This window comes from Aquimarina agarivorans (assembly GCF_000218485.1).
In the GTDB taxonomy this organism is placed as follows: domain Bacteria; phylum Bacteroidota; class Bacteroidia; order Flavobacteriales; family Flavobacteriaceae; genus Aquimarina; species Aquimarina agarivorans.
On sequence record NZ_AFPB01000173.1, the window covers coordinates 1 to 49,346 of the forward strand.

38 protein-coding genes and 1 pseudogene are annotated in these 49,346 nt (G+C 32.2%); 24 read left to right on the plus strand and 15 right to left on the minus strand.

The window, feature by feature from the left end; all coding sequences use genetic code 11:
- The 8 genes and pseudogenes from GMC_RS21725 to GMC_RS23040 form a co-directional block, all read left to right on the plus strand.
- Nucleotides 1–256 (plus strand): annotated as a pseudogene (locus GMC_RS21725) (SDR family NAD(P)-dependent oxidoreductase); the annotation flags it as partial.
- Nucleotides 257–351: 95 nt separating this feature from the next.
- Nucleotides 352–2,565 carry a RelA/SpoT family protein gene (locus tag GMC_RS0114900; protein WP_010522897.1) on the plus strand — a complete coding sequence of 738 codons (2,214 nt, stop codon included), beginning with the start codon at nucleotides 352–354 and terminating at the stop codon, nucleotides 2,563–2,565.
- A 122-nt stretch (nucleotides 2,566–2,687) separates the two neighbouring features.
- A complete protein-coding gene (locus tag GMC_RS0114905) occupies nucleotides 2,688–3,146 on the plus strand; it encodes a Fur family transcriptional regulator (RefSeq protein WP_010522898.1) in 459 nt (152 codons plus the stop codon).
- A 1-nt stretch (nucleotide 3,147) separates the two neighbouring features.
- Nucleotides 3,148–4,419, plus strand: coding sequence for an adenylosuccinate synthase (locus tag GMC_RS0114910; protein ID WP_010522899.1), 1,272 nt, complete (start codon nucleotides 3,148–3,150; stop codon nucleotides 4,417–4,419).
- 142 nt (nucleotides 4,420–4,561) lie between these two features.
- On the plus strand, nucleotides 4,562–5,503 hold the full coding sequence (locus GMC_RS0114915; RefSeq protein ID WP_010522900.1) for a T9SS type A sorting domain-containing protein: 942 nt from the start codon (nucleotides 4,562–4,564) through the stop codon (nucleotides 5,501–5,503).
- Between the two features lie 546 nt (nucleotides 5,504–6,049).
- Nucleotides 6,050–6,178, plus strand: a complete 129-nt coding sequence (locus tag GMC_RS22585; RefSeq protein WP_262482023.1) for a hypothetical protein — start codon at nucleotides 6,050–6,052, stop codon at nucleotides 6,176–6,178.
- Between the two features lie 345 nt (nucleotides 6,179–6,523).
- On the plus strand, nucleotides 6,524–14,278 hold the full coding sequence (locus GMC_RS20100; protein WP_010522901.1) for a fibronectin type III domain-containing protein: 7,755 nt from the start codon (nucleotides 6,524–6,526) through the stop codon (nucleotides 14,276–14,278).
- 11 nt (nucleotides 14,279–14,289) lie between these two features.
- Entirely contained in the window at nucleotides 14,290–14,421 is a 132-nt protein-coding gene (locus GMC_RS23040) for a T9SS type A sorting domain-containing protein (RefSeq protein WP_369073183.1), read from the plus strand.
- Between the two features lie 101 nt (nucleotides 14,422–14,522).
- Here GMC_RS23040 and GMC_RS0114935 read toward each other — a convergent pair whose 3' ends face one another.
- The gene (locus GMC_RS0114935; protein ID WP_010522902.1) at nucleotides 14,523–16,082 is read right to left on the minus strand and encodes an NAD(P)/FAD-dependent oxidoreductase; all 1,560 of its coding nucleotides are present in this window, start codon (nucleotides 16,080–16,082) and stop codon (nucleotides 14,523–14,525) included.
- 112 nt (nucleotides 16,083–16,194) lie between these two features.
- On the opposite strand from GMC_RS0114935, the gene GMC_RS0114940 reads away from it, so the two are divergent.
- Nucleotides 16,195–17,673 (plus strand): GFO_1087 family putative carboxy terminal peptidase, encoded by a 1,479-nt coding sequence (locus GMC_RS0114940; protein WP_010522903.1) that lies wholly within the window; start codon nucleotides 16,195–16,197, stop codon nucleotides 17,671–17,673.
- A gap of 233 nt (nucleotides 17,674–17,906) precedes the next feature.
- On the opposite strand, the gene GMC_RS0114945 is transcribed toward GMC_RS0114940, so the two are convergent.
- Complete coding sequence (locus GMC_RS0114945) at nucleotides 17,907–18,320, minus strand: hypothetical protein (protein ID WP_010522904.1); 414 nt, start codon at nucleotides 18,318–18,320, stop codon at nucleotides 17,907–17,909.
- Nucleotides 18,321–18,840: 520 nt separating this feature from the next.
- Nucleotides 18,841–19,965, minus strand: a complete 1,125-nt coding sequence (locus GMC_RS0114950) for a hypothetical protein (protein WP_010522905.1) — start codon at nucleotides 19,963–19,965, stop codon at nucleotides 18,841–18,843.
- A gap of 189 nt (nucleotides 19,966–20,154) precedes the next feature.
- On the opposite strand from GMC_RS0114950, the gene GMC_RS0114955 reads away from it, so the two are divergent.
- The 5 genes from GMC_RS0114955 to GMC_RS0114975 all read left to right on the plus strand — a co-directional run bounded on the left by GMC_RS0114955 (nucleotide 20,155) and on the right by GMC_RS0114975 (nucleotide 24,289).
- Nucleotides 20,155–20,541 (plus strand): RNA-binding S4 domain-containing protein, encoded by a 387-nt coding sequence (locus tag GMC_RS0114955; protein ID WP_010522906.1) that lies wholly within the window; start codon nucleotides 20,155–20,157, stop codon nucleotides 20,539–20,541.
- A gap of 11 nt (nucleotides 20,542–20,552) precedes the next feature.
- Complete coding sequence (locus tag GMC_RS0114960) at nucleotides 20,553–21,047, plus strand: phosphoribosyltransferase family protein (RefSeq protein WP_010522907.1); 495 nt, start codon at nucleotides 20,553–20,555, stop codon at nucleotides 21,045–21,047.
- 250 nt (nucleotides 21,048–21,297) lie between these two features.
- Nucleotides 21,298–22,752 (plus strand): catalase, encoded by a 1,455-nt coding sequence (locus GMC_RS0114965; RefSeq protein WP_010522908.1) that lies wholly within the window; start codon nucleotides 21,298–21,300, stop codon nucleotides 22,750–22,752.
- Between the two features lie 346 nt (nucleotides 22,753–23,098).
- Complete coding sequence (locus GMC_RS0114970; RefSeq protein WP_010522909.1) at nucleotides 23,099–23,560, plus strand: ankyrin repeat domain-containing protein; 462 nt, start codon at nucleotides 23,099–23,101, stop codon at nucleotides 23,558–23,560.
- 153 nt (nucleotides 23,561–23,713) lie between these two features.
- Nucleotides 23,714–24,289 (plus strand): hypothetical protein, encoded by a 576-nt coding sequence (locus GMC_RS0114975; RefSeq protein WP_010522910.1) that lies wholly within the window; start codon nucleotides 23,714–23,716, stop codon nucleotides 24,287–24,289.
- A 119-nt stretch (nucleotides 24,290–24,408) separates the two neighbouring features.
- Here GMC_RS0114975 and GMC_RS0114980 read toward each other — a convergent pair whose 3' ends face one another.
- The 3 genes from GMC_RS0114980 to GMC_RS0114990 all read right to left on the minus strand — a co-directional run bounded on the left by GMC_RS0114980 (nucleotide 24,409) and on the right by GMC_RS0114990 (nucleotide 30,544).
- Nucleotides 24,409–25,911, minus strand: a complete 1,503-nt coding sequence (locus GMC_RS0114980; protein WP_010522911.1) for a sensor histidine kinase — start codon at nucleotides 25,909–25,911, stop codon at nucleotides 24,409–24,411.
- 93 nt (nucleotides 25,912–26,004) lie between these two features.
- Nucleotides 26,005–28,656, minus strand: a complete 2,652-nt coding sequence (locus GMC_RS0114985) for a DNA gyrase/topoisomerase IV subunit A (RefSeq protein WP_010522912.1) — start codon at nucleotides 28,654–28,656, stop codon at nucleotides 26,005–26,007.
- A gap of 31 nt (nucleotides 28,657–28,687) precedes the next feature.
- The gene (locus GMC_RS0114990) at nucleotides 28,688–30,544 is read right to left on the minus strand and encodes a DNA topoisomerase IV subunit B (protein ID WP_010522913.1); all 1,857 of its coding nucleotides are present in this window, start codon (nucleotides 30,542–30,544) and stop codon (nucleotides 28,688–28,690) included.
- A 299-nt stretch (nucleotides 30,545–30,843) separates the two neighbouring features.
- Here GMC_RS0114990 and GMC_RS0114995 point away from each other — a divergent pair, with 299 nt between their 5' ends.
- Nucleotides 30,844–31,062, plus strand: a complete 219-nt coding sequence (locus GMC_RS0114995) for a hypothetical protein (protein WP_010522914.1) — start codon at nucleotides 30,844–30,846, stop codon at nucleotides 31,060–31,062.
- A gap of 109 nt (nucleotides 31,063–31,171) precedes the next feature.
- Here the strand turns inward: GMC_RS0114995 and GMC_RS0115000 are convergent, their stop codons facing one another.
- Nucleotides 31,172–32,068 carry a DMT family transporter gene (locus GMC_RS0115000; protein WP_010522915.1) on the minus strand — a complete coding sequence of 299 codons (897 nt, stop codon included), beginning with the start codon at nucleotides 32,066–32,068 and terminating at the stop codon, nucleotides 31,172–31,174.
- A gap of 184 nt (nucleotides 32,069–32,252) precedes the next feature.
- Here GMC_RS0115000 and GMC_RS0115005 point away from each other — a divergent pair, with 184 nt between their 5' ends.
- From GMC_RS0115005 to GMC_RS0115025, 5 genes are all read left to right on the plus strand, one after another.
- Nucleotides 32,253–33,098, plus strand: coding sequence for a DUF2911 domain-containing protein (locus GMC_RS0115005; protein WP_010522916.1), 846 nt, complete (start codon nucleotides 32,253–32,255; stop codon nucleotides 33,096–33,098).
- Between the two features lie 277 nt (nucleotides 33,099–33,375).
- Nucleotides 33,376–34,800, plus strand: coding sequence for a CCA tRNA nucleotidyltransferase (locus tag GMC_RS0115010; protein WP_010522917.1), 1,425 nt, complete (start codon nucleotides 33,376–33,378; stop codon nucleotides 34,798–34,800).
- Between the two features lie 9 nt (nucleotides 34,801–34,809).
- Nucleotides 34,810–35,841 (plus strand): COX15/CtaA family protein, encoded by a 1,032-nt coding sequence (locus GMC_RS0115015; RefSeq protein WP_010522918.1) that lies wholly within the window; start codon nucleotides 34,810–34,812, stop codon nucleotides 35,839–35,841.
- Between the two features lie 80 nt (nucleotides 35,842–35,921).
- The gene (locus tag GMC_RS0115020) at nucleotides 35,922–36,440 is read left to right on the plus strand and encodes an IS1096 element passenger TnpR family protein (RefSeq protein ID WP_010522919.1); all 519 of its coding nucleotides are present in this window, start codon (nucleotides 35,922–35,924) and stop codon (nucleotides 36,438–36,440) included.
- Nucleotides 36,441–36,612: 172 nt separating this feature from the next.
- A complete protein-coding gene (locus GMC_RS0115025; RefSeq protein WP_010522920.1) occupies nucleotides 36,613–37,671 on the plus strand; it encodes a nucleoid-associated protein in 1,059 nt (352 codons plus the stop codon).
- A gap of 56 nt (nucleotides 37,672–37,727) precedes the next feature.
- On the opposite strand, the gene GMC_RS0115030 is transcribed toward GMC_RS0115025, so the two are convergent.
- The 7 genes from GMC_RS0115030 to GMC_RS0115055 all read right to left on the minus strand — a co-directional run bounded on the left by GMC_RS0115030 (nucleotide 37,728) and on the right by GMC_RS0115055 (nucleotide 44,231).
- Nucleotides 37,728–38,852 carry a T9SS type A sorting domain-containing protein gene (locus GMC_RS0115030; RefSeq protein WP_010522921.1) on the minus strand — a complete coding sequence of 375 codons (1,125 nt, stop codon included), beginning with the start codon at nucleotides 38,850–38,852 and terminating at the stop codon, nucleotides 37,728–37,730.
- Nucleotides 38,853–39,185: 333 nt separating this feature from the next.
- A complete protein-coding gene (locus GMC_RS0115035; RefSeq protein ID WP_010522922.1) occupies nucleotides 39,186–39,890 on the minus strand; it encodes a response regulator transcription factor in 705 nt (234 codons plus the stop codon).
- Between the two features lie 5 nt (nucleotides 39,891–39,895).
- Complete coding sequence (locus tag GMC_RS21395; RefSeq protein ID WP_010522923.1) at nucleotides 39,896–40,051, minus strand: ATP-binding protein; 156 nt, start codon at nucleotides 40,049–40,051, stop codon at nucleotides 39,896–39,898.
- Nucleotides 40,029–41,375, minus strand: a complete 1,347-nt coding sequence (locus tag GMC_RS20105) for a sensor histidine kinase (protein ID WP_157998173.1) — start codon at nucleotides 41,373–41,375, stop codon at nucleotides 40,029–40,031. The genes GMC_RS21395 and GMC_RS20105 overlap by 23 nt, the downstream gene beginning before the upstream one ends.
- A gap of 117 nt (nucleotides 41,376–41,492) precedes the next feature.
- The gene (coaE, locus tag GMC_RS0115045; protein WP_010522925.1) at nucleotides 41,493–42,077 is read right to left on the minus strand and encodes a dephospho-CoA kinase; all 585 of its coding nucleotides are present in this window, start codon (nucleotides 42,075–42,077) and stop codon (nucleotides 41,493–41,495) included.
- Between the two features lie 5 nt (nucleotides 42,078–42,082).
- Nucleotides 42,083–43,042 (minus strand): CdaR family protein, encoded by a 960-nt coding sequence (locus tag GMC_RS0115050; RefSeq protein WP_010522926.1) that lies wholly within the window; start codon nucleotides 43,040–43,042, stop codon nucleotides 42,083–42,085.
- Nucleotides 43,043–43,220: 178 nt separating this feature from the next.
- Complete coding sequence (locus GMC_RS0115055) at nucleotides 43,221–44,231, minus strand: glycosyltransferase family 2 protein (RefSeq protein WP_010522927.1); 1,011 nt, start codon at nucleotides 44,229–44,231, stop codon at nucleotides 43,221–43,223.
- 409 nt (nucleotides 44,232–44,640) lie between these two features.
- Between GMC_RS0115055 and GMC_RS0115060 the strand changes: the two genes are divergently transcribed.
- The 3 genes from GMC_RS0115060 (at nucleotide 44,641) to GMC_RS0115070 (ending at nucleotide 47,337) form a co-directional block, all read left to right on the plus strand.
- On the plus strand, nucleotides 44,641–45,018 hold the full coding sequence (locus GMC_RS0115060; protein ID WP_010522928.1) for a rhodanese-like domain-containing protein: 378 nt from the start codon (nucleotides 44,641–44,643) through the stop codon (nucleotides 45,016–45,018).
- Between the two features lie 112 nt (nucleotides 45,019–45,130).
- Nucleotides 45,131–46,321, plus strand: a complete 1,191-nt coding sequence (locus GMC_RS21730) for a hypothetical protein (protein ID WP_010522929.1) — start codon at nucleotides 45,131–45,133, stop codon at nucleotides 46,319–46,321.
- Nucleotides 46,321–47,337, plus strand: a complete 1,017-nt coding sequence (locus GMC_RS0115070) for a metal-dependent hydrolase (protein ID WP_010522930.1) — start codon at nucleotides 46,321–46,323, stop codon at nucleotides 47,335–47,337. Before GMC_RS21730 ends, GMC_RS0115070 begins: the two co-directional genes overlap by 1 nt.
- Nucleotides 47,338–47,346: 9 nt before the next feature.
- On the opposite strand, the gene GMC_RS0115075 is transcribed toward GMC_RS0115070, so the two are convergent.
- Nucleotides 47,347–48,567 carry a glycosyltransferase gene (locus GMC_RS0115075; RefSeq protein ID WP_010522931.1) on the minus strand — a complete coding sequence of 407 codons (1,221 nt, stop codon included), beginning with the start codon at nucleotides 48,565–48,567 and terminating at the stop codon, nucleotides 47,347–47,349.
- A 95-nt stretch (nucleotides 48,568–48,662) separates the two neighbouring features.
- Between GMC_RS0115075 and GMC_RS0115080 the strand changes: the two genes are divergently transcribed.
- Nucleotides 48,663–49,220 (plus strand): hypothetical protein, encoded by a 558-nt coding sequence (locus GMC_RS0115080; RefSeq protein WP_010522932.1) that lies wholly within the window; start codon nucleotides 48,663–48,665, stop codon nucleotides 49,218–49,220.
- Nucleotides 49,221–49,346 lie beyond the last annotated feature (126 nt).

The following is a 49,346-nucleotide window of genomic DNA, read 5'->3' on the forward strand; positions in this document are numbered from 1 at the left end:
CTATTTAGAAGGTATTCGACAAAAAATTGACAAACTGAGGCTCCCAATTTACATTACAGATATCAGGCCTGGTTTTGTCAATACAAAAATGACTAAGGGCTCAGGTTTATTTTGGGTCGCTTCCAAAGAAAAAGCTGCAAAGCAAATTTTTTCAGCGATCCAGAAAAAAAGTGCAGTGACGTACGTTACCAAAAGATGGATTATTATTGCTGTACTACTTAAAAACTTACCTCGCTACCTTCATAAAAAAATGTAATTGAAAGTGAGTTGCTTAACAGAAATTTGCCCTGTTTTTTTCAAAATAATTGTTCTGAATATTCAGTTTTTATAAATAAATTGTATTTTAGAAACATGACGGAAGCATTTATAGAAGAGGAAAACAAACAAATAGCCAAGCAATACAAAGAATTGCTGCAAATTAGTTACCGTACACTTAGTGACGATGATAAAAAGCTAATTCGTTTAGCTTTTGATACCGCTGTAGATGCCCATAAAGAACAACGTAGAAAAAGTGGTGAGGCTTACATTTTTCACCCCATTGCAGTAGCTAAAATTGTTGCTAGCGAAATTGGATTAGATGCCACCTCCATAGCAGCCGCACTTTTACACGACGTAGTTGAAGATACTGAGTATACGCTTAATGATTTAGAACGTCTTTTTGGAGAAACCGTCGCTCGTATTGTTGATGGGCTTACTAAAATTTCTATTTTAGATAAGAACGAAGATAAACCCATATCGCTCCAAGCTGAGAATTACCGAAAAATGTTGTTAACACTCAATGATGACGTTCGGGTAATTATCATTAAAATTGCCGACCGCTTGCATAATATGCAAACCATGGATTCCATGAGGAGCGATAAGCAAGTAAAAATTGCATCCGAAACCTTATATATTTATGCACCGCTTGCGCATCGAATAGGGTTGTATAATATTAAAACGGAGCTCGAAGATTTAGGGCTTAAATACACTGAACCCGAAGTTTTCAAGGATATAGAGCAAAAGATGACGGACACTAAGGAGGAACGTGATGCTTATATTGAGCGTTTTTCGAAACAAATTAGTGAGGCTTTAGATAAAGAAAATTTAGAATACGACATCAAAGGCAGGCCTAAATCCATTTATTCGATTCGAAAAAAAATGGTCAAACAAAACGTTAGTTTTGAAGAGGTGTACGATAAATTTGCCATCCGTATTATTTATAAAGGCCATGTTGAAAATGAAAAATTTGTTGCATGGAAGATATTTAGTATTATTACCGACTTTTTTAGAGCAAACCCTACCCGAATGCGCGATTGGATTTCAAATCCAAAATCCAACGGTTACGAGGCATTACACACTACTGTAGTTGGGCCTGATAACCGATGGGTGGAAGTTCAAATACGTAGCGCCCGAATGCATGAAATTGCCGAAAAAGGCTATGCTGCACACTACAAATACAAGAATAGTGATGATAAAGGTGATAATGTACTGGATATTTGGTTAGATAAATTACAGGAAGCGCTAGAAAATGAAGAAACTAATGCGGTAGATTTTGTTGAAGAGTTTAAACTGAATTTATATGCTAAAGAAATTTTTGTTTTTACCCCAAATGGCGATATTAAATCGTTACCCAAAGGAGCAACTGCCTTAGATTTCAGTTTTAGTATCCATACCGAAATTGGTATGCGCACTCGTGGTGCCAGAGTAAATGGAAAACTAGTTCCGCTGAGTCAAAAATTAAATAGCGGAGATCAAGTCGAAATCATCACCTCAAAACAGTCTAAACCCACTCAACAATGGTTAAATTATGTAACTACAGGTAGGGCAAGAGCAAAAATAAAATCTTCGTTAAACGAAGAAATGAAAACTGTAGCTGCCGAAGGGAAAGACGTTTTACGCCGTAAATTACGATCACAACGTATCCCTTTTAATGAAAAAATAATCAATCAACTGGTTAATTTTTGTAAATTAAAAACCAGTAAAGACTTGTTCTACCGTGTTGGCATTGGATCTATTGATAATAAAATTATTAAAGATTTTGCGGCAACTAAGAATAACACCATCATTAACTTCTTTAAAAATAAAATTCGCAAAAGCAGTACCAGCGAAGAAATAAATAATGATGAAATTACCAATAATTATGATTTACTTGTTTTTGGTAAAGATGAAGATAAACTGAATTACAAACTATCCAATTGTTGCAATCCAATTCCTGGCGATTCCGTTTTTGGGTTTTTAACTATAAACGAAGGAATTAAAGTACACAAACATAACTGTCCTAATGCCCTGCAATTACAAAGTAATTACGCTTATCGTATAATGAAGGCCAAATGGATAGACTCAACCCAGCAAGAATTTAAAGCTGAATTACGATTAACAGGTCTGGACAATATGGGCTTAGTAAATGAAGTTACAAAAGTAATATCCAACAATTTACATGTGGCCATCTATAAAATATCATTTACTAGTGATGATGGTGTTTTTGAAGGAAATATTACCGTTGGTGTAAAAAACAAAAACATTTTAAAAACTATTATTCAACGACTCAATAAAATCAAAGGAATTGATAAAGTGATCAGAGATTAAAGCGGTAGCACTATTCTAAATACCAAAATCAATTAACAGTTTGTTAATAATCCGTAAAACTTAGTTTTTTAAAATCAGCTAAGATTTAAAAAATAGCTTAACTTTGCTTTTTTATTTTTTGAATGAGTACCAATAAAAATAGTTTAAGCGATCAAGAAACGGTAAAGCAAGTGTTCACTTCTTTTTTAGAAGAACATAAACACCGTAAAACCCCTGAAAGGTTTGCTATACTTCAGGAAATATATGAAAGTGATGAACATTTTGATATCGAATCCTTGTATATCAAAATGAAAAATAAAAACTACCGCGTAAGTCGGGCTACACTTTACAATACTATTGAATTACTTTTAGATTGTAAATTAGTTCGCAAGCATCAATTCGGTCAAAATTTAGCGCAATACGAAAAGTCTTATTTTGATCGCCAGCATGACCACCTTATACTTACGGATTCCAGTGAAGTATTGGAATTTTGTGATCCTCGTATTCAACAAATAAAAAAAACAATCGAAGAAATATTTGACGTAACTATCACGAATCATTCGCTGTATTTTTACGGAACTAAAAATAAAAATAACGCATAAAATGGCTGTAAATTTACTACTAGGTCTACAATGGGGAGACGAAGGTAAAGGTAAAATTGTTGATGTTCTTACTAATGATTATGATATCATTGCCAGATTTCAGGGAGGACCAAATGCCGGTCATACATTAGAATTTGACGGGTACAAACATGTATTACATACTATTCCAAGTGGAATCTTTCATAAAACAGCCATAAATTTAGTTGGTAACGGTGTTGTTATTGATCCAGTAATTCTTGAAAAGGAATTAAAAAACTTAGCAAAGTTTAATGTGGATTACAAAAAATCACTACTAATTTCGCGTAAAGCGCATTTAATTTTACCTACACATCGCTTATTAGATGCTGCCAGCGAAGCTGCTAAAGGAAAAGCTAAAATTGGATCAACATTAAAAGGTATTGGTCCAACTTATATGGATAAAACTGGCCGCAATGGTATTAGAGTTGGTGATCTAGAATTAAGTGACTGGAAAGAACGCTACCGCAACCTTGCCAATAAGCATGAAGCTATGATTGAGTTTCACGGGGTAGAGTTGGAATATGATTTAAAAGCTTTAGAAGAAGATTTCTTTAGTGCTATTGAAAGTTTAAAAGAATTAACTTTTATTGATAGCGAAGAATATATTTTTGAAGCACAACGCCAAGGTAAAACAATTCTGGCTGAAGGTGCCCAAGGATCACTACTTGACGTTGATTTTGGTACCTATCCTTTTGTTACTTCTTCAAACACCACTGCTGCAGGAGCTTGTACTGGACTAGGTATTGCTCCCAATAAAATTGGTGATGTTTTTGGAATATTTAAAGCCTATACTACACGTGTAGGTAGTGGGCCCTTTCCTACTGAGTTATTTAATGATGAGGGAGCACGTATGGCTAAGGTTGGTCATGAATTTGGATCAACAACAGGGCGAGCACGCCGATGTGGGTGGTTGGACTTGGTGGCACTTAAATATGCCGTGCAAGTCAATGGAGTAACCCAGCTTATGATGATGAAAGGTGATGTTTTAAGCGGTTTTAATACTTTAAAAATATGTACTGCTTATAAATACAAAGGAGAAACAATTACTCATTTTCCTTACAATATTGAACCTGAAAACGTAACTCCAGTTTATACCGAAGTAAAAGGTTGGTCTGAAGATTTGACTGAAATGACTGATAAAAGTCAGTTTCCAAAAGAGCTAAACGATTATATTGAGTTTTTAGAAAAGGAATTGGAAACTCCAATAACCATTGTTTCCGTTGGACCAGACAGAAAACAAACTATAAATAGATAATCTATTTTAACTGAATCACAAAAAGCGTTTGCCTTATTAGGTTAACGCTTTTTTTTGTCGTTTATCCTATTCCTCAAATCACCATAGTTTTTAGTTTATTTTTTTCTTTTATTTTTGACCAACCACAAATCAAATTGCATAAATGAAAAAATTAATTACAAACACTTTGTATGGAATCGTACTAGGCTTCGCTTCCATGCACGCGCAAATATCAACAGTTGAATATACTGTAGAATTTACAAGTAACTGGGAAGCACATGGTCCATTACCAATGGGAGGACCTCGTCCTCACTTTACCAATCTTGTTGTTGCTACTCACAACAATAATGTTACTTTTTTTGAAATGGGTGAACTTGCTAGCCCTGGAACAAAAAATGTAGCTGAGTTTGGTTCTAATGGAGAATTTATATCAGAGGTAAATGCTGAAATCCCTGATAATGCTTTTAGAGTAATTGAAGGGCCTGATTTATTCTTTGATGGCGCGAGAAGAGACATTACTATAGAAAATTTTGAAGTAAATTCTGACTTTCCATTACTAACTTTAGCTTCTATGATTGCTCCTAGTCCTGATTGGATGGTAGCTGTTAATAGTTTGAATCTGCAAGATGCTAGTGGCAGTTGGATTCCTGAAATTACTATGGATTTATTTGCATACGATGCAGGTACACGATCAAATAAAACTTACGATTTAGGAGGACCACTATCAAGTCCGGTTGAACCTATTACCCGAATAACGACTAATGACACACCAATTAATCCTAATTTGAAAATGGGAACACTTGTGATTAGCCTTAATGAAAGTACACTTAGTGCTGATGATTTTGATTACTCTGACTACGTTGATCTTGATTTTTTCCCTAACCCTGCTAAAGAAACGGTACGCGTTTTTAACATTGATAACAGTGGTTTAGAAACTGTTGAAATTTTTAATATTACTGGATCATTAGTAAAAACTGCGTTTGCAGTTACTGGTGAAAAAACATTAGATATTGATGTTTCAAATTTAAGTCAAGGATTGTACTTAATGAAGTTAACTACTAATACCGGAGAAAGTCAAACTAAAAGGTTAACAATTACTAAATGAACCACTATGGATTAAAAATACCATAGTTTCTGTTATGACTAAAAGTTATTACTTTTTTAAACATACGTTTTTTTGCAATTAGCCTTTAGCTATATTAGCAGTATTTTAAAGCCAACAGCTAATTACTAATTGCCAATAGCTCTTGTAATATTTTTAGAAGCTAAAAGCGAAATGCATTAAAAATGCATAGTTTTAACTAAACCTGAAACCAATAAACAAATTAATTATTTATAAAAAACAAGGGTCGGTATACAAATATACCGACCCTTGTTTTTTTTATCCAAAAAAAATTTCGAATTTTTATTTGAGTAATTTAAATTCAGAACCAATATTAACTATGAATCGATTGATAATACAATTTACAATTGCAAATTCTGCATAAAAAATGAATCCATAGATGGTCGAATCCTTCCAATGTCAGTTGATTGGCAGGGGTATATTTGACCATAAGTGCACAGTATTTAACAAGATGATACAAAATCTAATGCACTTGTGCACACATTTTGGTTCATAAAATCACTCAGAAACCCTGTAAATATTGAGGCTATGTCGTTTTTTTTAGAAAATCAGCAGCCCTATTTAATACAAAGTTGGAGTGTAAAAACAAGAAACACTTCTGCAAAAGCAAAAAAAGAACTACTTAATTGTGCAACATCTATTACTCGGGTAAATTAAACCTATTGTTAACCAATTTAATAGCTTCAAACAAAGGTACGGTAACCTTCAAAGTTTATTTTTATGAAAATGGTACGCTCAAAAGTATTCGCAAACAACCTCTATTTTATGAAGAAAATGACCATTGAGTATACGTAGAACGGTTATAACCAACTGAAATTTTGAGCGTTAAATTATTTCTTCTTTTACTAATAAAGTTAATTTAATACAATATTGACAAAATAGATCTATTTTATTATTAATAACATGCCTACAGAATAATAAAGGAAAAATATCCTCAATATTCATTTTTAATCTATAAAACACACATTAAAAATATATTTTTGCTTTTTAACATTTTATTGTATGAAAAAAACTACCACTAAATTTACCTTCTTATCTTTTATATTATTTTTTGTAGTTCAAAGTTATTCTCAAACTTCTGTTTGGAATAAAGTCACTTCTAATAAAGCAAGCCTGAACACTAATTCAGGTTCTGAAACTTCTTTTATTTTAAATAAAAAAGCATTTAAAAATAACTTACTAAATACCTCAAAACATAGTAAAAATGTAAGAATTAGTTTCCCAACAGGAATAAACACGTTTACTGAATTTAATATTATTAAAACACAAGTAATGCATCCATTACTTGCTAAAAAATTTCCTAAAATAGAAACTTTTGAAGGTATAGCTACCGATAATTCCAATCAAAAAATTAGATTTTCGTACTGTAGCAAATTTGGTTTGAATGGTATCGTTTCTAAATCTGACAACACTAAATTGGAAATTACTCCAATTAATGCTAGTCTGCATTCATTTAAGTTACAGGATAAAGAATCTAGCTCCAACAACACTTACGAATGTACTACCAAGGAAAATCTAACTAATTTCTTTAGTTTAAAAAATCTTACTAATCGTAATGTTGACGATGGTTTTTTACGCAGATATAGACTAGCACTATCATGTACTGGAGAATATGCTCAGCACTTTTTAGATGGTAGTGAAGCTAACGATAACGAAAGAGTGATTAAGGTTTTAACTGCTATGGTAACCTCGATAAATAGATTAAATGAAATATTTGAAACTGATTTTGGCATTACACTTCAACTTATTCCTGAAAATGACCAGTTAATTTACTTAAACGCCAATACGGATCCTTATTACAACGGTAGTACTTTAAATACAGAATTACAAACTACACTTGATGGGGCATTGGGAATTGGTGCTGATTCTTATGACGTTGGTCATTTATATGGTAAAGAACCTAGAATTTATGGAAATGCAGGTTGTATTGCTTGTGTATGTACGGATGGTGAAAAAGGAAGTGGATTTACCATACACTCCGACCCTAGTTCCGATAATATGAACCTAATTGCTACGCATGAATTTGGGCATCAATTTGGGGCTTATCATACACAAAGTAGCGCAAGTTGCAGGAGCGGTTTTAATAGCGAGGTGGAACCTGGTAGTGGGAGTACCATAATGAGTTATGCTGGTATTTGCTTTCCTGATGTACAGCAGGAACCTGATGATTATTTTAATTACACCAGTATTAGGGATATAGCAATATGGACAATAAATAACAGTAATTGTGCTGAATTAATTCCTACATCAAACAACGCTCCTGTAATTGATTTTTTGTCAGATTATACGATTCCTATTGCTACTCCTTTTGTTTTGGAAGCTAATGTTACTGATTCGGATAGCAGCACACTAACCTATTGTTGGGAACAAAATGATACTGGATTACCTTACAACTCAACTGAAACGCCCACTTCTGATAGAGTACAAGGTCCTTTATTTAGGTCATTGCCCCCTAGCCCATCACAAAAGAGATATTTTCCTGCTTTACCTACGGTAGTAAGTGGAAATTTAGCTTCAACCTGGGAAGTGCTACCTACTGTAGGCAGAACAATGAATTTTTCACTTACAGTTCGAGATAACGCTGCCAATGGTGGACAAACGGTTACAGACTTAATGCAAGTAACTGTAAATGATAACGTCGGTCCCTTTAGTGTTTCATCACAATCAAGTAAAAATGAAATTTGGACAGTTGGCGAACAAGTTACTGTAACTTGGCAAGTTGCAAATACCAATACGGCACCAATTAACACTGAAAATGTTCAAATTTTACTATCAACCAACAGTGGAGTATCTTTTGATTTTGAACTTTTAGCCAGTACTCCCAATAATGGTAGTGCTAGTTTTACTATACCTGATGTTGATGCAACCACTGAAGCAAGAGTAATGATTAAGGCTATCAATAATATTTACTACGCAGTTAATTCCGCTGATTTTACTATTGAAAAATCAGAGTATGTAATTAGTGTTGAAAATTCCAAATTGGAAACTTGTAATACTGACACCGCAATTTTCAATTTGAATTATCAAACTTTCCTTGGCTTTAGTGAAGAAGTAACGTTACAATTAGAAAACCTTCCATCTGGTATTACAGCGGAGTTAAGTAGATCTAATTTTAGTGATGATATTAGTCAAGGTGAGGAGTTTACACTTACGGTAAGTGACATAAATACACTGTCAAATGGGCTTTATCCTTTCGAAATCATTGGGATTTCCGAAAATAATGTAGAAAAAAGATTAAATCTAAATCTTGAAATTTTTAGTGTTATCACTGAAGCCGCAACTTTACTATTTCCTGAAAATAATAGTACTGCAATCGACCCATTTTTAACATTTGAGTGGATGGCTGATATTAACACTACTAGCTATACTGTTGAAATTGCCTCTAATGCAGAATTTTCTTCTCTTTTACAAACTACCGATGTTATCGATAATAAATTTACATCAAATAATTTTGAAAATAATCAAAGTTACTTTTGGCGTGTAAGAAATAATAATACTTGTAGCTCTTCGGAATATTCAGAAGTACATACTTTTTCTACTAAATGTAAAAGTGCTGAAAATATCTCAATTTTTAGAGTTGGACTTACTTATACCGAATTAAACTGGGAGGGAACAAATGACTCTTGGAAAATTGAGTACGGAGTAAGTGGTTTTTCAATTGGCTCTGGAACAATTTTAACTACTAATAACAATAGCATTCGTATTGAAAACTTAGAACCAGGCGTAAATTATGATTTATATATACAAGGAAAATGTGTAATTGGAAATAGCAGTACAATTAGTGATGTGATTAATTTTACTACCGCTTTTGATTTTTGCGGCGAACAACTCTTTTATGATTCAGGTGGCGAACTTGAAACTTATTTAAATAATGAAAATACAACTACTGTAATTGCTCCAAATAATCCAAATGATAGAGTTAGAGTAACTTTTAATGAATTTAATACTGAGGCTAATTATGATTTTTTAAATGTTTACGATGGCCCAAATACTAGTGCACCTTCGTTAGGCTCTTTTAGTGGACTCAGAACTAATTTGGAATTTATTTCAACCCACGAAAGTGGTACACTAACCTTTGTATTTACTTCCGATATCGTAGAAACAAGATCTGGTTGGGAAGCTGTAGTTACTTGCGAAACCAAACCTAACTGTGACGCTCCTACCAATTTTGTATTTCAAAATATCAGCGCCAAGGAGGCTAGCTTTATTTGGAACCAACCTTCTCAAGATAAAAGCTGGACACTAGAGTATGAAGTTGAAGGCTTTGAAATTGGAACTGGTAAGGAAATTATTTCAAATGAAACTAATGTTCTAGTTACTGATCTTATTCCAAATACTAAATATGAAATTTACTTAAAAGCAAACTGTAGTATCGGCGGAAATAGTGACACTATTGGCTCTTTGAAATTTACTACGCTGGAAGCCTGCCCTGCACCAACAAATTTTGAAATAACAAACATTACTGATAGCACCGCTTCATTGGTTTGGGAAACAACTAATGCAGCACAAGCTTGGGAAATTGAATATGGTACTCCTGGTTTTATTTTAGGCAATGGTACAACCCTTCAGGTAACAGAAAATAATGCAACTATTGAAAATTTAAATAGCGACACTGAATATGATATTTATGTAAGAGCAAATTGTGACACCGACGGATATGGTGCCTGGACAGCTCCTTTAACTTTTAAAACACCTATCAACTTTTGTAATGGAGATCGTTTCTTTGATTCTGGTGGAGAATTTGGAAATTATTTTAATAATGAAATTGAAATAACCGTTATTGCACCGGAAAGTGACGAAGGCCGTGTAAGAGTTAATTTTAATAATTACAATTTTGAAAATTGTTGTGATAGATTACTTGTTTATGATGGACCTAGTACTAATTTTCCTTTATTAGGAAGAATTTCAGATACATTTAACGCTAATATTGTAAGTAGTCACGAAAGTGGTTCGCTAACTTTTGTATTTACTTCTGACGGAAGTGTGACTGGTAACGGTTGGGATGCAACAGTAATTTGTGAAGCAAAACCCAATTGTGCATCCGCTTCTGACTTTGATATTGATACTATATTAGCAAGAGGCGTTGAATTATCATGGTCGCAATCAACTGACGATACTAATTGGACGTTGGAATACGGATCCCCAGGTTTCACAATCGGTACAGGAACTGAAATTTCTACAGCAAATTCAACTGCTACTATTTCAAACCTTACCCCTGAAACTGAATATGACATTTATCTTAAAACGAACTGTACCATCGGTGGATTTAGCGATAGCCTTGGTCCATTAACTTTTACCACATTAATTGCCTGCCCAGTTCCTGTAAATTTTGATATTTTATCAATAACTAACAACACAGCTACGCTAACATGGAATACGAACACTGAAGCTGTAAGTTGGGTTGTCGAATATGGATTAACAGGATTTTTAATAGGCGAAGGAACTGTAATTGAAGCTACTGAAAATGAAATTACTATTGAAAACCTTGATGGAAACACTACTTATGACATTTATGTAAAAGCAAATTGCGACACTGAAGGATTTAGTAAATTAACCAATCCCTTAGTTTTTAAAACTGAATGCGATCAATTTGTAGCTCCATTTTTAGAAAGTTTTACCAGCAACAGCATTCCTGATTGCTGGCTGGAGTCGGACATATTCAACACATGGCAATTTAATACCTTTGCTGATAACGATGCTGCTGGTGTTCAGGATAGAAATCCTCAAGGGAACTCAAATTATGCGTGGTTGGATGGGTCCAATTTTTCTTCAACGGATACTTTTAATTTGGAAACTCCCTTAATTGACGCTTCAGGGCTAATAAATCCATCCTTATCATTTTCTGTTTTCAGCAAAAATACTATTGATGATACGTATAATACATTATCAGTGTCTGTACATGACATATCGGGAACTTCATACCAAAATTTAGTTGTGGTTAATGAAAACACCAATATTTGGAAGGATTTTGTAGTGGACTTGTCTGAAGTAGATACCTCAATGCCTTTTTATGTTGAATTTAGCGTCTCTCTGGATAGTCCAGGACAACCGTTTTTAAATGATATTCTAATTGATGAAATTAAGGTGGATGAACTACCTAGTTGTACAAATCCTCAAAATTTAACGATAACTAATATAAAAGGCAGGTCGGCACAATTAAACTGGATCAGTACGGACAATGAAACTAATTGGGAAATTTTGTATGGCGAAAGAGGATTCAACACCTCAAACTCATTTACAAAATTTACTACTACAAATCCAGTTATACTAACTGATTTATTGCCTGAAACTTCTTATGAGGTTTATTTGAGAGCACTTTGTGGAATTGGCGACAATAGTGAATTTATTGGACCTGTATCATTCGTTACTGGTTGTGATGCTTTGCCTGTTCCATTTTTTGAAGACTTTACTAATGAATTTAATATTCCTAATTGTTGGTTAGCCGATAATAACCCTTTAACCTGGAAGGTTGGCACTTATTTTGACATAAATAATAATCAAATAATTCCTGATCGATCTAACCCTAGTAATCCAAGGTACTTGTTCAAAGAAAATAATACTGATACTATGGCTACTAAGTATTTGTACTCACCATATTTCAATATTACCGATTTGACCACACCATCATTATCATTTTCAATAAACTCCAGGAGTAATTCTGATACAGCAAACACAAGATTGATTGTTGACTTTTTTGATGGTAGTAGTTGGAACACAATTGCAAATATTGAAGAACTTACTATTGGCTGGAAAGATATATATTTGAACTTATCCTCTTTTACCATTACTGGTGAAATAAGGTTTAGGTTTAACATTATACACTTAACTGCAAACAATAATGCAGGAAATTTATTAATTGATAACATTTCACTAAATGAGCTTCCTTCATGCTTTAATCCAAGTCAACTCATTGCATCGGATATTAATACTGAATCGGCAACCATCTCGTGGCAAACAGGCCATGCCGAAAGTGAATGGGAAATCCAGTATGGCGAAATTGGTTTTGAAGTTGAAACAGGAACTACTTTAGCTGTACAAACTACACCAGAAATCCAATTAACGAATTTAAATTCGAATACTGCATATGATGTGTATGTAAGAGCAAATTGTGAATTAAGCGATGGATATAGTGATTGGATTGGTCCAGTTTCAATACAAACATTAGCTAATTTTTGCAACGGAGATCATTTTTACGATACTGGTGGAGCGTTTGGTACATATGACAACAATGAAAATACTACTACTATAATAGCACCAGCTAATGATGGAGATAGGGTTCGCGTTCGTTTCAATAGTTTAAGTTTGGAATCCTGTTGTGACAGGTTAACCGTTTATGATGGTCCTGACACTAGCTTTCCGCTGCTAAATAATTTTGGCAGTACTCCAGGTGAAGACATCATAGCTTCTCACGAAAGTGGTACGCTTACTTTTGTATTTACCTCGGACGGAAGTGTTACCGAAGCAGGATGGGACGCTGTTGTTTTTTGTGAACCGATACCAAATTGTAGTGCCCCAATAGATTTTACAAATAAATTAGTATCAGCAAAAGAGGCGGAATTCTCATGGAATGCAATAGGTAGTGATAGTAATTGGACACTAGAATACGGTCAATCAGGCTTCGAATTAGGTAATGGTATTGAAGTTACTACAAATAATACTACGGTAACTATTACAAATTTGTTACCTGATACTAATTACGACATATATATAAAAACTAGTTGTGATTTGGGCGGATTCAGTGATCTTGTGGGCGCCTTGAATTTTACAACTTTGATTGCATGTCCAAGTCCTACAAATTTTACCAATCGAGTTGTTAGCGATAGCAGTGCAACTGTAATATGGGATAATTTATTTAGTAACGAATGGGAAATTGAATATGGCGAACTAGGATTTATTCAAGGAACTGGAACTGTAATTCAGGCATCTGAAAATAGCATACAAATTGAAAATTTAGAATCAAATACTATTTACCAAGCGTATGTGAGGGCTAATTGTGGGGATGATGGATTTAGTGCATGGTCACAACTATTAAGTTTTACAACAAACCCAGATTTTTGCAATGGAGATCATTTTTATGACACTGGTGGTGAATTTGGTAACTACTCAAATAGTGAAAATACAATTACTACCATTTCTCCAAGTAAAGTTGGTGATCGAGTACGCGTTCATTTTAATAGTTTTGAAACTGAATCTTGTTGTGACAGATTATTTGTTTATGATGGGCCAGATACAAGCTTTCCATTTTTAGGAGACTATAGTTCAATGCCTACTCAGGATTTTATAGCATCTCATGCAAGTGGTACACTTACATTTGAATTTATTTCCGACGGAAGTGTTACTGAGTCAGGTTGGGATGCTACAGTGATTTGCGAACCTATAGCTACTTGTCCTACACCACAAAACTTTGAAGCTACACAAATTACGTTAGAAAGTGCTAAATTAAATTGGGATAACGCGAGTGTAAGTAGTTGGGAAATTGAATATGGGGAAGCGCCTTTAACGCAAGGAGCTGGCACAACAATCATCACCAATTTAAATTCACTTGAATTAGTAAATCTCAATCCATTTACAACATATGATGTTTTTATTTTTAGTATATGCGATTTTGGAATTAGCGAAACCAATTCAATTAGTTTTATTTCCGATGACTCAACGTTATCAACAAATAATAACGAGCTAACTGAAAATTCAATTGTTTTATTTCCTAATCCTAATAATGGAATTTTTACAATAGCAAACACCAGTAAACCAAATTAAAAACGATAGAAATTTATAGTACTAGTGGAGTTTTAATTAAAACTTTAAAAGCTAATGCCCTTACAGAAATTAATGTGGAATTGAGCAATGTAGCTTCAGGCAACTATTTTGCTAGGATAGCATCTGAAAACAAAAAATTATAAAGCAAATAATCATTGAATAGCTCCAACAGTGAATTCTAAAAATAAAAATCCGTTTGCAATAAAAGCAAACGGATTTTTATTTTAAGATCATCCCAGATAGATTAAATTTTCAAAACACGAGCAATGGCTTCTGCGCATTTTTCTCCATCAATGGCTGCGGAAATAATACCACCTGCGTAACCAGCGCCTTCTCCGCAAGGATATAAACCTTTTATTTGAGGATGCTCTAAAGTAATACGGTCTCTGGGGATACGCACAGGCGAAGAGGTCCTGGATTCAGGAGCATGAGCTACAGCTTCTTCAGTTAAATAACCACGCATACTTTTATTAAAATCTTGAAATCCCTGTTGTAAAATACGATGTATAAATTTTGGAAATACTAATCCCATATCTACAGAAGTTAATCCAGGTTTATAGGAAGTTTCAGGTAAGGATTGAGATTGTTTACCGTTGACTAAATCTGTGAGTCGTTGCGCGGGTACTCGTTGTGTTTCGCCTCCTAAATGCCATGCTTTTTTTTCAATAGCTGCCTGAAAATGCATACCTGCTAAGGGACCGAATTTTTTATAAGCTTCAAAATCTTGTAATTTTAATTCGACTACAATACCACTATTGGATGTTGGTTGATCTCGTTTGGAAGGCGACCATCCGTTTGTGACTACTTCACCAGGCTGCGTGGCGCAAGGGGCAATTACTCCCCCAGGGCACATACAAAATGAATACATTCCACGACCATTCACTTGCTTAACAATGCTGTAAGGAGAAGGTGGCAGATACGGGCTTCGTTCTTTTGTTTTGTATTGAATTTGATCTATAAACTGTTGTGAATGTTCAACCCTTACACCTAAAGCAAAAGGCTTGGCTTCAATTAAAATTTCTTTTTTATGTAGTAACTCAAACATATCACGGGCAGAATGTCCGGTAGCTAAAATCACCTTTCTGGCATGTATTTTACTTCCATCATGAAGTGTTACACCATCAATTTCTTCATTTCGAATAATGAGATCAACTACTTTTTTATTGAACAGAACCTCACCTCCTTGCTCAATGATTTTTTCGCGCATAGACGCAATAATTGCAGGCAATTTGTTAGTTCCTATATGCGGATGAGCATTTATTTTTATTTCTGGTATTGCTCCAAATCCTACTAATAATTCTAAAATTCGGTAGACATCTCCCCTTTTTTTTGATCGGGTATACAACTTACCATCACTGTAAGTTCCTGCTCCACCTTCGCCAAAACAATAATTAGAATTTTCATTAACTAAATGATCTCTGGTAATTGCTTTTAAATCCCGTCGTCTACTCCGAACATCTTTGCCGCGTTCAACAATTATTGGTTTTAAACCCAATTCAATACAACGCAATGCTGCAAACAAACCTGCTGGTCCTGCTCCCACTATGATCACTTGCTCTTTGTCCGCTACATTAAAATACTGCGGCAATTTTATTTCTTGCCTTTCAAAGCTTTCACTAACATAAACATCTAAAGTTAAGTTTATTTTAATGTTTTTTTGTCGTGCATCAATAGACCGTTTAACAATTTCAACATGTTTAATTTCAGCTTCAGAAATAGCATTTAATTGCGCTACTTTTCTTTTTAAAGTGCTTGATATAGTGGCTTCTTTGGGTGAAACTTGTATTCGTATAGTAATGGGCATAAATTTTTTACGACTTTATTAATACAAAAATAATTAATCTGGTAACTGAATAAAGTTTTAAAATTGAATTTTATTTATTTTATTGCTTTAAATTGCTCTAAAATTAATTTTTATGAACACACAAAAGGTATTACTATTACTGCTATTTTCAATTTTAGCAGCTTGCAAAAATGATGATGACAATAACAACAATACAACTAGTAGAGATATCCCTACTGTTATTGACCCTGTAACGGGTACGAATACTACTAAAAATCAGATTAATGCATTTATTTATCGAACTTTAAATGCGACTTATTTGTATAAAGATGAACAACCTCTTTTAGCAAATGACCGATTTACTGATGTACAACTTATTGACTATATCAATAGTAAAAATGGACCAGAAGATTTTTTTGAAGAGCTTACTGTAGAAAGAGATCGATTTAGTTTTATTTCTGACAATTTTGAAGAACTGGAAAATAGTTTTCAAGGAATTAGTTTAGACAATGGTATGAAATTTAATTTATCCATTATAGGAAATGAAGATAGCAATTTAGTTTTAGGTGCAGTAATAGATATTGTGAAAGATAGTCCTGCCGATTTAGCAGGTGTCAAAAGAGGAATGCTTTTCAATAAAATTGATAGTATTACTTTAGAAAGAAATAATTTTTCAGAACTTTTAGATAGAGACAGCTATTCAATTGGACTGGCAGAAATTAGAAACAACACTGTTTTTGATACAGATGACACAATTGAATTGAATAAAATAGAGCTTACTGAAAATCCAATAGCAATTTCAAAAGTACTGAACATTGAAGATAAAAAAATTGGTTACATTCAGTATAACCAATTTGTATTTGGATCTGAAGCTGAATTAAATGATGTATTCGCTGATTTTAAATCGCAATCTATTGACGATTTAGTGTTAGATTTTAGGTACAATGGAGGTGGTTCTATTGCAACGGCTGTGGATTTATCTACTATGGTCACTGGACAATTTGAAGGTGAAATTTTTTACCGTCAACAATATAATAGTGAATTACAAAGAGCATTTGAAAATGGCAATCCTGAGAATTTATTGATAAGATTTTCCGACTCTTTTTTAAATGATAACCAAATTAAAATCAACTCTTTAAATTTATCAAAAGTTTATGTAATTACAACTAAACGACGCACAGCATCTGCAAGTGAACTTGTTATAAATGGTTTACGTCCATTTATTGATGTGATCATAATAGGTGATGAAACAGGTACAGTGGGTAAAACTCAAGGATCAAGAACTTTTTATGATTCTGAAAACTTAGATAAAGAAAATGTGAATCCAAATCATAAATATGCTTTACAACCACTAATTGTTGAAGGAGCTAATAAAAATAATGAAACTGTATCTGATGATGGTTTTTTACCTACAATCAGTCAGCGTGAAAGTTTGGATAATTTAGGAATATTAGGTGATGAAAACGAGCCTTTATTAAAATTAGCTATTGATAATATTTTGGGTAGAGTTTCAACTGTTGCTGCTAAAAGAATAGGTTATAAAATAGGCAAACACATAGGTTCTGATGATATGAATGATCCGACATATCAACGCATGTATATTACACCTTAAATTTAAAAATTCAAATCAAAAAAGCCATGATATTACCTTTATCATGGCTTTTTGTTTTAATGCATTCTTGTATCTGTTATACTAAATCCGACTTTAAATTACTAGAATAAAAATTAGATTCTATGGGCTAGGACGAGAAAAAAACTTAGCATCGTTTTTCTGATACTATTTTTTTAAAGCTTATGCAAAAAAAACATTTTAACTGTTTAGTTTAACTTCAAAAACAGTGTTTTTTACCTAACAGTAACTTCTGGTATTTCAAAATAGGCTACTGTAGCATCCCATTCACTACCAATAGGTCTTAATTGAATTCTCAAAGAGTAATCGGTAACTCTCATTAATTTTCTGGACATATTGACATCTACAAATATCATTCCATCTCCTTTTTTTACTATTTTTTTTCCTGAATCTATCCATTCTCCTCCTTTCCATATCTCAACAATAATTTCGCGCTTTTTGTTGGCTTGGTAGGATACCATAAACGTGTAATTATTTTTAGCTGCTATAACAGTTAAATCATTTGGAAATGAAACTTTTTCTTTTTCATAAAAAGAAGCGAACCTTTCATCAGTTGATTCCCAAGAAATAAAGCTGAAACATAAAGTAATACCAATAATTGTTCTAAAAAATAATGATATTAAATTCATAAAAAAATAGTTGTGTGTTTGAGCTGAAATTAGATGAAAAACAACTTAAAGTAAAGCAGTTAAAAACATTTTAATTTATTTTTAACACACTAAAAACAACTTTATGATAATCAATAAATTAACTTAAAAATCATGGACTCCATATCCACAATAAAAGTATTATTAAAATAAACATTGTTAAAAAAACAGCATTTAAATCGTTATTTAACAGTGTTTTTACTCATCTAAATTGTAAAAAACACCTACTAAATCGTTTATACATATGCATCAATTTAGTTGCTTAACAAAAGTATAACGTTGGCATCCTAGACAAACTAACAACAAAGTTTAATATTTTTTGAGGCTTTTTTTTAGAAAAAATTTATCCAAGCCATGTTTACTAAAAAAATGCTAAGGTAAAAAAGGGCCCTGATAAACAAATTTCAGGATACAAAAAAACCTTGCGGATACAAGGTTCAAAAAATATGGTATTTATAAAAATGAAGCAAAACTAAACTTCATTTTAATCAACGTTATTGTTTTATTCTAAATAATCTGGAGTACTGTTATTATCAGCATCAGATTTTGATTTATCAATTCCTTCATTGTCATTTGTTTTTATTCCATCACAATCATAATCGATTTCTGGATCATCCAAAATAACAATCTCATCTCTTGTTAATTTTGCATCACCATCATCATTATTATCTAAAAAATTAGGTATGCCATCATTATCAGTATCATAATTAAAATAATTGCCATTTTCGTCCTTTTCATACATAGAAAATACACCATCATTGTCATGATCAATATAATCTACATTCAATACCGAAAAGGAATAAACAAGGTTACTATATTGAGGAATACCATTAAAAGAATTATTGTAGTATCCTAAACCTGAAGGTATAAATAACGCCCCAATACCATAATCATCGTTGACTATAAGTTCACCTGAATCATTAAAATTAAACACATCGCAAGGACTATTTGAAAAAGTTGGACCACCGTTAACATCAACCTCAGTAACTCTTGGTGTAGCTGTGTTAAATTGAGCTAAACCAACTGCCAATCCAGGAATGTTTTGGACTACCACATCCCGACCAGAGATTCGATCGATAGAATAATTTCTAAGCCATCCTGTTTGACCTTCTGTCGTATCAAAACTTTCGGAGTTAAATGAAGTTACGTTTGTGGTTTCTTCCGTACTAATAGTATTTCCCTCGAAACTTATATTCACATCATCTAGTCTAGAAACGGGCCTCCCCTCGCCTTTTCTTATCACCAAAACATATAACGTTTGTTCAGTACCTCCTTCAGAAACTTTTAGTGCTTTAAGTGTGGGCTTATCAGTCTCTTCAGTCTCATCAGATGCATTTAAAAATTCTATAATAGGTTTTCCTGATGATTTATTGGGTTCAATATCTTCAGGCAATGCACCACCGATCAACTTATAATACGCAACTTGATTACTTCTTAATTGTAAATTAGATCCATTAAACTCCAAATCGTTGAATGCATGAGTATTTAAAAAATCTTGCAAAATTTCATCATCAATTACTGCCTGAGGGCCTCTTGGTCTTGGAGGCTCAATAGTTATGCCATCATCATCATTATTACAAGAAAATACGGTTATCAATAGTGATAAACCAATCAAATATTTTTTCATAAATTTTTTAAATTTAGGACGAAGATACAATTTTATACCATTCTGAATCTAATTTAACTTATAGCTTAAATACATGTTTTTTGTTAAAATGTGACATTATTTTTATAGACTTAAAATTTAGTCCGCATAGCTTTTTACTTGGTTTTATTGTAAATTTGATTTGAAACTTTTCATTAAGTGAATTTAACTATGCGAATTGATAAATATTTATGGTGTATTCGATTTTATAAAACTCGAAGTATAGCAACTCAAGCTTGTAAACAAGGCAAAATTAAAATTGCTGATGCTGTTGTTAAACCTTCAAGAGAGGTATACCCCACTGATATAATAAATGCCCGAAAAGAACAGATAAATTATGTAATTGAAGTTTTAGATCACCCACCTAGCAGGGTTGGAGCAAAATTAGTAGATTTATATAGAATTGACAGGACGCCTAAAGAAGCTTTTGAAAAGCTGGATTTACTAAAATATTCAAAAGACTATTACCGCAAAAAAGGAACTGGTAGACCAACTAAAAAGGATCGTAGAGATATTGATGAATGGGTAGATTGGGACACAAAAACCGAAAAGGAATAAATAAATACCAGATGCAACAGGATATTATACTAAATCACGAGCAAATTCAACATAAAATTAAACGAATTGCTTACCAGATATACGAAACTAATGTTAATGAATCAGAAGTTATACTTGCTGGTATTGCTGATAAAGGATATATTTTAGCAGAAAGACTTCAGAAAGAACTACACAGTATTTCTGATCTAAAAATCCAACTTTGTAAAATTACAATGAATAAGCTTACACCCTTTGGAACTATTAAAACTAGTTTAAGCGAAGCTGAATATTCTAATAAATCAATAGTTTTAGTGGATGATGTACTAAATACTGGAACTTCATTAATCTACGGTGTAAATCATTTTTTAACTGTACCCCTAAAACGCTTTAAAACAGCAGTACTAGTAAACAGAAATCATAAAAAGTATCCTGTAAAAGCTGATTTTAAAGGCGTTTCATTATCCACATCTTTAAATGATCATATTGAAGTGAGTTTCGGGTCTACGGATATGGTTAGCTTGACTTGATGAGCATGTAATTCAACTTCAAATCAAACATTGTAGTAACCAACCGCCCAAACAAACAAAATTCAGAAATTTTTTATACATTGATATTATCATTAATTTAATTTTAATAAATAAAAATTATATAGTTATCAGTTAAAAGAATCTAAAACATTGATAAAATCATACTTTAAGTTAGTATTTTTAAATTATTAGTATCAAAACAAGTTTACTAAAACAAAATTGATATTAATTTAACCTAAAATTTAAAGTTATGAAAAATAAAAAAATAACCACCACGGCGGGTGCTCCTGTTTCAAATAACCAACATTCATTAACTTCAGGTAAAAGAGGTCCTGTATTATTACAAGACTATCAATTAATAGAAAAATTAGCCCATCAAAATAGGGAACGTATTCCTGAAAGGGTAGTTCATGCAAAAGGTTGGGGCGCGCAAGGTACTTTTACGGTCACAAATGACATTTCAAAATATACTAGAGCTAAATTATTTTCTGAAGTCGGCAAAAAAACACCTTTAATTTCAAGGTTTTCAACCGTTGCCGGAGAATCGGGTGCGGCTGATACAGAAAGAGACGTACGTGGATTTTCACTTAAATTTTATACTGAAGAAGGAAATTGGGATTTGGTAGGTAATAACACACCCGTTTTTTTTATTAGAGACGGATACAAATTCCCTGATTTTATTAGAACTCAAAAAAGACACCCTAAAACAAATTTACGTTCAGCAGAAGCAATGTGGGATTTTTGGTCGCAAACACCTGAAAGTTTACATCAAATTACAATTTTAATGAGTGACAGAGGCATCCCTCAAACGCCAATGCATATGAATGGGTATGGATCGCACACATTTTCATTCTGGAATACCGATAATGAACGATTCTGGGTTAAATTTCATATGAAAACAATGCAGGGCCACAAACATTATACTAATGAAGAAGCCGCTGAAGTTATTGGTGAAACTAGAGAGAAATATCAAGAGGAACTCTTTGGTGCGATAGCGCAAAAAAATTATCCAAAATGGAAAATGATGGTACAAATCATGCCCGAAAAAGACGCTGAAAACACGCCTTACAATCCATTTGATTTAACAAAGGTATGGCCTCATGCTGACTATCCTTTAGTTGAAGTTGGTGAAATAGAGCTGAATAAAAATCCTGACAACTATTTTCAATATATTGAGAACGCCGCCTATTCGCCTTCCAACGTAGTGCCAGGTATTGGCTTTTCACCTGATAAAGTTTTACAAGCTCGAATTTTTTCGTATGCTGATGCACATAGGTATCGACTTGGTACGCATTATGAAGCACTTCCTGCAAATGCCCCACTCAATGAAGTCAATCATTACCATAAAGATGGTGCCATGCGCTTTTTTGATAATAATAACAAAAACCCCGATGCTTATTACGAACCAAATACAAAAGGTGGACCCATTGAGGACACAAGTGTTGCGGAACCACCAATGGCTATCAATGGAGATATAAGACGTTACGAGGAAAATGACACTTACGGTGATTACAAACAACCTGGTAATTTGTTTAGAATGTTTAATGAGAAACAAAAGCAACGGTTATTTAAAAATATTGCCGGCGCCATGCAGGGGGTTTCTACGGAAATTATCGAAAAACAATTACATCATTTTGACAAAGCTGATCCAGCTTATGGTGATGGGGTCAGAAATGCTCTTGGTATTGCTAAGGAAGTAGTTTAGTTCATGGATCAAATTTAAATGATCTATTTCTTTGTTACTAAATAGCAGTGTCTACGTCAAATTCAGCTATTTTTTGTCTAAATTATTTCAAAATAAAACATTTATCTTGTGGAATAATGAGTATTTCGCAAGATATGTTTTTAAAATTTAAGTTAATACTTTAATTTAAATTTGATAGCTAATATGAAAAACTTGTTTTTTATTTAAAATAAGATCAGTCCACAAAATTAGTTTTGCAAGGCTATCTTTAATTTAAAATAATATCGCTGCCAGTCATTTTATTACCTGTGGTATTTTGAAGTTTAAGAAAAAAATTCTATTATTTCAAATCTTTTAAACATTTATTATGAGCCGATTATTTGAAGCTATACGCGCTGAGGAAATTTCAGAAGTACAACATATTTTAGACCAACATCCAGAACTATTAAATATTAAGGATCAAAGAGGATCAACTCCTTTATTGCTTGCCAGCTATTATGGTTTGGAAGCCATCACTAAATTGATACTTAGCTACAATCCTGATATAGATGCTCAAGACGCTTCAGGAAATACTGCATTAATGGGCGTATGCTTTAAAGGGTACCACTCCATTGCAGCTTTATTAATTGAACGCGGAGCAAATGTGAATATTACAAATTTTTCAAATGCTACGGCATTAATTTATGCAGCTACTTTTAGCCAAAAGGAAATTATTAAATTACTACTTCAGAATGACGCTGATATAACAATAAAAGATATTCACGGCAATACCGCTGAAATGCATGCAAAAAAACAGGGGTTGAACTTTGATGATTTGTTAGTGCATTAATAATAAATACATTAAAATAAGGTTAAAATTAATTATTTAATAAAATATGTAAGGAGATCATAGTATTCAATACTATTTAAGAAAGCAGATTTACAATCACATTTATTCTAAAATAAATGTAAAAAACTCTCTTTTGTTATAAATTATTTTGAAATGGAAACAGACAAGCTTACAAATCTAAAGTCCGTAACTGTTAAAACTTCAGGTTTTAAAAAAAGCTTATTGCTGAGTCCGAATGTGTCGTATAAATTTTTACAGTTTTTAAAAGATACTATTGGTAAAGAAGTTGTATTGATCAATACCAATATCGGAGTCCAAATTTTTTATTACTCTGCCAAAAATTATAGCAAATTTATAAAGGAAAGTATGCTTTTATACACGATAAAACTTAATGATAGTATAAAATTAAAATTTACTTTCCAACTTACAGGAATTCATGTACGTAAACAATTTAAAGACACAGTTTATACTTTTTCGCAATATCCACGTCTTTTTTTAGCCTATTCAAAAAAATTTTTGAACGTTAAAAATGAAAATAAAAGTAGTAAAATGGTTATGCCTTTTTTAAATGCTTTTTTTGATAAAACACTTGCTAGCATAATTAAAAAAAACGGAATGATTCCTTTTCAAAACGAATTAAATATTACTAGAATTAAGGGGATCAAACCAGAAATAAATCAATTATTACTATTAAAGCTTTATAAAGAAATCAAACATCATTTAAACTAATCGTTTTGGAATTATTCGAAATAATAGTCTTGCAAAAAACTGAACGATTAATTGTTGATGATTACAATAGCTATTTATTTTATTTGAAGTCTTTAAACATAAATACTAGTTTTTACATTTTACAAATCGTAACTTTTTTTAATTTTAAAAAAGAAAGTGCTTCCTCCATCAATATTTGATTCTACCCATAATTTCCCATCATGCATACGTACAATTTTATCGCAATGTGCCAAACCTACACCAGTTCCTTTATTGGGATTAGTTTCATTTACACGATTAAAAATTTTAAAAATTTCTTTAGAGTCTTGCCTGGAAATTCCTATACCGTTATCCGCTACTGAAAACATAACAAAATCATCACAATGTTCAGCACTTATTTGGATTTTAGGTATGACTCCTTGCTTACTATATTTTATAGCGTTTGAAATCAAATTTAAAAATACCAATCGTAATTCAACTCCATAAGCTTCAACATTGGGCAATTTATCTACGGTTACTTGTGCATTGCTTTCAATAATTCGTTTCCCTAAATCCTTGATAACCGTAGCTACTAAATTATCCGTGTTCACGACGCTTCTTTCCGCATTAATGCCTATTCTTGAATGCGCTAACAGGGAACGTATTTGTTTTGTTAACCGATCAACTGCCTCATCAATATATTTTAAGTAGTCATGTCCTTTAGCATCTAATTTATCATGATACAACTTTGATAAAACATCACCTGCAAATTTTATTGTAGCCAAAGGCTCTTGCAAATCATGGGAGCATGTGGATACGAATTGTTCTAACTCTTTATTTAAAAGTTCTAAGCGATTTCTCTTTCTATCATGTCTTTTTTGAGCATTTTTTAAGTCAGTAATATCTACAAGCGTAGACCGGCTTAAGATAATTTTACCATACTCGTCTCGCTGAGCTACCGTATATAAGATAACTGTAATTATCTTACCACTTTTGGTAACCATATCCATTTCTTCGCTTTTCAGCTTTCCTTCTACCTTAAACTTTTCTAATAATGACAAACAACGTATCCTTTTTTCATCGGTAAAAATGCTATAAATCGGCTGTCCTATGATGTCGCTTTTATCTGAAAGTTCTAGCTTTTCAATTACAAACTTATTACAATCAGCAATCAGTCCTGTTGATGGATTAACACTTACGTGCATAACAGGATCATTTTCAAAAAAAGAATTAAATCGAGCTTCACTGATTTCTAATTGTCTTCGGGCTTCTTCATAAGATTCAAATCCATTGATTTCTCTTATAATTTTATCCTTAACGGGAAGACGTAAAAAAGTAACCAAATAAAAAACTTTAGAGTTAACATCTACCGTATTAGAAACAATTCGAACTTTTCTCTGTTCGTTATTTACTCCTATATAATTAACATCTGTTTGAACTTTTTGATTCGTTCTAAACGACTTTTGTAAAGTTTCCTTAACACTTTCAACCAATGATTCGGGAAGGAATTTAAATAAACTTTTCTCTAATTTAAATTCATGAACTCCTATTTCACATGTCTTTCCTGCAATGGAGTCTATCTCGTAATCAATATTTAAGCGCACGCTAACGGCTGACAACTGGGTCATTAACTCGTTAGCATTTATATATTGATCTGTAACCATATCTTTAATAAAACATTAACAAGTTACAAAATATTATGACTATCATGATCTCAATTGCTTAAAAATAGAGTGTTATGATTATAACAAATGTTTTTAAAAGAGCGTTGTTTGGTTATCATCATCGAAATTTCCTTCGTTTTTAGCACTATCTTCTGAATTTTTATTTATTTGATTTCCTAAATCCTTCAGATCATTCTCATTTTTTTCAACATTTGGTACTATTTCATAAGGTAATGAGTCCTTAACATTTATATGACGCAACTTATCTGTAGTTAATTGATTTCCTATTGCCTTTATTCCTTTAACTGTAATAAATTCAGCCAAATTTATTAGTTGATTTGGCTTTTGCTCCTTGCCCCGTTGCTTGTAATACACCAGTTCTACTTGCGGAATATAATCAGTTGATACGATTTCTAAAAACGATTCAGGATGGTCGGTGATAAATTTATCTTCTTTCCCCTCCGTTTCAATTAAAAACCGCTTTACATAATAGCGTTGTTTTTCTCCATCAAAATGTATTGCCGAAATAGGCTTGCTCGGTATCCATTTTTCCAAAACGATCATATCGGAATCAAAGTGCGTTGATAATTCTGGTAAAATTGTTTTTACTTCTCCTTTTTGATTTATGATCAATAAGCGGTCTTCACCCTTAAATTCACCCAATAGTTCTCCCCTGTTATCAACATTTAATCTTCGAACGGTATCATCAAACCAAATTTTACGCGGTTTTAATGTAGAAACACCTGCTTGTTTCAATTCTATTTTTTTTACCGCATATTTACTAACAATATTTCCTTTAACTCCGCGTCCTTTTATTAGTAATTCTGAGAAATCAATATCAAATTTTAATTTTTTTATACTTCCTACCTGACGCAAATAAATGGTTACTATTTCAGCCTCTCCGTTTGGGTTTGCCGAAAAATAGCTGATTTCTGAACCTTTTTTTCCTTGCGTTAAATCATACTCCTTATCACGTGTAATACTGGTTACCGAAAAACGTTTTACGTAAGATGCGCCCCCCCTACCATCTTTATAAATTAAATTATATACAGTTCGCTTGTCTTTCTTTTTAAAAACAGCTACATGAATAATATTTTTTCCGACAAAGGTTTTGGAGTCTACTTTGGTTACCACTAGCTTTCCCTCTTTTGTAAAACAAATTACATCATCGATGTCGGCACAATCAGCTACGTATTCATCTTTTTTTAATGAAGTTCCAACAAAACCTTCCTCTTTATTGACATACAATTTAGTGTTTCGCATGACTACTTTAGTAGCCTCAATATCTTCAAATAAACGCAATTCTGTTTTACGGTCTTTATCTTTTCCGTACGTTTTTTTCAATCGTTCAAAATAGCTAACCGCAAAATCAACTAAGTGTGCTAAATGATGTTCTTTTTCAGCTATGTCTCCTTCTAAAGCATCAATTTTTTGCTGAGCTTTATCAATATCAAATTTTGAAATACGCTTTATTCGTATTTCGGTCAAACGGACAATATCGTCTTCATTGACTGCACGTTTTAAATGTTTTGTATGCGGCTTCAACCCTAAATCAATCGCTTCAATGACACCTGCCCAAGTTTCCTGTTCCTCAATATCTCGATAAATCCTATTTTCAATAAAAATACGTTCCAAGGAAGCATAGTGCCACTGCTCTTGTAACTCCCTCAACTGAATTTCAAGTTCCAATTTTAAAAGGCGCAACGTGTTATCAGTGGAACGACGTAACATTTCCGAAACTCCAATGAAACACGGTCGATTACTTTCTTCAATAACACAGCCCAATGGCGAAATTGAAACTTCACAATTGGTAAATGCATATAATGCATCAATTGTTTTATCTGGAGAAATATTACTAGGTAAGTGTATCAATATTTCAACCTCAGATGCTGTATTATCTTCAATTTTTTTGATTTTTATTTTACCCTTATCATTGGCTTTTAAAATTGAATCAATTAAAGTTGTAGTAGTGGTTGAAAAAGGTATTTCAGAAATTACTAAGGTGTTTTTATCTTTTTGGCTGACTTTAGCACGTACGCGCACTTTTCCACCACGCAAACCGTCATTATAATTACTTATATCGGCAATACCTGATGTTGGAAAATCAGGATATAGCGTAAAACGCTTTCCTTTTAAATGTTTAATTGAAGCATCAATCAACTCATTAAAATTATGAGGTAACACTTTGGTGCTCAAACCGACCGCAATCCCTTCGGCTCCTTGAGCCAAAAGTAAAGGAAACATTATGGGTAAATTTATAGGTTCTTTTTTTCGGCCATCATAAGATAGTTGCCACTCCGTAATTTTGGGATTAAACACAACATCTAAAGCAAACTTTGACAAACGAGCTTCAATATATCTAGAAGCAGCTGCGCGGTCCCCCGTTAAAATATTTCCCCAATTTCCCTGCATGTCAATGAGTAAATCTTTTTGACCTACTTGCACCATTGCATCGGAAATACTCATATCCCCATGCGGATGGTACTGCATGGTATGCCCTACAATGTTAGCCACTTTATTGTAACGACCGTCATCCAACTCCTTCATGGAATGTAAAATACGGCGTTGCACAGGTTTTAATCCATCTTCAATTGCAGGTACGGCACGTTCTAAAATTACGTAGGATGCATAATCAAGAAACCAATCCATGTACATGCCGGTTACCTTTTTAGTCACCTCACCTGTATTATTATTTTCGGGATTTTCCAAAGAGTGGTCTTCGATATTATCTTCGCCGTCAATCATGTATGCTAATTATTTTGTATTTTTTTATGATCTATTTTTCTTCAACTACATCAAGTTCTACTTTCAAATTATTGATGATAAATTTTTGTCTGTCGGGGGTGTTTTTACCCATATAAAAATTCAATAATTCTTCAATTGATTTGTCTTTATCTAACATTAAAGGATCTAATCGGATATCATCACCAATAAAATGTACAAATTCATTTGGCGAAATTTCCCCTAAACCTTTAAATCGGGTAATTTCAGGATTTGCACCTAATTTACCTATGGCTGTAACGCGTTCTTCTTCTGAATAACAATAAATTGTTTCTTTTTTATTTCGTACCCTAAACAAAGGAGTTTGTAAAATATAGACATGTCCTTCCTTTATTAATTCAGGAAAAAATTGTAAAAAAAAGGTAATAAGTAGCAAACGAATGTGCATGCCATCTACATCTGCATCTGTAGCAATTACGATATTGTTATAACGTAAATCCTCTAGGGATTCTTCTATATTTAAGGCCGCCTGTAATAAATTAAACTCTTCATTTTCGTACACAATTTTTTTGGACATATTGTAGCAATTCAATGGCTTACCACGAAGGCTAAAAACAGCTTGCGTATTCACATCCCTGGATTTTGTGATAGAACCACTTGCCGAATCACCTTCGGTAATAAATAAAGTACTTTCTAAATTTCGAGGATTTTTAACATCACCCAAATGCACCCGACAATCACGTAACTTTTTATTATGCAAACTGGCTTTTTTTGCGCGGTCCTTGGCTAATTTTCGTATTCCGGATAATTCTTTACGTTCGCGCTCAGCTTGTAATATTTTACGCTGAAGTAGTTCTGCCGTTTCAGTATTTTTATGTAAAAAATTATCCAGATATTTTTTAACAAAATCATTAATGTAAGTTCGCACGGTAGGTAAATCCCCTCCCATATCGGTTGAACCCAATTTGGTTTTTGTTTGACTTTCAAAAACAGGTTCCATTACTTTTATGCTTATCGCAGAAACTATTGATTTTCGGATATCACTAGCTTCATAACTTTTTCCATAAAACTCTCTGATTGTTTTTACTAAAGCTTCGCGAAAAGCAGCTAAATGCGTACCTCCTTGAGTTGTATTTTGACCGTTAACAAAGGAATGATATTCTTCGGAATACTGCGTGCGGCTGTGTGTAATTGCAATTTCAATATCATCGCCTCGCAAATGAATGATTGGATATAATCGATCTTCAGTATTAATACTTTCAGCTAATAAATCCTTCAATCCATTTTCCGAGTAAAACTTTTCACCATTAAAAACTATAGTTAACCCTGGATTTAAGTACACATAATTTTTAAGCATTTTGGTAATGTACTCATTTCGATACTTATAATTTCTAAAAATAGTATCATCGGCAATGAAACTAACTTTTGTTCCGCGCCTGCGCGAAGTTTCTTCTAAAAATTCTTCATTTGTTAATTCCCCTTTGGAAAATTCTGCGGAAGCGGACTTACCATCCCTACTGGACTCCACTCTAAAATAGCTTGAAAGTGCGTTAACCGCTTTGGTACCTACTCCATTTAACCCTACCGACTTTTTAAAAGCTCTGGAATCATACTTCCCTCCAGTATTCATTTTGGATACAACGTCCACTACCTTTCCTAGAGGAATTCCACGACCATAATCCCTTACCGTAACACGTTCCCCATGAACAGAAATTTCAATAGTTTTTCCCGTTCCCATAACAAACTCATCAATAGAGTTATCAAGCACCTCTTTTATAAGAATATAAATCCCATCATCAGCGGATGAACCGTCTCCTAGTTTACCAATATACATCCCCGGACGCATTCGGATATGCTCTTTCCAATCAAGTGAACGGATATTGTCTTCGGTGTATAAAGTTTCTTTATTCATAGGCTTGGAAATTGGCAGTAATCGCTAATATATATCCTTACACCGAATTTTAAAAGCACTTCACCCAAAAGTTGTTAAGAACTTTATTAATAACTTTTACCCGTAAAAAGACTAATTAATATCTGATTAAATTCCAGTTCATTGAGTTTTATACTTCATATTTTTTTAAAAAAAACTATCATTTTGATGCAACTTAAATAGCTTTCCTGAAATCAAAATTGCAAAATGGCCGTAATTACTCTATAATTTAAATGTACTCTGTGGTTTTTCGATATATTTGATTTTACTTAAAAAAAGCTATGGAACCATACAAAACTATTATAGAAATAATTTCCGCAGTACTTATCCTTATTGCTTTTGAGCTTTTAAACAGAAAAAGTTTGAAAGGGTATAGTTTTATGGCTATTGGGCAATTTTTAGCCTTTGCTATTTGTCTAATGACAGATTTATGGTTTTTAGCTGTTATGCATTTTGTAAATTTCCTTTTAATGGTTAGGGGGTATTATAAATGGAAGTAAGTGAGCAGAGGTAAATCAACTGAACATAAACCGATAGACTTACAGAATATTGAAACAAAAACTATTACCCTTCACCCCACAACTGACAACTAACTAACAACCAACAAAACTATTTATTCTTCTTTCTAGAAACAAAATAAACCCCAGAAATAACTACCAACATTCCTAATGATTGGATAAATGAAATTTCTTCTTCTAAAAAGAAATACGCTAAAATAATTGTGGATACTGGGCCGAGGCTTCCAACTATTGAGAAAACACTGGCTCCAAGTCTATTTATTGCTTCCGAAACTAAAAACGAAGGAATTAAAGTAGAAAAAAAAGCCATACAAAAACCTAAAACATACACTGGCATTTCATAATTAAATAAATCAAAATCGCGCACAATACTGTAATGAATAAATACACAAAAAGTAGAAACCATCATGGAATAAGCTGTAAAAGGTATTACTCCAAACTTAGGGATTAACCATCCGCTCCCCACCAAATAAGAAGCATAGGTAAAAGCGCTTAAAAAAATTAAAAAAGCCCCCCAAAATACATTATTGGAATTGGTATCAATTTCATTCCAAAAAGTAATAATAACACCAATATAAGTTATGAAAATAGCTATTAATTGTTTTTTGGAAAGCTTTTTTCTAAAAAAAATCCAAGACAGAATGACTACAATGGTAGGATATATAAAAAGGATAATCCGCTCCAACCCTGCTTTTATAAACCAAAGTCCTTCAAAATCAAAAAAACTAGCTAAATAATAGCCTAAAAAACCAAATAAAAACACCCACAAATAGTCTTTCTTTTTAATGTGCTGAGGCTTTTGCGGCTTTTTCCAGATAGCAATTAAAATATAAAAAGGTAGTGCAAATATCATTCGAAAAAGTAATAAACTAACGGAATCAATATGGTAATCATAGGCTAATTTTACCATGACTGCTTTTGCAGAAAATAATACTACTCCTACTATAGCAAATAGAATTCCTGTACTGGTTGAATTATTTTTTTCCATACAGGAAAATTATAGATTAGCAATGAACTGATTGTACGTGCTACATTAATAAATACAATACCCAAGCGTATTTATTTTATAATTTGACAATACATGTAAGAAAATTCCCTTTAGCTTTTAAATATTCATTAACAAAGAGCTATAACTTTATTTATAAATTTAGCGTAAACTAAATATTATTACTATGAAAAAGTTATCATTACTTATTTTTACCATACTATTTACTTTAAATAGTGTTGCACAAATTAAAACACCCCAACCAAGTCCTGCTGCTAAATTAATGCAAGTAGTTGGTTTAACTGATGTTGAAATTGCCTACTCCAGACCTGCAATGCGTGAAAGAACTATTTTTGGATCGTTAGTTCCTTACGGCAAATTATGGAGAACTGGTGCTAACAAAAACACAATAATAACTTTTAGTGATGATGTTACAATGAGTGGAAAAACTTTAAAAGCTGGATCTTACGCTATTTTTACTACTCCAAACGCATCATCATGGGATATTAATTTTTATACTGATACTGAAAACTGGGGAACACCTAAAAACTGGGATGCCAGTAAAGTTGCAGCTACTGTGAATGCAAAAACGTCAAAAATTAGCGAGACTACTGAGTCATTTACTATTTCAATTGACAACCTAACCAATAACGGTGCTCATTTAGTATTTGAATGGGAAAACACAAAAGTTGCTGTTCCTTTTGAGGTAACTACGGATACTGTAGTTATGAAACAGATTGACAAAGTAATGAAAGGTCCTGATGCTAGAGATTACTATGCTGCTGCTGTTTACTATTTAGCTGAAGGTAAAGACATAAAAAAAGCTAAGGAATGGATGGATAAATCAATGTCGTTAACTAAAGAACCAAAATTTTGGCAATTGCGTAAGCAGTCGTTGATCTATGCAAAACTTGGTGATACTAAAAATGCAATTGCTACTGCTAAAAAATCTTTAACCGCTGCTGAAGCTGCCGGAAACGATGATTACGTTAAAATGAACAAAGATTCCTTAAAAGAATGGGGAGCACTTTAAGATGCTAGATAAATAATCTTGTTTGATTTTAATATGATGATCATATTCTAAATTTAACATTTTAGCCTAAAACTTATATCAAAACCTCAGTTCAATTGACTGAGGTTTTTTTAATGTTGAACCCCACCCCTTCTTTATTATTTATGTCCTAATTACTTCAAATTCATTTTTGAAGCCCTTTATTTTCAATTTTCACCTTCGTCATTAACTAAATTTGCTCACCCAAGCACTAAGCGTTAAATTTGCATTCTATTGTAAAGTACCCTAAAAATCTCAAATGCAAATACCTAATTACAAACACGCACTACATTTACCAATATTCAATACAGTCCGAAAATCAACTGAAGTGCTTGGCTTTGAAAGTTACGTTATTGGGGGGTTTGTTCGAGATTTTCTATTAAAAAGAGGTGAGGTTAAAGATATTGACATTGTTACTGTGGGTAGTGGCATTGAATTGGCGTTAAAAGTTTCGGAGCTTTTGCCAAACAAGCCAAAGGTTCAGGTTTTTAAAACCTATGGAACAGCCATGCTACGTTATCAAAATATTGATATAGAATTTGTTGGTGCGCGCAAGGAATCTTATAATGAAAATAGCCGTAATCCTGTTGTTGAAAATGGCACATTAGAAGATGATCAAAATCGAAGAGATTTTACCATTAATGCGCTAGCACTTTCATTAAACGAAGCTACTTACGGGGATTTGATTGATCCGTTTGGCGGAAGTAAAGATTTGGACAAAAAAATTATTCGAACACCTTTAGAACCTGGCATTACCTATTCCGATGATCCGTTGCGTATGATGCGTGCCATTCGGTTCGCCACCCAATTAAACTTTAAAATTGAAAAAGAATCTTTAGACGCTATTAAGGCGCACCAAGAGCGAATTAAAATAATTACTAAAGAACGTATAGTAGTTGAATTAAATAAAATTTTGAGTAGCCCCATACCTTCAATTGGCTTTTTATTGTTGGAAAAAACAGGATTACTTGCCTATATTTTACCGGAACTTACCAATTTAAAAGGTATAGATGAAGTGGAAGGACAACGCCACAAAGATAACTTTTACCACACCTTAGAAGTTGTGGATAATATTGCAGTACACACGGATGATGTTTGGTTACGTTGGGCAGCTTTACTACACGATATCGGAAAAGCTCCAACAAAAAGGTTTAGTAAAAAAATAGGCTGGACCTTCCATGGACATGAATTTATAGGCTCAAAAATGGTTTTTAAACTATTTAAAAGGCTAAAATTACCATTAAACGAAAAAATGAAATTTGTCCAAAAAATGGTTTTAATGAGTTCTCGCCCTATTGTTATAGCCTCAAATGTTACGGATGCCGCCGTAAGACGCTTAGTTTTTGATGCCGGAGATACTATTGATGATTTGATGACACTTTGCGAAGCTGATATCACCACAAAAAACCCAAAAAGATTTAAAAAATACCATAACAATTTTAAAATTGTGCGTCAAAAAATTATTGATGTTGAAGCACGTGATCACATTCGAAATTTTCAACCTCCAGTAAGTGGTAAAGAAATTATTGAAACCTTTAATTTAAAACCTTCTAAAAAAGTTGGTATAATAAAAGAGGCTATTAAAGAAGCCATACTTGAAGGTGAAATTGAAAATGAACATAAAGTGGCTTATCAATTTATGCTAAAAAAGGCTGCCGAATTGGGTTTAAAACCAGTAAATTAAAATTATAGTATGATAAATCGTCTATTCAAAAAAACGCTAAATGTTGCCATTTTTTTGGTGTACATAGTGGTTATTGCTGGTGCCGTGGTACGTATGACAGGATCAGGAATGGGATGTCCCGACTGGCCTAAATGCTTTGGCTACTTTATTCCACCTACACAACTGCAGCAGCTAGAATGGAAACCCAACCACACGTATAAAAAAGGACAGGTAATTATTTTAAATGAAGCACTACGTGTAGTTAAAAAGGATTTCAAATCTGAAAATCAATACAATAAAAATAACTGGAGTGCTTATGAAAAACATGATTATGCTATTTTTAACCCTATTCACACTTGGGTGGAATATATTAATCGATTAGCTACTGTTATTTTTGGAATACCCATACTAGTACTAGTCATACTAAGTTTTTTCTTTTGGAAAAAAAATAAACTAATAACACTACTAGCAATAGGCTCACTTTTTAGCGTTGCTTTTGAAGCCTGGCTTGGCAAAATTGTTGTTGATACTAACTTACTACCAATCAAAATTACATTGCACGTTTTGTTTGTGTTTTTTATTATAGCCTTTTTGCTGGCCATTCATTTTATAGTTTCTAAAAAAGAAAATACATTTTCAGTTAACAAACCAATAAAGTATTTAGGGGTTTTTGCTATTGTTTTAACTTTGATTCAAGTAATATTAGGGACTCAAGTACGCCAGTACGTGGATTTACAGATGTCAACTTTTAATTACAATAATCAACAAAATTGGCTGGCAACGCCGCCAGTAATATTTTATATTCATCGTTCCTTTTCAATCATACTCGTGTTAGTCAATTTTGCTTTGATTTATTTATTTAAAAAGCAAAATGGTACGCTTAGCCTATTAAAATGGGTGGGTATTTTTATAGTTTTAGAGGTAGTAACAGGTATTGTATTATTTTATTTGGATTTTCCCTTTTTATCACAACCATTACATTTGTTAATCAGCAGTTTATTGTTTGGGATTCAATTTTTATGTGTACTACAGTTTTTTAGCAATCATAGCAAAACAACTTAGTCAACAAAAAATAGGTTAAGTCAGAAAATTCAGTGATACTATCGTATCTTTGAATACTCAAAAATTAAAAACCTACCACTATGATATATCGTTTCCGTGTAATTTTAGACACTGAAGAAGACGTGTTTAGAGACCTTGAAATAGAACAAACTGCAACTGCTGAGGAATTTCATAATAGCATTACGCAAGCATTTGGATTTGATGGAACTGAAATGGCGTCATTTTACATCAGTAATGAACAATGGGATCAAGGTGATGAAATTTCTTTATTTGATATGAGTGATGGAAATTCTCCTGCAAGGTTAATGAACGAAACTCGTTTAGAGGATATAGCTTCTGAAAAACAAACCCGTTTAATTTACATTTACGATTTTTTGAGTATGTGGACCTTTATGGTAGAACTTGCCGAAATTGCAACTCCAGAAGCCGGAAGAACCTATCCTAATTTAATGTTTGCCCATGGCGAATTGCCTGATAGTGCTCCTGACAAAAATTTTGAATCTGAAAAACTTGACTTTAATGATTTGGATGATGATTTCAATGACAACTTAAATATTGATGATTATGATAACCTTGGTTTCGAAGAACATTGGAACTAATACTCTTTAGTTTTCTACAAAAACTTTTTTGCAAATAAACCTCATTTGAGCACGAACTAAAAAAACGATTTACCAACCCCATATTATCGCTTGATTTTATACTGATTAAGAAATCTTAGCCCTAAAATTATTTTAAAGTACTATTATATTCTACAAATCCTAAGCATAAAAAATGATCAACTTATATAACACCCAAATAGAATCATTATCCATACATCGTATTGGTAACAAAAGTAGAAATGAGAACCTTTTTTTATCTGGAAATCCCTATCAATTCAACGATGAATTAAATTCGTTATTAAAAGAATATTTTTTTAAACCCTTCCGGGAGAAGGAGGAAAACTATTTTCAGTTTACTAATGAAGCGGATTTAGAATTTAATCCACTGTACAAAATTGCTGCTGAAATTTTTGAGAATCCAGCTAATACACACGAACAATCAAAAAGAATTGGCAATTTATTATTTGAACAATCACAACATCCACACATCAAAAGTGGCGAACTTTACGTTGCCTATCTTGAAAATTGCTTAATTGATAACGAAAAGGTAAATGCTCTTGGTATTTTTAAATCGGAGTTAAAACATGACTTTCTTCAATTTGAAGAAAAAGAACACAATTTAGATTTACTACTGCAACAAGGTGTATCACTTAATAAACTAGATAAGGGTTGCCTTATTTTCAACACAAAAAAAGAAGAAGGGTACCGTATACTATCAGTAGATTCAAATAAATACGATACAAAATACTGGCTGGAACATTTTTTAGGTGTGGAGCCCTTTGCAGATAGTAATTTTCATACAAAAAAATATATCAAATTTTGCCAGGACTTTGCTAAAGATGTTGTTTTACCGGCTGAAGATAAAAAAGAACAGGTAATGTTTATGAACAGAGCAGTAAATCATTTTGCTAAAAACGATGAATTTGAAGAAACCGCTTTTTTAAACGATGTTATTGAAAATCCAGAGCTTATACCTGAGTTCAAACACTACAAGACAGAAAAAGCACCAAAATATCAAATTGAAGATTTAACCGAATTCCCTATTGCTAATAACGCTGTATCCGCTGCACGTAAAAAAATTAAAAATGTCATTAATTTAGACACCAACGTACAAATTAAAATGGATTTCATTAACCCTGAGTCTGCTGAAAAATTTGTAGAAAAAGGTTGGGACGAAGAGAAACAAATGTATTATTACCTAGTCTATTTTAATAAAGAACAAAAAGATTAATCCAAAAAAAGAGCATATTAAATAATATGCTCTTTTTTTAAAACAATAATTTGCTTTTATTCCTTAACTATTGATTTGTAAGTTTCAGAACTTCCGTTATTTATCTTAATAAAATATATTCCGCTAGTTAAGTCATCTAATAAAAGCTGATCTTTTTTACTCTCCAATTGTTTTGTTTTAATCAAACGACCGTTATTGTCATAGATGCTTGCTGTAGCTTCTTTTTGCAAATCCACCAAATAAACATTCAATTCACCTTTTACTGGGTTAGGAAAAATTGTAGTCAGTTCGTTTGGATTGGTTACATCAAATGTACTCAATGTAGCATCTTCCACTAATTTAAAAGTATGTACCCAGTCAACACGCATGGTATTAATACTTTCGTCACCTAAATGATTTCTGTCTGCCAAACCTCCCAAAAAGTTTTCATCATCAGTCCATAAGTCCCATATTAATGCTTGGCTTCTTGCAAAAATAATTTCTGGATATATCTGTCCTCCTCTATCTTCTCCTACGCGTACACTACCTGCTTCTTCCCCATCAAGGTAAAAAGTCATATTTTTTTCATCCTTCCACCATACACCTACAGTATGATACGCTTCGTTCCATCGTACTCCTCTTTTGGGGTTATCAGGCGATAAATTTCTATTGTCAAAATTATCTGCATTTCTTACTGTAAATCCATTAGTGGCTTGGAAATATTGTGAATTCATTTTCCATGGAAAATCAGGTTGGCAACCACAGCTTGGTCTAGAATTATTTTCAATCACATCAATTTCGTCTCTATTATTTATATCTCCATTGTTCAACCAAAATGTATTATAAGCTGATAAGTGAGCTGTAATGACACTACACTCCGTATACATTGGGTATTTTATTTCGGCAATTGAATATACTCTTGATGAATTAAACCATAAGGGTTCATTTCCTAAAGTAGCTTTGATCCATAAATTACCGTCGGATACTCCTGAATTTTCTGCAACCATATTAGTTGGAGTTCCAGCGTAATTCCATAATCTTTTTACCCATTTGTTAGTATCAAATCCGCCGTTAAATTCATCCGTCATTTCTTCAACAACCTCCCATTTCATTCCATTTGGAGGTACAGGCTGTGCAAATAAATTTGTCGCGGTAACTACTGAAAACAGTAGTCCTAGTAAATGTTTAGAGTTAGTTTTCATTGTGTCTAGTAAGTTTAGTTTTAAATATTTTAAATTAAATAAATTCCTACAAATACAAAATAAATGTACTGTCAGTATTCCTATGATATAACTGGAAAATATGTAAAATATTGACTTTAAAATTACTTAAATAAAGATTTGATGATAACACAAAAAAAAGCGCTTAAAAATAAATTTTTAAACGCTTTTTATTATTTGACTAAACAAATTGTTATTTAGAAACTATTAAATTTAGTAAAATATATCTAACCAAAATAAAATACTCCGTCTTGAGCATTGAAATAGAACTATATAACGACTAAAGTTGCAAAATCTACTTACAAAAATAAGTAGTTATTTCTTTACCACCAGTCTAAACCCTTCACCATGTATATTTAAAATTTCAACATTACCATCTTTTTTCAAATACTTTCGAAGTTTGGCTATGTAAACATCCATGCTTCTTGAAGTAAAATAATTGTCATCACGCCATATCTTGGTTAGGGCTAATTCACGAGTCATTAAGTCATTTAAATTCAAGGCTAACAAACGCAACAAATCATTTTCCTTAGGTGATAGCTTTACAGGATCTTCTTTTTTATAAGTTAAAAATCTTAGTCTAGAATTAAAACTGAATTCACCAATTTGAAACTCCACTTGTTTACTTTCCACTTCAGTATCTACCACCTTTCGTTGCATGATGGCTTTAATTTTCATTAAAAGCACTTCACTATCAAAAGGCTTATTCAAATAATCATCGGCGCCCACTTTATACCCTTTTAAAACATCTTCTTTCATTGCTTTTGCTGTTAGGAAAATGATGGGAATATTTTTGTTTTTGTCTTTGATTTCCTTGGCTAAAGTAAAACCATCTTTGTATGGCATCATAACGTCTAAAATACAAAGGTTAAAGCTATCTCGTTTAAATTTTTCAAAACCCTCCATCCCATTTTTTGCATGAGTTACCTCATAATTATTAATGGTCAAGTAATCTTTTAAAATTGTTCCAAAATTTGGATCGTCTTCAACTAAAAGTATTTTTTTGTTTTCGCTTTCCATAGTTTCTATGATGTTATTAATGGTAATTGAATAATTAGTGTAGTACCTTTTCCTTTTGAACTTTTAACTACAATTTTACCCTGATGATCTTCTATTATTTTTTTTGCATAACTAAGTCCTAAACCATTACCTTTTACATTATGGACATCCCCTGTTGGCATCCTGAAAAAAATTATCAAAAACCTTCTCTCTGCAGTATTTTCCCATTCCAATACCCTGATCAGCAATTTTTAATATAATACTATTTTTTGTATTTTCAGTAATTATATCAATTTTGGGACTATCATTTGTATATTTTATAGCATTGTCTAAAATGGTAATTATCACATTTGTTATGTGTTCCTCGCTTGCAAATATTGATCTTTTAAGTGCGTGTAAATGTGTTTTTATGTACCCTTTTTCATTTTCGACTGTTGATTTTACATGATCGATTGCATTTTCAATGGTTTCATGAAAATTAACTGCCCCCTTATTGATCAATAATTCGTTTTGTTCTAGGTGAGAAATTGTCAATACACTTTCTACTTGATCGTGAATTCTATCATTTTCAAAACGTATCATTTGCAAATATCTTTTCCTCATGTCAGAATCATCTGCCACCTTTTCATTTTTCATAAAATCTAAAGCTAGATTTATTGTTGCAATTGGTGTTTTCAATTCATGAGTCATGTTATTGATAAAATCTGTTTTGATTTCTGATATTTTACGCTGATTGATTATTTGTTTATAAGCATAAAAATAGGTACCTAAAATTACTAATACTAACAATGAAGATAAAATCACCATCAATAATATAGAAGACCATACAAACTGATTTTTCCCAAGGAAATTTACCAATAAATATAAATTAGTTTTGCCTTCATCATCTTCAAAAATTGGCGTTTTGTACATCCCTTTAGCAGCTACATAAAAATTATCTGACTTAACTGTGGTTACCTCATCATTTTCATAAATACCAAATTCAAACTTTACCTTAACGCCACGCTTTTCTAATTCTCGTGTTAAAAATTGATTGATTTCACTTTTATCTACTCTTTTATTTACTGGAACTTTACTGGTAAATTCTTTTATTAAATTCTGATACAAATAATACTCGTAACTTGCCGTTGTGACTAATTGATCCAACCGCTCTTTTGTCCCAATATGCATTTTCCAAAGGGAATTATCGGCTACAGCCAACGAGTTGGCAATACTGTCCATTACAGATTTAATTTCTTTAGCAAGGGGAGTTTTAACCTTAAGGGAATCATTTTTTAAATCTGAATTTACCGATTTAATCAAACAAGCTTCGTTATATTTTTTTTTGCTTGTTTTTATACTGTCAATCGCTTTTTTTAACGGGTAGAAATATCGAATAAATTCTCTTTCATTTATTTTATTTACAACTATGGCCAACGACTCATTTGCGTTAAATGAAAAATGCTCCTCATTGCTTTGTAAGGAGTCACTTATCCAATATCCTTGTACACAGATTATTCCTGCCAAGGATATGGTCATTAATATTAATAATAAAGTCGAAAAACGCTTATTCATCGCTCAAAAATAGACATTATAGACTTACCAAAAATTGGCTTTAACCTAATGTTAACAAGAGTTAATATTTTAAATAAAATCACGTTTAAATGCTAAAAAAAGTTCATTTACTTTTTTTTTAACATAAAATTTATCAATATTGTTAACAACATAGTCTGCAAGCTTTTTCTTTCTTTCATCGGACCATTGATTATTGATTCTTGCTCTTACTTGTGCTTCCGATATTTGATCTCTTTTCATAACTCGCTTAATACGAATATTTTCTGGGGCAATAACTAAAATCGTTTTATCACATTTTTTATAACCTTCAGTTTCAAATAAAATAGCAGATTCTTTTATTACAAAGTCAAATTTTTGTGAATTATACCAATCCTGAAAATGAGCGGCTACAGCTGGATGGACAATAGCATTTAGGTCATTTAGTAGTAATTTATTTTCAAATACTTGATCTGCAATAAATTTTTTATTCAACACATCGTTTTGATAGGCTTCTACGCCAAATAAATCTATAATTGATTTTTTTACTGCACTGTTCGAGTTCATCAATTTTTTTGCTTCCGTATCTGCAATGTAAATTGGTACGCCCATTGCCTCAAATAGCCCCGCAACATATGTTTTTCCACTACCTATTCCTCCTGTTAAGCCAACAATCATACTATTTATTTAATTACCACGTATTGGACTTCCTTTTCTAGAAGACGTGCATTATAAACAAAATCAGGAATTTTCTCAAGCTTAAGTAATAATGATGATGTTTCAGGCTTGGCTTTTATCATATTTGCAGTGACACTAAAATCCAATGCTGTTAGTTTTGGATAATCCTTTAAGGTCACACTAAATACTACACCTACTTTTTTGGGAAATAGCTGAACCCTTATTTTTTTTGGCACATTTAATAGTGTAATAGGAACTTGAAATTCACCTTCAGTTAATTTTTCAACCACTAAATTGACTAACACTTTATTTTTTTCGAAACTCAAGCCATCAGGTAACGATTTTTTTGAAATACCAAGTAATCCCGAAAAATCATCTTTTATGTCATTTAATTTTAATTCTTCGGTACTTATAAATTTTAATGTATCCAAAACACTTTTAGGCCCTGTAACCAAAATATCCTTTTGCTCTGCCAATGCACCTTTGATTGAAGTATACCCTACCGCATAATTTATAGATGCATTTACTTTTAATGGAACTCTTTTATCCTGAAAAACATCATAATATATATGTAAGGAATCTTTAAAAACATGGGATACTTTTCCATCATATCCTAAACTTGTTTTAAGAATATCATGCATGCTATTCCCTGTAAAATAAGCATGATTATCATTCAAGTATCTTGCTTTACGCGAATCTAAATCAATAGTTTTATTAAAAAAAGTATATTTCAATAATTGCAAACCACTGCCTTCCAAAACCATTTTTACATTTTGATCACTTGCAGGTTTTATCACCTTTTGATCTTGTATTTGTTTATAATTGATTGTAAAAGTGACCTCTTGCGAATAGTTTTTTGAAAATTGTAGTGCAAACCACAAAAAAGCAGTAAATCCAAGAAAAATAAAATAGGTCCTATAATTCTTTTGTTGCTTTTTTTGCTCTTTTTTTTCCGATGCTGTCATACGATTCATGTAAACTTAAATATGTTACCTCCTCAAATTGTAATTAAAGTTTAAATTGCCTCTGGTTTTTACTAAATGTATTGCATTATAACCACATAGTTATTAAATAAAATTTGTTATTGAGCAATTTAATATTCTTTTCACCTTCATTTTTCAAAACAAAAAATTTTTAAATGATTTAAGATTTAAAAAACAATTTGGGAAACGCTTTTTCTGGAATAATTCCAAAAATTTTTATTTTAACAAAAGATATTAAAAAACCCTTACCGTAACCATAAAATTGAATGCCCATTGCCCAAACGCTCATTATTGCTATTTTAAAACTTTTGTATTTGAATAAAGCCTCTATAAAAACTAATAACACATAAATTCCAATTAAAACCAAAGGCAAGTAAAAAGAAGCAAGAGCCAAAAGCAAAGAAACAAGCACACTTACACAAAATATAGTAGGAAACCAATAGGTTATTTTTCCGCTACCTTTGTGCCAACTATTTAAAATAGGTCGGCATTTTCCAAATTTTGTCACTTGAATTAAAAATTTACTCCATGATATTCTGCGTTTATGAAAAACTTCAACATTATTAAATAAAGCTGTTTCAAAGCCTAAATTCCAAAGTCGCATACTCAAATCAGGATCCTCACCAGGATGAATTTTACCGAACCCAGCTGAAGCTTTAAAAGCTTTTTTTGACAAGCCCATGTTAAAACTTCGAGGCTGAAATTTACCTAATTGTTCTCCGCCACCTCTAATCCCTCCAGTAGTTAAAAAGGAAGTCATTACACTATTAATAGCCTTTTGTAAATCAGTAAATGAACTGTGCGCATTATCTATTCCTCCAAAACAATCTACAAATTTATTTTTCAAAGCTTTTTCTACTTCAAATAAATAGTTATTTGGTAAAATTACATCACTATCCAAAATCAAAAAATATACTCCTTTTGCCTTTTGCATTCCGTAATTACGAGAATCCCCTGGACCCGTATTATTTTTATAATAGTAGCTTATTAAAAGCCTATTACTATATTTTTTTACAATTTCCTCGGAAGTTTCAGTTGATCCATCTTCAATAATTACAATTTCGAAAGGTTTTGAATAATTCAATTCCAACATACTGTTTAACAACTCATCAATTTCATTGGGACGATTGTAAACGGGAACTATAAATGAAAAATATGGAGCTAACTTCAATTTAAAATTTTAAAAAAACAAATTTACAATTTACTTTTGTTTGGTTACTAATTTTAATCATAATGTGCTAATCAACAAAGAGTGTAAAACGCAGCTGAATTTTTAATTACTCATTTTAAGCTTATACAACAATTACTTTCATTATTATTTTTTAAAACTAGAGCATGTATGTAAATTTGAAATTGACGTTCTTTATTGTTTTATTCATTTTTTTCAATTAACATTTATTAAAAATTCTGTTAGAATTTTAAAAAACCTTAACATTTCCTATAAGCATTGAAAACGCACAAAAATTTACCATTTTATTACAAGCTGAAAAAAATAAAGCAAATCTATATAACAAATTTCATGTTTGTAAGTTATTATCAGTTAATTTTACAAAATACCCAACTTAAAATTACTCGCTTTCATGAAAAACATTTTGTTAATATTAGTATTCATTACAACAACCGCCTGCTTTAGTCAATCATCCAAATCAATTCATCAAATAGGTTTTGCTACATTGAAAAATGAGATAATCACTAGCCAAATTATACAACTAGTTGATGTACGAACAAGAGACGAATTTAAAAATGGTTATATTGATCGAGCTATTAATATTCCCATAAAAAATAAAGAAAAATTTAAACACGAAGTACAACATTTAAACAAAAATAAACCAATTTATGTATATTGTCATTCAGGCTACCGCAGTAGAGTGGCTAGTGCGATACTAAAAGATTTAAATTTTAAATACATTTATAACTTTTCTGGTGGTTGGAAATTATGGAATCAAATGATTAACTAAAAGCTTCATTTTACAGCATAAAATAACATACTATTCAAATTTGACATCCTAAAAAGTGCACTAAATCAGAAAAATTATTTACTAATTTTTGAATACAAAAACGAGACTTATTATGCTTTACAAAATCCGAACTAAGTGTAATGTCTCATCACTTACTTACAAATATTACAATACATTTCAGGCAATCCCACAGAAAGATTGGAATAGTGTGAATACAAATAATTGTATTTTTTTCTCCTTACCGTATATCAAAATTTTAGAACAAACACTGTCTGAAAATATTGAATTTAATTACATTATTTTTTACAATAGTAAAAATCTAGCTGTTGCTTTTGCTATCACACAACTTTTTATATTCAACTCAGATCAATTAAAACCTAATGATTTTCCATGTAAATTAGGAGATACTATAACCAAAAAATTAATAGCCAACATGGATATATCTGTCCTAACATGTGGTAATTTATTTGCTTGTGGCGAATATGGTTTTAAGTACAACGAATCTTTAATTGACGCCAAAACTGCTTATGAAAATTTGTCGAAGGCCTTGCGTAAATTTGGAAAATCGGATAGTGTAAACAAACCTTCTTTTCTATTATTCAAAGAGTTTTGGCCTACAAGTTTTAGCGAAAGCGATCAATTGGAATTACATGATTTCAGATCATTTAAAATTGATGTGAATATGGTACTTCAGCTTCAAAATTGGACTACTTTTGAGGATTATCTAGCTAGTATGCGCACAAAATTCAGAACACGTGCAAAAACAGTATTTAAAAAATCAGCGCCACTTACGGTCAAAAAATTTACTTCTCAAGATATTGAAAACTACAAACATGAAATTTCAAATTTGTACTCTTCAGTTTTGGAAAATGCGGACTTCAAACTTGCCAAACAAAATATAGCTACTTTTAAAAGTTTAAAGAATGAATTTCAAACTCATTTTTTGTTTAATGGATATTTTTTACAGGAAAAATTGGTCGCATTTTCAACTGCTTTCGTACTAGATGATGTATTGGAAGCAAACCACATCGGAATTGATTACAATTTTAACAAAACCTATGCTATTTATCAGCGTATGCTTTATGATTATGTAAAAATAGCTATGTCAAAAAAAGTTAAAGAATTACGGTTAGGCAGAACAGCTGAAATTATAAAGAGTACTATTGGTGCCAAACCTGTAGATATGAAGCTGTATGTCCGGCACCGAAACTCTTTTTCAAATACTTTACTAAAACCTTTGGTGGAACTAATTTCGCCTAGTGAATATGAAATTAGAAATCCCTTTAAAACCCAACAAACCTAATGGACTCATTAACACAAATTGTTTTAGGGGCTGCCGTTGGCGAGGCTACAATTAGTAAAAAAGTAGGTAATAAAGCGATACTTTGGGGAGCCATTGCTGGTACTATTCCTGATCTAGATATCATTATTAAGTATTTTACTGATACTGTAACTGCTAATGAATTACATAGGGGATTTTCACATTCAATTCTTTTTTGCATAATTGCCGCACCTATTTTTGGATGGCTCGTTCATAAAATATCAGGGAATGCTGAAGCCAACTGGAAGGATTGGACAAGGCTTATGTTTTGGGGACTATTTACACACCCAATTCTTGATGCATTTACAACTTGGGGGACACAACTTTTTTGGCCGCATCCGTATAAAATTGCATTCAAAAATATTTTTGTCATTGATCCGCTTTACACCATTCCATTTTTAATTTGTGTAATTATTGCAATGACATATGAGCGCACCAATCCAAAACGCAAAAAAATTAACCATCTTGGACTAATTTTAAGTACCTCCTATTTGGTACTAACGCTACTATTTAAATGGTATACATTTAATGTGTTTGAACAAAATTTAAAAAATCAACAACGCTCTTACAATAGTATTCAAACCAAACCCACACCTTTAAACAGCATCCTTTGGAATGCTAATGTTGAAACCCAAAATGCCTATTTAATTGGAGATTATTCCTTATTTGATGGTAATACGCCAGTTCAATTTGCAAAATATCCTAAAAACCACGAATTACTAGGAAAATTAAAAGATCATCCATTAATTTTGCGCCTTATTGATTTAACTGAAGGTTGGTACACTATTGAAAAGGTTGGAAATACTTTTTATTTCAATGATCTTAGGTTTGGGCTGTATGGTACTGGAAAAGCAAATGATCGTTTTGTGTTTAGCTACAAACTTTATTACGACGATCAGGGTAAATTACAGGCCAAAGAAAGAGATCCCGACATTGAAAAAGCTCCCGAACTATTAAAAAAATTAGTTAAACGTATCTTTGGTAAAAAAGAATTATAAAATTTGTAACTACTTATTTTTTTCAATAATCCACCTACTCATAAATTCAGTACTTCGCATGCTTTGATGCCACAGTATTTGACCAGTAATATTTTTGTTCCTAATTATATCAATATCAGAAATCAAATCCGCTATTACTTCCTTAAAAATGCTTAAGTGTGTATCGTATAAATAATGTGCATTTACCAAAACCGCAATGTTTTGTTGTGCAATTTTCCAAGCGTTTGCATTGTTATAAAGCAAAACAGTTTGATTTACAAATTCATTAATAGTATCGGTTACTCTCCCTGGCCATGATTTATCAAATTGCATAGCTTCTGCACCAATTGTTGTTGTAATTGTTGGAGTGCCGCATTGCATTGCCTTTAATAATTTGCCTTTTTGTCCTGCTCCAAAATACAAAGGTGCCAATAAAAGCTTAGTTTTAGATAATACACTTTCTAAATCAGCAACATATCCATGTACTATAAAACGTTCCTTTTTATTAGTCAATTGATAATTTTTTTCAGTAGCGTAGGCTCCATAAATATGCAATTGAGCTTCAGGAAGTAATTTTGATAGTACAGGCCAAATTTCCTTTTTCAGTAGTTGTACAGCGTGCCAATTAGGAGCGTGCAAAAAATTTCCAACAAAAACTACATCTTTTCTGGCCCCAAAATTTGTAAAAGAATCTGGCACTATTTTTTTAGTAAGCAATGGAATATAATGTAGCAAATACTCAGGAAAATTATACTTGCTTTTTAAAAGCTCAATTTCCTTTAATGACACCATTAAATTTAAATCGCACCGATACATACTAGCCAATTCGCGTTTAGCATCGTCTGATAACAAATGTTCAATAGGCTTGCTTAACTGTTTTTTTCTTTGCTTACGCAAGAAGTGAAGGTCCTCGGTATCCAAAATACATATAGCATCAGGACACACTTTTTTTACGCGCCAACCAAACTGCTCTTCCACCATAAATCGATCAAAAAGTACCATATTTGGCTTAAAATCCAAGAGTAAAGTATCAAAATTAGGATCATTGATAGATACCATTATCATTGGAATTTTCAGATCACTTAATACATTATAATCACTAGGCTGCTGGGATGCGCTCGCAAAAAGTATTTCGCAATTAATCTCTTTAAAAAACTGAATTAAATGCAATAAATGCTCCCCTGCTGCCGTAGCGTTTGGTTGGGGCCAAACATGACCAATGACCAGTAATTTTACATTATTTTCTTTCAACCGAAATAATTTTTTGAACACAATGTAGTTAGAAATATAGAACTGATCTCAACTTTTTGTAAATTTCCAATCCCAAATAAAGGAATATATAGACCATGAAAAAAATTGCGCTTATTTTTAGTATAGTTCTTACATTTAGTTGTGGCGAAGATAATGATGATATTATTTTACCCGAAGATACACTTAATATTGATTTTACCGAAGGTATTACCTTTGGTAAAGCGTCACGAACATGTAATGAACCTAATTGTGTTTCAGTATTTAAATTGACTGACCAAGGTGTTTTTAAATCCAACAATTCAAGTGCAATACCGGCAGACGGTGTTTGGACTTTTTTTGAATGCCCATATGATCCAAGTGCAACTCAAAATTCTATTGCTGATGATGTAAAAAATATTGCTAGAGGTGTGCGTGATATTCCATCTACAGATATTAATGATCCTGAATTGGAACTATTAAACACTAATGACTTTTTTATTATAGAATATACCACACCAGCTGGCAGAAAAACAATTCAATACATAACAACTTCAAACTTTGTTGACCAAAGAGTAAAAAGTTATTTGGATTTTATTATTGAACGAACTACGTTTTTAACTGAATTGAATGAAAACCCGCCTGCAACATGCGAAGTAACAGTTACCGAACCCTAGTACTTAGTTATTAGCCGATAATATCACAACTTGCTGCAGCAATAAATTAAAGTAGAAAGGATTGCCTTTCTCAGAATGTCAAATTTCTCCCCCAAAAAGTAAACTTTATCTAAATAACTATTCAAG

What these genes read in the sequence shown, in the direction of transcription:
- GMC_RS0114900 (WP_010522897.1), top strand. Translation starts at nt 352, where the DNA reads ATGACGGAAGCATTTATAGAAGAGGAAAACAAACAAATAGCCAAGCAA.
- GMC_RS0114905 (WP_010522898.1), top strand. Translation starts at nt 2,688, where the DNA reads ATGAGTACCAATAAAAATAGTTTAAGCGATCAAGAAACGGTAAAGCAA.
- GMC_RS0114910 (WP_010522899.1), top strand. Translation starts at nt 3,148, where the DNA reads ATGGCTGTAAATTTACTACTAGGTCTACAATGGGGAGACGAAGGTAAA.
- GMC_RS0114915 (WP_010522900.1), top strand. Translation starts at nt 4,562, where the DNA reads ATGAAAAAATTAATTACAAACACTTTGTATGGAATCGTACTAGGCTTC.
- GMC_RS22585 (WP_262482023.1), top strand. Translation starts at nt 6,050, where the DNA reads ATGTCGTTTTTTTTAGAAAATCAGCAGCCCTATTTAATACAAAGTTGG.
- GMC_RS20100 (WP_010522901.1), top strand. Translation starts at nt 6,524, where the DNA reads ATGAAAAAAACTACCACTAAATTTACCTTCTTATCTTTTATATTATTT.
- GMC_RS0114935 (WP_010522902.1), bottom strand. Translation starts at nt 16,082, where the DNA reads ATGCCCATTACTATACGAATACAAGTTTCACCCAAAGAAGCCACTATA.
- GMC_RS0114940 (WP_010522903.1), top strand. Translation starts at nt 16,195, where the DNA reads ATGAACACACAAAAGGTATTACTATTACTGCTATTTTCAATTTTAGCA.
- GMC_RS0114945 (WP_010522904.1), bottom strand. Translation starts at nt 18,320, where the DNA reads ATGAATTTAATATCATTATTTTTTAGAACAATTATTGGTATTACTTTA.
- GMC_RS0114950 (WP_010522905.1), bottom strand. Translation starts at nt 19,965, where the DNA reads ATGAAAAAATATTTGATTGGTTTATCACTATTGATAACCGTATTTTCT.
- GMC_RS0114955 (WP_010522906.1), top strand. Translation starts at nt 20,155, where the DNA reads ATGCGAATTGATAAATATTTATGGTGTATTCGATTTTATAAAACTCGA.
- GMC_RS0114960 (WP_010522907.1), top strand. Translation starts at nt 20,553, where the DNA reads ATGCAACAGGATATTATACTAAATCACGAGCAAATTCAACATAAAATT.
- GMC_RS0114965 (WP_010522908.1), top strand. Translation starts at nt 21,298, where the DNA reads ATGAAAAATAAAAAAATAACCACCACGGCGGGTGCTCCTGTTTCAAAT.
- GMC_RS0114970 (WP_010522909.1), top strand. Translation starts at nt 23,099, where the DNA reads ATGAGCCGATTATTTGAAGCTATACGCGCTGAGGAAATTTCAGAAGTA.
- GMC_RS0114975 (WP_010522910.1), top strand. Translation starts at nt 23,714, where the DNA reads ATGGAAACAGACAAGCTTACAAATCTAAAGTCCGTAACTGTTAAAACT.
- GMC_RS0114980 (WP_010522911.1), bottom strand. Translation starts at nt 25,911, where the DNA reads ATGGTTACAGATCAATATATAAATGCTAACGAGTTAATGACCCAGTTG.
- GMC_RS0114985 (WP_010522912.1), bottom strand. Translation starts at nt 28,656, where the DNA reads ATGATTGACGGCGAAGATAATATCGAAGACCACTCTTTGGAAAATCCC.
- GMC_RS0114990 (WP_010522913.1), bottom strand. Translation starts at nt 30,544, where the DNA reads ATGAATAAAGAAACTTTATACACCGAAGACAATATCCGTTCACTTGAT.
- GMC_RS0114995 (WP_010522914.1), top strand. Translation starts at nt 30,844, where the DNA reads ATGGAACCATACAAAACTATTATAGAAATAATTTCCGCAGTACTTATC.
- GMC_RS0115000 (WP_010522915.1), bottom strand. Translation starts at nt 32,068, where the DNA reads ATGGAAAAAAATAATTCAACCAGTACAGGAATTCTATTTGCTATAGTA.
- GMC_RS0115005 (WP_010522916.1), top strand. Translation starts at nt 32,253, where the DNA reads ATGAAAAAGTTATCATTACTTATTTTTACCATACTATTTACTTTAAAT.
- GMC_RS0115010 (WP_010522917.1), top strand. Translation starts at nt 33,376, where the DNA reads ATGCAAATACCTAATTACAAACACGCACTACATTTACCAATATTCAAT.
- GMC_RS0115015 (WP_010522918.1), top strand. Translation starts at nt 34,810, where the DNA reads ATGATAAATCGTCTATTCAAAAAAACGCTAAATGTTGCCATTTTTTTG.
- GMC_RS0115020 (WP_010522919.1), top strand. Translation starts at nt 35,922, where the DNA reads ATGATATATCGTTTCCGTGTAATTTTAGACACTGAAGAAGACGTGTTT.
- GMC_RS0115025 (WP_010522920.1), top strand. Translation starts at nt 36,613, where the DNA reads ATGATCAACTTATATAACACCCAAATAGAATCATTATCCATACATCGT.
- GMC_RS0115030 (WP_010522921.1), bottom strand. Translation starts at nt 38,852, where the DNA reads ATGAAAACTAACTCTAAACATTTACTAGGACTACTGTTTTCAGTAGTT.
- GMC_RS0115035 (WP_010522922.1), bottom strand. Translation starts at nt 39,890, where the DNA reads ATGGAAAGCGAAAACAAAAAAATACTTTTAGTTGAAGACGATCCAAAT.
- GMC_RS21395 (WP_010522923.1), bottom strand. Translation starts at nt 40,051, where the DNA reads ATGCCAACAGGGGATGTCCATAATGTAAAAGGTAATGGTTTAGGACTT.
- coaE (WP_010522925.1), bottom strand. Translation starts at nt 42,077, where the DNA reads ATGATTGTTGGCTTAACAGGAGGAATAGGTAGTGGAAAAACATATGTT.
- GMC_RS0115050 (WP_010522926.1), bottom strand. Translation starts at nt 43,042, where the DNA reads ATGACAGCATCGGAAAAAAAAGAGCAAAAAAAGCAACAAAAGAATTAT.
- GMC_RS0115060 (WP_010522928.1), top strand. Translation starts at nt 44,641, where the DNA reads ATGAAAAACATTTTGTTAATATTAGTATTCATTACAACAACCGCCTGC.
- GMC_RS21730 (WP_010522929.1), top strand. Translation starts at nt 45,131, where the DNA reads ATGCTTTACAAAATCCGAACTAAGTGTAATGTCTCATCACTTACTTAC.
- GMC_RS0115070 (WP_010522930.1), top strand. Translation starts at nt 46,321, where the DNA reads ATGGACTCATTAACACAAATTGTTTTAGGGGCTGCCGTTGGCGAGGCT.
- GMC_RS0115080 (WP_010522932.1), top strand. Translation starts at nt 48,663, where the DNA reads ATGAAAAAAATTGCGCTTATTTTTAGTATAGTTCTTACATTTAGTTGT.